The organism is Methylobacterium sp. (genome assembly GCF_019745455.1).
Classification (GTDB): domain Bacteria; phylum Pseudomonadota; class Alphaproteobacteria; order Rhizobiales; family Beijerinckiaceae; genus Methylobacterium.
Genome location: NZ_JAIETD010000026.1, coordinates 1 through 41,784, shown reverse-complemented (window position 1 = coordinate 41,784; position 41,784 = coordinate 1). Strand labels below are relative to the sequence as shown.

37 protein-coding genes and 1 tRNA gene are annotated in these 41,784 nt (G+C 65.6%); 21 read left to right on the top strand and 17 right to left on the bottom strand.

All coding sequences use genetic code 11. The features are described 5' to 3' along the window. The 4 genes from K2Y56_RS05125 to K2Y56_RS05110 form a co-directional block, all read left to right on the top strand. The coding region (locus K2Y56_RS05125; protein ID WP_292505781.1) for a response regulator at window positions 1–1,893 on the top strand (1,893 nt) is incomplete at its 5' end. Window positions 1,894–1,940: 47 nt separating this feature from the next. After that, window positions 1,941–3,968: a response regulator gene (locus K2Y56_RS05120; protein ID WP_292505779.1), complete on the top strand. Its 2,028-nt coding sequence runs from the start codon at window positions 1,941–1,943 to the stop codon at window positions 3,966–3,968. 733 nt (window positions 3,969–4,701) lie between these two features. Next, window positions 4,702–4,932 (top strand): hypothetical protein, encoded by a 231-nt coding sequence (locus K2Y56_RS05115; protein WP_292505777.1) that lies wholly within the window; start codon window positions 4,702–4,704, stop codon window positions 4,930–4,932. 113 nt (window positions 4,933–5,045) lie between these two features. Further along, on the top strand, window positions 5,046–5,225 hold the full coding sequence (locus K2Y56_RS05110) for a hypothetical protein (protein ID WP_292505776.1): 180 nt from the start codon (window positions 5,046–5,048) through the stop codon (window positions 5,223–5,225). 5 nt (window positions 5,226–5,230) lie between these two features. On the opposite strand, the gene K2Y56_RS05105 is transcribed toward K2Y56_RS05110, so the two are convergent. The 4 genes from K2Y56_RS05105 to K2Y56_RS05090 all read right to left on the bottom strand — a co-directional run bounded on the left by K2Y56_RS05105 (window position 5,231) and on the right by K2Y56_RS05090 (window position 8,610). Further along, the gene (locus K2Y56_RS05105; RefSeq protein WP_292505774.1) at window positions 5,231–6,124 is read right to left on the bottom strand and encodes a hypothetical protein; all 894 of its coding nucleotides are present in this window, start codon (window positions 6,122–6,124) and stop codon (window positions 5,231–5,233) included. A 9-nt stretch (window positions 6,125–6,133) separates the two neighbouring features. Further along, a complete protein-coding gene (locus tag K2Y56_RS05100) occupies window positions 6,134–7,120 on the bottom strand; it encodes an SPFH domain-containing protein (RefSeq protein ID WP_292505772.1) in 987 nt (328 codons plus the stop codon). A gap of 31 nt (window positions 7,121–7,151) precedes the next feature. Further along, on the bottom strand, window positions 7,152–7,898 hold the full coding sequence (locus tag K2Y56_RS05095; RefSeq protein ID WP_292505771.1) for an NUDIX domain-containing protein: 747 nt from the start codon (window positions 7,896–7,898) through the stop codon (window positions 7,152–7,154). A 514-nt stretch (window positions 7,899–8,412) separates the two neighbouring features. After that, window positions 8,413–8,610 carry a hypothetical protein gene (locus K2Y56_RS05090; protein ID WP_292505770.1) on the bottom strand — a complete coding sequence of 66 codons (198 nt, stop codon included), beginning with the start codon at window positions 8,608–8,610 and terminating at the stop codon, window positions 8,413–8,415. A gap of 354 nt (window positions 8,611–8,964) precedes the next feature. Here K2Y56_RS05090 and K2Y56_RS05085 point away from each other — a divergent pair, with 354 nt between their 5' ends. The 8 genes from K2Y56_RS05085 to K2Y56_RS05050 all read left to right on the top strand — a co-directional run bounded on the left by K2Y56_RS05085 (window position 8,965) and on the right by K2Y56_RS05050 (window position 17,980). Next, window positions 8,965–9,087, top strand: a complete 123-nt coding sequence (locus tag K2Y56_RS05085) for a hypothetical protein (RefSeq protein WP_292505768.1) — start codon at window positions 8,965–8,967, stop codon at window positions 9,085–9,087. Window positions 9,088–9,126: 39 nt separating this feature from the next. After that, window positions 9,127–10,338 (top strand): SWIM zinc finger family protein, encoded by a 1,212-nt coding sequence (locus tag K2Y56_RS05080; RefSeq protein ID WP_292505766.1) that lies wholly within the window; start codon window positions 9,127–9,129, stop codon window positions 10,336–10,338. Continuing rightward, entirely contained in the window at window positions 10,338–11,888 is a 1,551-nt protein-coding gene (locus tag K2Y56_RS05075; protein WP_292505765.1) for a DUF5691 domain-containing protein, read from the top strand. Before K2Y56_RS05080 ends, K2Y56_RS05075 begins: the two co-directional genes overlap by 1 nt. Before the next feature lie 30 nt (window positions 11,889–11,918). After that, window positions 11,919–13,016 carry an AAA family ATPase gene (locus K2Y56_RS05070; RefSeq protein WP_292505763.1) on the top strand — a complete coding sequence of 366 codons (1,098 nt, stop codon included), beginning with the start codon at window positions 11,919–11,921 and terminating at the stop codon, window positions 13,014–13,016. Window positions 13,017–13,028: 12 nt separating this feature from the next. Then, window positions 13,029–15,350 carry a DUF5682 family protein gene (locus tag K2Y56_RS05065; protein ID WP_292505761.1) on the top strand — a complete coding sequence of 774 codons (2,322 nt, stop codon included), beginning with the start codon at window positions 13,029–13,031 and terminating at the stop codon, window positions 15,348–15,350. Then, complete coding sequence (locus K2Y56_RS05060; RefSeq protein ID WP_292505760.1) at window positions 15,347–16,501, top strand: VWA domain-containing protein; 1,155 nt, start codon at window positions 15,347–15,349, stop codon at window positions 16,499–16,501. The genes K2Y56_RS05065 and K2Y56_RS05060 overlap by 4 nt, the downstream gene beginning before the upstream one ends. A gap of 195 nt (window positions 16,502–16,696) precedes the next feature. After that, window positions 16,697–17,698: an extracellular solute-binding protein gene (locus K2Y56_RS05055; protein ID WP_292505758.1), complete on the top strand. Its 1,002-nt coding sequence runs from the start codon at window positions 16,697–16,699 to the stop codon at window positions 17,696–17,698. 105 nt (window positions 17,699–17,803) lie between these two features. Then, window positions 17,804–17,980: a hypothetical protein gene (locus K2Y56_RS05050; RefSeq protein ID WP_292505756.1), complete on the top strand. Its 177-nt coding sequence runs from the start codon at window positions 17,804–17,806 to the stop codon at window positions 17,978–17,980. A gap of 136 nt (window positions 17,981–18,116) precedes the next feature. Here K2Y56_RS05050 and K2Y56_RS05045 read toward each other — a convergent pair whose 3' ends face one another. From K2Y56_RS05045 to K2Y56_RS05030, 4 genes are all read right to left on the bottom strand, one after another. Beyond that, window positions 18,117–19,748, bottom strand: coding sequence for an ABC transporter substrate-binding protein (locus K2Y56_RS05045; protein WP_292505755.1), 1,632 nt, complete (start codon window positions 19,746–19,748; stop codon window positions 18,117–18,119). Continuing rightward, complete coding sequence (locus K2Y56_RS05040) at window positions 19,745–22,066, bottom strand: HAMP domain-containing sensor histidine kinase (protein WP_292505753.1); 2,322 nt, start codon at window positions 22,064–22,066, stop codon at window positions 19,745–19,747. Before K2Y56_RS05040 ends, K2Y56_RS05045 begins: the two co-directional genes overlap by 4 nt. Window positions 22,067–22,359: 293 nt before the next feature. Beyond that, window positions 22,360–22,692 (bottom strand): hypothetical protein, encoded by a 333-nt coding sequence (locus K2Y56_RS05035; RefSeq protein ID WP_292505752.1) that lies wholly within the window; start codon window positions 22,690–22,692, stop codon window positions 22,360–22,362. 150 nt (window positions 22,693–22,842) lie between these two features. Continuing rightward, window positions 22,843–23,577, bottom strand: a complete 735-nt coding sequence (locus tag K2Y56_RS05030; RefSeq protein ID WP_292505750.1) for a response regulator — start codon at window positions 23,575–23,577, stop codon at window positions 22,843–22,845. A 403-nt stretch (window positions 23,578–23,980) separates the two neighbouring features. Here K2Y56_RS05030 and K2Y56_RS05025 point away from each other — a divergent pair, with 403 nt between their 5' ends. Then, window positions 23,981–25,726 (top strand): DUF3369 domain-containing protein, encoded by a 1,746-nt coding sequence (locus tag K2Y56_RS05025; protein WP_292505749.1) that lies wholly within the window; start codon window positions 23,981–23,983, stop codon window positions 25,724–25,726. Here K2Y56_RS05025 and K2Y56_RS05020 read toward each other — a convergent pair. After that, window positions 25,679–26,653 (bottom strand): LysR family transcriptional regulator, encoded by a 975-nt coding sequence (locus tag K2Y56_RS05020; protein ID WP_292505747.1) that lies wholly within the window; start codon window positions 26,651–26,653, stop codon window positions 25,679–25,681. The genes K2Y56_RS05025 and K2Y56_RS05020 overlap by 48 nt on opposite strands. Before the next feature lie 95 nt (window positions 26,654–26,748). On the opposite strand from K2Y56_RS05020, the gene K2Y56_RS05015 reads away from it, so the two are divergent. Further along, the gene (locus K2Y56_RS05015) at window positions 26,749–27,003 is read left to right on the top strand and encodes a hypothetical protein (protein WP_292505745.1); all 255 of its coding nucleotides are present in this window, start codon (window positions 26,749–26,751) and stop codon (window positions 27,001–27,003) included. A gap of 458 nt (window positions 27,004–27,461) precedes the next feature. Here K2Y56_RS05015 and K2Y56_RS05010 read toward each other — a convergent pair. Next, a tRNA-Glu gene (locus tag K2Y56_RS05010) sits at window positions 27,462–27,536 on the bottom strand. 103 nt (window positions 27,537–27,639) lie between these two features. Here K2Y56_RS05010 and K2Y56_RS05005 point away from each other — a divergent pair. Together K2Y56_RS05005 and rpoH are read left to right on the top strand one after the other, a co-directional pair. Further along, complete coding sequence (locus tag K2Y56_RS05005) at window positions 27,640–28,683, top strand: RluA family pseudouridine synthase (protein ID WP_292505744.1); 1,044 nt, start codon at window positions 27,640–27,642, stop codon at window positions 28,681–28,683. Between the two features lie 259 nt (window positions 28,684–28,942). Then, window positions 28,943–29,830, top strand: a complete 888-nt coding sequence (rpoH, locus tag K2Y56_RS05000; RefSeq protein ID WP_292505742.1) for an RNA polymerase sigma factor RpoH — start codon at window positions 28,943–28,945, stop codon at window positions 29,828–29,830. A 50-nt stretch (window positions 29,831–29,880) separates the two neighbouring features. Here rpoH and K2Y56_RS04995 read toward each other — a convergent pair whose 3' ends face one another. The 5 genes from K2Y56_RS04995 to purB form a co-directional block, all read right to left on the bottom strand. After that, the gene (locus K2Y56_RS04995; protein WP_292505740.1) at window positions 29,881–31,221 is read right to left on the bottom strand and encodes a histidine kinase; all 1,341 of its coding nucleotides are present in this window, start codon (window positions 31,219–31,221) and stop codon (window positions 29,881–29,883) included. A gap of 106 nt (window positions 31,222–31,327) precedes the next feature. Continuing rightward, window positions 31,328–32,620, bottom strand: coding sequence for an adenylosuccinate synthase (locus K2Y56_RS04990; protein WP_292505738.1), 1,293 nt, complete (start codon window positions 32,618–32,620; stop codon window positions 31,328–31,330). A gap of 237 nt (window positions 32,621–32,857) precedes the next feature. Next, a complete protein-coding gene (locus K2Y56_RS04985) occupies window positions 32,858–33,196 on the bottom strand; it encodes a hypothetical protein (protein ID WP_292505736.1) in 339 nt (112 codons plus the stop codon). 71 nt (window positions 33,197–33,267) lie between these two features. Beyond that, window positions 33,268–34,128: a D-amino-acid transaminase gene (locus K2Y56_RS04980; RefSeq protein WP_292505735.1), complete on the bottom strand. Its 861-nt coding sequence runs from the start codon at window positions 34,126–34,128 to the stop codon at window positions 33,268–33,270. A gap of 51 nt (window positions 34,129–34,179) precedes the next feature. Continuing rightward, window positions 34,180–35,487 carry an adenylosuccinate lyase gene (gene purB, locus K2Y56_RS04975; protein ID WP_292505733.1) on the bottom strand — a complete coding sequence of 436 codons (1,308 nt, stop codon included), beginning with the start codon at window positions 35,485–35,487 and terminating at the stop codon, window positions 34,180–34,182. Window positions 35,488–35,923: 436 nt separating this feature from the next. Here purB and K2Y56_RS04970 point away from each other — a divergent pair, with 436 nt between their 5' ends. Then, window positions 35,924–38,113: a TonB-dependent siderophore receptor gene (locus tag K2Y56_RS04970; protein WP_292505730.1), complete on the top strand. Its 2,190-nt coding sequence runs from the start codon at window positions 35,924–35,926 to the stop codon at window positions 38,111–38,113. 36 nt (window positions 38,114–38,149) lie between these two features. On the opposite strand, the gene arsH is transcribed toward K2Y56_RS04970, so the two are convergent. Next, complete coding sequence (arsH, locus tag K2Y56_RS04965) at window positions 38,150–38,878, bottom strand: arsenical resistance protein ArsH (protein WP_292505728.1); 729 nt, start codon at window positions 38,876–38,878, stop codon at window positions 38,150–38,152. 50 nt (window positions 38,879–38,928) lie between these two features. On the opposite strand from arsH, the gene K2Y56_RS04960 reads away from it, so the two are divergent. Genes K2Y56_RS04960 through arsB form a run of 4 tightly spaced genes read left to right on the top strand, consistent with a single transcriptional unit; the run spans window position 38,929 to window position 41,295 of the window. Further along, on the top strand, window positions 38,929–39,288 hold the full coding sequence (locus tag K2Y56_RS04960; protein WP_292505726.1) for a metalloregulator ArsR/SmtB family transcription factor: 360 nt from the start codon (window positions 38,929–38,931) through the stop codon (window positions 39,286–39,288). Beyond that, complete coding sequence (locus tag K2Y56_RS04955; protein ID WP_292505724.1) at window positions 39,281–39,808, top strand: arsenate reductase ArsC; 528 nt, start codon at window positions 39,281–39,283, stop codon at window positions 39,806–39,808. The genes K2Y56_RS04960 and K2Y56_RS04955 overlap by 8 nt, the downstream gene beginning before the upstream one ends. Beyond that, on the top strand, window positions 39,808–40,233 hold the full coding sequence (gene arsC, locus K2Y56_RS04950) for an arsenate reductase (glutaredoxin) (RefSeq protein WP_292505722.1): 426 nt from the start codon (window positions 39,808–39,810) through the stop codon (window positions 40,231–40,233). Before K2Y56_RS04955 ends, arsC begins: the two co-directional genes overlap by 1 nt. Before the next feature lie 9 nt (window positions 40,234–40,242). Then, window positions 40,243–41,295 carry an ACR3 family arsenite efflux transporter gene (arsB, locus tag K2Y56_RS04945; protein ID WP_292505720.1) on the top strand — a complete coding sequence of 351 codons (1,053 nt, stop codon included), beginning with the start codon at window positions 40,243–40,245 and terminating at the stop codon, window positions 41,293–41,295. A 3-nt stretch (window positions 41,296–41,298) separates the two neighbouring features. On the opposite strand, the gene K2Y56_RS04940 is transcribed toward arsB, so the two are convergent. Further along, window positions 41,299–41,784: GNAT family N-acetyltransferase (locus tag K2Y56_RS04940; protein WP_366848278.1), on the bottom strand; the 486-nt coding region annotated here is incomplete at its 5' end.

Below are 41,784 nucleotides of genomic sequence, written 5' to 3'. Positions count from 1 at the left end.
CTAGACCTCTCCAAGATCGAGTCCGGAACCGTTTCGCTCGAACTTGGCAACGTCGCCGTGCAGGACCTCGTCGATCACCTCGACCGCACCTTCCGGCAAGTCGCCGAAGAGCGCGCACTCGGCTTCACGATCCAGGTCGCGCCCGGCCTGCCCGCGGGGGTGCGTACCGACTCCAAGCGCCTGCAGCAGGTGCTGCGCAACCTGCTCTCGAATGCCTTCAAGTTCACCGAGAGCGGCAGCGTGACCCTCAAGATCGGGTCGGCCGAGGGATCGCCGCTGCGCACCAGCAGCCAGTGGATGGCCTTCTCGGTGCGGGACACAGGGATCGGCATCCCGGAGGAGAAGCAGCGCATCGTCTTCGAGGCGTTCCAGCAGGCGGACGGTACCACCAGCCGGAAATACGGCGGGACAGGTCTCGGCTTGGCGATCAGCCGCGAGATCGCCCGGCTTCTCGGTGGCGAGATCGTCCTGGAGAGCCGCCCTGGCCAGGGCAGCACATTCACGCTCTTCCTCCCCTTCGAACCCCCGGTGAACGCCGGGACGAATGGCTCGGTTGACGTTGGCGAGGTCAGCGGGTCGCTGCCCCCACATAGCCGCCAGCCCTCCACCGCCATGGCGCTGTCGTCCTCGGCCGACGACCGGCACGTCATCCACCAGCGGGATCACATCGTCCTGATCGTGGAGGACGACGCGATGTTCGCATCCGTCCTCCTGGAACTTGCACGCGAGCGAGGCTTCAAAGGCCTGATCGCACAGGACGGGGCGGCAGCACTAGCGCTGGCCCACCGCTACAAGCCCCATGCCATCACCCTCGATATCGGATTGCCCGACATGGACGGCTGGGCCCTGCTCGACCTCCTGAAAAACGATCCCAGGACGCGGCACATTCCGATCCATGTCATTTCGGTCAACGACGAGAAGAAGCGAGGGCTCAAGGCGGGTGCGTTCGGGTTCCTCGAGAAGCCGGTGGATCGCGAAGGCCTGCTGAAGGCACTCGAGCGGTCGAAGGAGTTCATCACCCGCCCGGTCCGGAACCTCCTTCTCGTCGAGGACGACGAAAACCAGCGCGCCAGCATCACGGCTCTGCTCGACATGGAGGATGTGAAGGTCTTCGGCGTCGGCACCGCCGCGGCCGCCCTTGAGGCAGTAAATGGCGGCCGCTTCGATTGCGCAATCGTCGATCTCGGACTGCCCGACATGAACGGTTCGGAACTCATCCAGCAGATCCGGGCGTTGCAGGGAGGCGAGGAGCTACCGATCATCGTCTATACGGGCCAGGAACTGACCTCCGCGGAGGAGCACCAACTGAAGCAGACCGCCTCAACCATCATCGTCAAGGACACGCTATCGTCCGAGAGACTCTTGGACGAGACGGCTCTGTTCCTGCACCGCGCCCTCGGCAACCTTCCCGGTCATGACCAGATTTTGGTGGACCGACGCGATCCCCAGTCATTGGAAGGTTGCCGGGTCATTCTCGTCGACGACGACCTGCGCAACATCTTCTCACTCACCAGCGCGCTTGAAGAGTATGGCCTGACTGTCCTGTTCGCTGAGAACGGTCGTGATGGAATCGAACTCCTGAAGGCCAATCCCAACGTCGATGCGATGCTGGTCGACATCATGATGCCGGGAATGGACGGCTACGAGACGATGCGCGAGGTTCGCAGCCACCATGCCTTCCGCGCCATACCCCTGATCGCCGTGACCGCGAAGGCCATGAAGGGTGATCGGGAGAAGTGCTTGGAGGCCGGGGCCTCGGACTACGTGTCCAAGCCTATCGACATGGATCAACTCCTGGCCGTGCTGCGCGTTCAGCTTGAACAGCGCGCTTCCGCGGCGAACAGGGACGGGCTCGGGCTGAATGGGGCGGCGGTCGCGGGACCGTCCCAATGACAGGGTTTTCAATGCATCCGTCATCGGAGCCGGAAATTTCGGACGCGATGGCGGACGACGGAACCCCGAACCTTATCCCCGCCAAGATCCTGATCGTCGACGACGATCGGCGTAACTTGCTCGCCGCCTCGGAGGTGCTCAACGAGACCGGACTCGACCTCGTCCTGGTGGATACGCCGGAAGAGGCGCTGAGGCGGACTTTGCGTGAGGACTTCGCGTTGATCCTCCTCGACGTGCAGATGCCCCGCATGGACGGCTACGAGGTCGCTGCGCTGATCCGGAGCCGCCCGAGAACCTCCGGAGTTCCGATCCTGTTCCTGACCGCCCATAACAAGGACGACATCCACATCTTTCGCGGCTACTCGGCGGGCGCCGTGGATTACGTCTTCAAGCCGATCCAACCCCTGATCCTGAAGTCGAAGGTCGGCGTCTTCGTCGACCTGTATCGTAAGACCGAAGAGATCCGGCAGAAGGCCGCCGCCGAAAAGCAACTGCTTCTCGACAACCTTCGGGTGCGCGGCGAGAAGCTCGAGGCCGAACGGGCGCTGCGCCGGGGCGAACAACATCAGGCCGCAGTGCTCCGCAGCCTCCCCATTGCGCTTTACACAACCGTACTCGGGGAATCCGACCGAAGCCTGCACTTTACGAGCGACAGCATCAAGCGCATCACCGGCTTTCCCAGCGAAGCATTCCGCGAGCCGGGATTCTGGCAGGCGCACCTGAATGCAGAGGACCGGGACCAAGTCCTCGACGCACTCCGATCCGTCGCCGAGACCGGCACGGTGGCGCTGGAATATCGCTGGCGTCATGCCGACGGGACCGAACGACACATCCTCGACCAGATCGTCGTGAACCGTAGCGACGACGAGGGGCCCTCGGAACTGTTCGGAATGTGGTTTGATGTAACCGAACGGAAGGATCTGGAGCTCAGCCTATTCCACGCCTCGAAGCTGGAGGCTGTCGGACGCTTGACTGGCGGCATCGCGCACGACTTCAACAACATGCTGAGTATCGTCATCGGTAACCTCGATCTGCTGCAAGGCTCGATCCGGGCAGACGAGAAGGCGCATCAACGCGTCCAGAACGCGATCGAGGGCGCTCAGCGCTGTGTCGAACTCACCAGTCGACTACTGACGTTCTCGCGGCGGTCACCCCTGCAGCCGTCGGCTTTGGATCTCGCCGCCTTCATGCCGGGGCTGGTCAAGCTCTTGCACCGCACTTTGGGCGAGCGCGTCAGCCTGAACCTCGCGATGGATGAGGCACTTCCGACAATCTGCGTCGATCATGCTCAGCTTGAGGCCGCCCTGATCAATCTCGCCGTTAATGCCCGCGATGCCATGCCGGAAGGCGGCAGCCTCGCTATATCGGTTCGGCTCCGCGACGACGCCACAGGCGATGACGATTTCGTCGGTGAGAATTCCGCGGGCAGATTCGTCGCGATCACTGTTTCCGACACCGGCACCGGTATGCCGCCTTCAGTCCTAGATCGAGTCTTCGAGCCGTTTTTCACGACCAAGGAGGCAGGGAAGGGCACGGGGCTCGGCCTCAGTATGGTGCATGGCTTCGTTCAGCAGAGCGGAGGCACGATTGCGGCCGAGAGTGTGATTGGACGTGGGACGAGCATCACACTGTCATTGCCGGCCACTGACCAGGAAAAACGTAGCCGAGTAACACCACTCGTCACCGATCGTTCTACGGCACTTCAGGGTGGCGGCCAGAGCATTCTCATTGTCGAAGACGACGCCGATGTTCGCCGAACTGCAATTGCGGCCTTTGAAGCCTTAGAATTTACAGTCCAGGAAGCCTGTAACGGAGATGAGGCCTTAGGAATCTTGGAGCAGGAGCCGGGTATCAGTCTCGTGTTCACCGATGTGAACATGCCTGGTTCTCTCACGGGTTTAGAGTTAGGTCGCCTCGTGAGGGAGAGATGGCCACATATTCACGTGGTTCTCACTTCAGGGTACTTACGCGAGGAGCAGGACGCGAGCGATTTTGACCTTCTACAAAAACCCTATCGTGCAGCAGAACTTGTCACCAAGTTGCGAGAGAAGCTGTTTTCGAAAACTGCAATTTAGATTTTTGTTTTTTGTTGTAAAAAGCTCAGATACTGAATTCATTGAGTAGTGATGACAATGTGGCAGTCGCACTGCCGACGCGATTCTCGAGGTGATCATGCTGGGGAAAGCAGTCCTGACCTACTTCGGTCCTTATCCAGGGCTGAATCTTGGAAGGCATGAGACCTCATCATGAACGACAAAAGTCCCACAGGCAGCCATGATAATTTTCAATAGCTCCAACTCGTTCTCAGCTTCCTGAAGAGTCATGAACCCTCGCCGGGCATAGACCGATTTTGAGCCCAGGACCACGACTGGGTCGAAGCGCCCGTCAGGTCGATCAGCAATCTGGCGAATCACGCTCTGCGCCATGACGCGATCTGCGCACGTCGCTGCTTGTAAGTTTCAAAGAAGATCGAGACCTCGCGCTCGTTACGATCCAGGCGAGTTGTTGCGGCAATGACCTCAGCAAGTCGAGGCTGTAAGATCGAAGTCGGTTGACGAGGCAAGAGCACGACCGTCCCGCGCGGTAACCCGCACCGCCACGGTATTGACGCCATCGAGCCGCTCGACCCTGAGTACGCTGGCGATAGACAAAGCGACGGGTCGCGTGGTGCGGGACGCATGGTGTCTGATACGGACGGCTCCAGCACCTGCTTTATCGCGCCTCCTATCAGCAGGCGGCCACGCATAAGTTAATTCAAGAGTTCAGCTTAGCCCCTAGCGTGCTCACGACCGCTCGAGCTCAGGGCCTATGACTGCGGAAATCTTAATCCAGGGCGTAAATTCTGAGGACGGACCGCGCTGCTATCGAGCTGTTGCTCTCTATAAAGATGGCCGCATTCTGCATGAAGTCACCTTTTCAGCCCACGGAGACGAGTCTGCGCTGGTGATTGCCAAGAGCATGGTTGACAGCCACGCCATCGACCTCTGGGAGGGCCTACGCTTTATCGAACAGTTTGAACCGGCAAACAGAGATGCGTGACGAGCGTCAGTACTTCGTCATCGGAGCGGGCGCGAGGCTCGCCTACCTCACTGTTGGTCCTGAACAGATCGAAGTGCGTCAGGGTTGATGTCCAGATCACGCGGAGGCGGGGTATGGGCGAGGCAGACGAGGACACTTCTGCCATTTCAAGCATCCTGATCGCGAAGGCCGAAGCGCACCGGGTTGATCAAATGCTGCGCATTGCCGGTCTCGACTCGGATGATCAACCGTTCGATCAAGCCGAGCGGGTTCCAAAGGCGATCGAGGGGCTGGTGTCCTCAATGCGAGCATGACGGTACTACGCGACCACGAGGCTCAGGGTACGGGTGGCGGGTGCGAGTTCGACCCGGCGGCCCCATTCGAGGGCGATGAAGTCCTGCTCCATCCCGTCGGCGAAGAGTACGCCGCCCTCGTTCATCCGCGATGTGACGGCGACCGCCGCGCTCGAAACCTTTCCGGCACGCAACACCGTGCCGGTGGCTAGGCTCGGGAATGGCTCGCGCACCCAGTAGCCGACCGCCGCCTCCTCGGCACCGATCGGAATTGTAAGATGTGTCGCCTCTCCGATCGAGCGGGCCCAGCCTGTCAGGCCGGTTCCCGAGGCGACGATGAGGCCGCTCGACGACTGATCTTCGGCAACGCCGCCGGCCTCGATCCTGTAGCGCGCCGATTGGTGGCTGCGATGGCCGACGAAGATCTCGTTCAGCGCCAGCAGCGTCTGGCCGTCGTCGAGCACCGCCTGCACCATGGTCCGCCGCTCGATGTCGACGGCCCCGGCGGCGCTGGCGGGGAGCAGGCGACCGAGGCGCTCCACAGCGACACGCGCCAGCACGCCGTCGTAGAGGTCGGGCGCGGGATTGACGCCGATCACCGGCTGATCGCGGAGGTACTTCGCGACATTGGCGACCAGCCCGTCCTGGCCGACCGCGACGATGACGTCTTCCGGCGCGAACAGGAAGCGGTCGAGATCGGCCCGCCGCGCCAGAGCCTGCCGCCACTCCGCGGGCACGCAAGCCCGCGCCTCCCCGAGCACCGCCTGGAAGCGCGTGTGTCGCGCTTCGATCTCGGCGAGACTCTGACCGCGGCTCTCCAGGAAGAACCGGGCCTGGCCGCGGGTGGCATGCCGGGCGAGGAGCGCCTCGTAGTCGGTGTCCCGGATCACGAAGACGGCGCGCGGTGTGACGACCGGCATGACGAGCCCTCAGCGCGAGGCCGCCGCCGGCAGGGCCGACCTGCGGAACTCGCCGAGTGCGGCCGCGAGCAGGTCGGGCGTGACGTTGACGTGCTCGATCGTCTCCAGTTTTCCGGCGAGCTCGCGGGCGGCCAGCCCGAGGAGGACGGCCGGCGAAAGCTCGCGGTAGATCGCGACCCGCTGCAGCTCGGCTTCGGCCCTGGCTCCCTCGACGAGGCGGATGCGCTCCGCCTCGGCGCTGGCCTCCAATCCCTGCGCTTCGGCGAGGCCGGCGGCGCGGTCGCGGGCATTCTCCGCTTCCCGCGCGATGAGCAGCGTCTCGCGCCGGGCGAGCTCCGTCCTCGTCTCCAGCTCGTTCTCGGCGATGGCCCGCTCCTTCTCGACCGCGAGCGCGCGGCGGGAGAAGGTCGCCGCGTCGGCCTTCTGCTGGAGGGCCTCGAAGGTCGGCGTCTGCAAAGCGCGTTCGAGCTCGCTGGTCGGCGAGATGTTGGTGAGCCGAACCGAGACCACGGCGACGCCGATCTCGGCCAAGGCCGGGGCTGCCCCGAGGACGGTTTCGAGCGCGACGCGCAACGGTTCGGGGCCGGCATCCAGCAGCGCGCCGACCGGGTTCGCGCCGATCTGCTGCAGCACCGCCTGGCCGGCGATGCCGCTGAGGCGTGCCTCTATGCGCTCGATCGGCTCGCCCTGCGACTTGCCGGTTCGCAAATCGATCGAGAAGTCGATGCGGGTCGCCAGCACTTGCGGATCGACGACACGCCATCCGATCGTCCCCTGCACGACGACCGTCTGGAAGTCCCGGCTGCGGCCGCGCACGAACAGCGTCATCTCGCGGTCGTCCATGGGCACCTCGCTGATGCTCGCGGTCTCCGGCCGGAACCAGAAGACCAGCCCTCGGCCACTCTGCCGGACGCGGCCGTTGCGGTAGCGGATGAGGTGGCTGCTCGCTTCGCTCCGGAGCTGAGCGATCGGGCCGAGGTTGCGGATCGTAGCCATGGAACCCTCTTCTAGGGGGTGGAGACCGGGATCAGAGCGGCTTCTGGAAACGGTAGAGTTCGGCCGGACGGAACGACGTGCCGGCTTCGCGTGCGCCGGTCGGCACGAGCCAGCCCCGGTCCAGCATCCGGCGGCGGAAGGCCGGCTTGTTGAGCGGCGTGCCGAGGATCGCCTCGTGCACGTCCTGCAGCTGGCGCAGGGTGAATTGCTCGGGCAGCAGCGCGAAGCCGACATCGGAATAGTCGAGCTTTCCCCGCAGCCGCAGGATCGCAAGGGCGAGGATGTCGGCGTGATCGAAGGCGAACGACAGGGGCGCGCGCTCGTCCCAATCGCCGGCCAAGTACGCCGCGACGGGGCCGCCCGCCTCGCCGGTCCAGGGCACCTCGATGACCGCCGCCGACAGCCCCGCCCCGCCCGCCAGCGACTGAGTGAAAGCTGCCTCCGGCATGAGCGTGAGATAGGCGACCGTGACGATGCGCATGCGCGGGTCTCGGTCGACGGCACCGAAGGTGTAGAGCTGTTCGAGGCGCGTGCCGGATCCCTCGGCGATGCCGGCCTTCTCTTGAAGAACCCGGCCGGCCGCTGCGTCGAGGGTCTCGTCGAGGCCGACGAAGCTGCCGGGAAACGCCCAGCGCCCCGCATGCGGATGCCAGCTGCGTTTCATCAGGAGAACGGCCGGGCGCCCCTCGAGAAGCCCTAGCAGAACGAGGTCGACTGTCAGCGCGGGCCGCTCGAAGGCAGCGGGATCGTAGGCTTCGAGAAAGGCGTCCTCGCTCACGGCGCCACCATATATCTAACTTGCATCTAACTAATATGCAGATTGAATATATGTCAAGCGATCCTTCTTTGCGGCGAGACCGAATGGCACTTCGCGCCCTCCGCCTCACCACCGACGGTGCAGAAGAATTGACGGTGCAGACGGGGTCGCGCGCAAAACCAGGTCTGGCTTATCCATGCCCCTGGCGAAGGCGGCCGACGCCTCCCGATCAGGGAGATGTCACAGGCGCACGATCACGATACGCGCCGTCGTCGGTCTGCTCGTCAGCGCCGCTCCGGCCTTTTCGGAGGAGCGGGAGGCTGCCACGGGCGAACGCGGCAAACAGGAATTCATCGGCCTCGATGGCGACAATGGCGGTGACTACTACAATGGCCGCAACTCGGGCCGATACTGCCTCCACCGCACGTCCGACGTGTTCAACCGCTCCACCGGGTATCCGCGCGGAGGATCGGCGGGTGCGCTGAATTCCGGTGCGACCTCGGAAGCCGGTACTGCGGTGAGCCGGCGCGGCGCGTCACAGGGCGGTCGCTACAGCCTCGATCGCCATACCCTGACGCTGATCGGCGACGATGGACGGAGCCCGCGGGCTCTCTTCGCCTACGGCTCGCAGGAGCACCCGCCGCAGCCGGGTCCGAATGCCTGCTCGCGCCAGGGCAGGAGCGAGGAGGGCGCGGCCCACCAGCGCGGCACCCGCTATCAAGGCGGACGGCATGCCTCAACCAGACCAGATGATCATCGACGATTTCCTTCGGCTCGCAATGGCTTCTCGATCGGAGTGCCGTCCGGTCTGCCAGACCGCTTTTGGGTTCGGCGATACAGTGGAACGCCCAGACGCCTTCTTACGGTGGTCCGAAGGCGCGGCGCGAACTGTGGGGGTTCGGTGCTCGGCCGCCACGCCCTCAGAACGCGCGTTGGCGCGGCGGGGGCCGAACATATCCCTGCGCCAAAGGAGCAAATACCCAATCGATGCAAAAAGCCCGGTGCCGTCGAGCTTGCCCGTCAAGCTGAATGGCCTATCTTGCGGTCGGCCCAGATTCGAGTTCCGGAAACTAAGCCGCTCCGCTGCATGAACCTGACCATCGCTCAGATCCTGGATCTCGCCCCTGACGCGGGAAGCCGCAAGTCGGGCCTGGATCAGGCCAAATCCGGCAAGTGGAGCGCAGTCGGCCGGGACGGATCGGTGATCTGAGGGGAGATCAAGGGCAGCGGCGCAAGCCCGTACCGCACCGTGGCGGATCTCGCCGGTCCGGCCTCAAAATGCACCTGCCCGAGCCGGAAGTTTCCCTGCAAGCATGCGCTCGGCCTGATGCTCGCCGATGCCGCCGCGCCGATCGACGCGGCTGCGCCGCCGGATTGGGTCGTGGCCTGGACCAGCGGCCGCGAGTCGCGCGCGGCAACGGCAGAGACCAAAGCGCGCGAGCCGCAGAAGCCGGTGGACGAGAAGGCGCAAGCCAAGCGCCGGCAGGCGCGCGAGGAGCGCGTCGCAACGGCGCTGGATGAGCTCGATCTCTGGCTGCGCGACCTGATGCGGCGCGGCCTCGCCGCTGCGCGGTCAGAACCTTACGCCTTCTGGGACCGGATCGCGGGTCGTCTCGTGGACGGGCAGGCCCCCGGCCTCGCGCGGCGCGTGCGCGCCTTGCCGGGCATCGCCGCGGCGGCACCGGCGGCCGGCGCGCCTCGGCGCGAAGAAGCGTTGGCGCTGGGGATCGGCCGGCTCGCGCTGCTGATCCAGGCGTTCCGGCGGCTCGATGCGCTCGCGCCCGAACAGGCGGCCGCCGTTCGGGCCGCGATCGGCTATCCCGTCACCGCCGACGAGATGGCGGCGCGGCCCGACCGATCCGACGAGTGGGCGGTGCTCGCTCACGCTGTCGAGGACGAGGATCGGCTCACCGCCCGCTCCCTCTGGCTTGTCGGGCGGAGAACGGGGGCGGTGGCACAGATCGTGGATTACGGCGCGCCGGGTTCGCCCTTGCCGGCGGTCCCGGCAGCGGGCCAGGATTTCTGCGGGGCGCTCGCCTTCCAACCGGGTGAACCGCCGCTGCGGGCGGTCTTCCGCGACGGCCGGGCCGTTGCCTCGGCCACGGGATCTCTGCCGGGCGGAACTTCCGTGGCGCAGGCCCTCGACGGTTTCGCCGAAGTGCTCGCCTGCGCGCCCTGGACGGAATCCTGGCCGCTGCGCCTCACCAATGTGCGTTTCGGGCATCTGCCGCGCGAGACCCCGGAGGCGCCCGCCTTCGGAATCGGCGATGCCACCGGATGCCTCGCTCTGCGGGCCGACCCACGCCTACCCGCCCTCGTCGCTGTCGCGGCGGGGGCGCCGGTCGACCTGTTCGGGACTTACGACGGCTTCGGCCTCTCTCCCCTTGCCCTTGTGGCGGATGGGCGCCTCTACGCGGTGCCGGCTCAGGACCCGCGGCCCGTCCTGATGCGGGCGGCCTGATGGGTTTGGGGACGGAGGCCGTGCCCGGCTCGGCCTGGGAGAGCGCGATCGCCGCGGCCCTGATCGGGGCCGAGCGCGCCCCGCCAGTGCCGCCCGGCGGCCCGCTCGCCGATTTTGCTTTCGATGACGATACAGGTGCGCGTCTGCTTTCGCAGCTTGCCGCGAACGGGGTTCACCACCTCGCCGGTGCCGGGCGGTCCGCCGAAGCGCTCGTTCCTCTATCGCCGCGCGCCGGAAGCGGCCCGGAATGCCCACCGGCTGCCGCGACGCGGCTCACCCTGCTGCTCGCCGCCGGCGCGGGGGAGCGGGCGCGGTTGAAGGAATGGTGCGATCTCGCCGCAGCGGCGGGCGTGCGCGCGCCTGTCTGGCTCCTGCCGGCGCTGGCTCCCTTTCGCCGGGATGTGCCGTCGGTCGAGGCGATCGCCGGCCCCGAACTCGATTGGCTGGCACGCGCCTGCGGAGGGGCCGAGGACACGGTTCCGCCAGCAGCGGATTGGATGGATGGCAGCGAGAACGAACGCGCAGCCGCCTTCACGGCTTTCCGCCAGCGCGATCCGGGCGCCGCCCGCGCCGCTCTGGAGGCTGGGTTCAAGGCCGAGAAGGCGTCCATGCGCGAAGCCCTCGTCCGCGCGCTGCAGGTCGGGCTCTCGGAGAACGACGAGCCCTTCCTCGAAGCCTGTCTCGACGACCGGGCAGGGGGCGTGCGCGAGGCCGCGCAGCGCCTGCTACCGCTGCTGCAGGGCTCCCGCTACGCCGCCCGCATGGCGGAGCGGGCGCGCGCCGCGCTCAGTATCGAGAGCAAGAGCCGATTCCTGCGCAGCGCGACGCATTCGCTCGTCGTGACCCTGCCGGAGGAGAGTCCCGACCTCGCCCGTGACGGCGTGGCGCCGAACAGTTGGGAGAGAAGCGGCGGCGGCACCCGGGCGGGACTTCTGTGCGCGATCCTGGCGCGCGCTCCGCTCAGCGCCTTCTCCGATCATCCGCCGCGGCTCTGGATCGAGCTGGCCCTGCGCAGCGAATGGGCTGAGCCGGTCTTCGACGGGCTCCTGTCGGCTACCCGGCGCACGCTCGACCCGGATTGGACACGGGCCACGGCCGACCTTCTGGCCGATGCCTACGCGGAGAAGGTATCGGGGATCCGGCGCACCGACCAACTCCTCGGGCTTTGGGTACGGGCTGTCGAGTTCCTGCCGGCCGCCGAGTGGGAGGACCGGGTCGGCGACCTGATCCGGGCTCGCAAGATCGAGCTGGTCCTCGCCATGATCGCCGAGGGGCCGGAGGCCTTCTCCCAGTCGTTCAGTGACGCGCTGCTCGACTGGCTCGCCTTCGTCACCCGAGGCTCGGCCGCCCTGCGGCGCGACCTCGCCAAGCCCTGGGTCATCGAGCGGCTCGGCGAGCGTCTCTGGCCGAGCGAGAACGCCGCGGCGGCGGCCTCCGCGATCCTGGCGCGGCTTTCCGAGGATGCCGACGATACGCGCCTCAGCGCGAAGTTCGCGCGGCTCGCCGAGACGATCGAGCTGCGCACCGCCATGCGCCGTGAATTCGCATGACGGATATCCATCGATGGAGATCGCCGCACGATGACCACGAACGGAGATAAAACCGCGCAGCTGCGCCGGGCCGCCGAGGACGCATTCGCCGAGGAACTGGCGGCCCTGAGGACGTCCGACGGCCGCCCTCGGCCGCCGAACTGGCAGATGTCGCCGCAGGCCGTCGTCACCTACCTGATGGGCGGGCGCCTTCCCTCCGGATTCGAGGTCAGTCCGAAATATATCGGCGACCGGCGCCTCATGGAGATCGCGGTGGCGACGCTCGCCACCGACCGGGCGCTGCTGCTGCTCGGCGTGCCCGGCACGGCCAAGAGCTGGGTCAGCGAGCATCTGGCGGCTGCGATCTGCGGCACCTCGCGGCTCATCGTGCAGGGCACGGCGGGCACCAGCGAGGAGGCGATCCGCTACGGCTGGAACTATGCGCTGCTGCTCGCCAAGGGTCCGAGCCGCGAGGCGGTGGTGAGCTCGCCGATCATGCGGGCGATGAACGAGGGCCGCATTGCACGGGTCGAGGAGCTGACCCGCATTCCGTCCGAGACCCAGGACAGCTTCATCACCGTCCTCTCCGAGAAGACTCTGCCGATTCCGGAACTGAACGAAGAGGTGTCGGCGCAGAAGGGCTTCAACCTGATCGCCACGGCGAACAACCGCGACCGGGGCGTGAACGAATTGTCGAGCGCGCTCAAGCGCCGCTTCAATACGGTGGTGCTGCCCCCGCCGGCCACGATCGAAGCCGAGATCGCCATCGTCGAGAGCCGCGTCGCCTCGCTCGGCCGCACCTTCGAGATTCCGGCGGAGCCTCCGGGCGCCGCCGAGATCCGCCGCGTCGTCACGATCTTCCGCGAGCTGCGCGAGGGCGTGACCGCGGACGGCAAGAGCAAGGTGAAGCAGCCCTCCGGCACTCTCTCGACGGCCGAGGCGATCAGCGTCGTCGGCAGCGGCCTGGCGCTCGCCGCGCATTTCGGCAACGGCCGCCTCTCGGCCGAGGACCTCGTCTCCGGAATCACCGGGGCGGTGGTGAAGGACCCGGTGCAGGATGCCATCGTCTGGCGCGAGTACCTGGAGACGGTCGTCAAGGAGCGCGCCGACTGGAAAGAGTTCTACAGGGCCGCACGCGCCGGCGCGTGAGGGAGCCCCGGCATGGCTGAGATCCAGATCTACGGCATTCGCCATCACGGGCCGGGTTCGACCCGCTCCCTGCGCGCGGCGCTCAACGCCTTCCGGCCGGATTGCCTGCTGATCGAGGGGCCGCCGGATGCGGACGACCTGATCGGGCTGGCGAGCCACGAGGGGATGGTCCCGCCCGTCGCGCTCCTCGTCTACCGCCCCGACCGGCCGCGGGATTGTGCCTTCTTTCCCTTCGCCGCCTTCTCGCCCGAATGGGTGGCGATGCGGTACGGGATCGAGGCCGGCGCGTCACTGCGCTTCATCGACCTGCCTCACGCGATCCAGCTCGCCGACGGCTTCGGGGTCGCACGCGGCGAGTCCGCGCCGCCCGATATCGAACCCCACGCTTCGGCGGCCGACGCCCCATCCGAGGAGGTCACGGCCGTCGCCCCCGCCGCCATCCGTCGCGATCCGCTCGGAGAGCTGGCTGAGGCCGCCGGCTTCCCGGATGGCGAGCGCTGGTGGGACGCATTCATCGAGAGCCGCGCGGGCGAGGACGGCGACGTCTTCGCCGCGATTGCGGAGGCAATGACGGCCCTGCGCGAGGAAGCCGAGCCCGATCCGGACGACGCCTTCCGCGAGGAGGCACGCGAGGCGCATATGCGCGCGGCCATCCGCGCGGCCAGCAAGACGTTCGAGCGCGTGGCCGTGATCTGCGGCGCCTGGCACGTTCCGGCCCTCCTTCGCCACGACGCGCGCGGGCAGGCCGGCGCGGATGCGGCGACCCTCAAGGGCCTGCCGAAGACGAAGGTCGCCGCCGCCTGGGCGCCCTGGTCCTACGAGCGGCTGGCGACGGCCTCGGGCTACCGCGCGGGGGTGCTCTCGCCCGAATGGTACGACACCCTCTGGAACCATGGCGGGCAGGTCTCGGCCCGTTGGCTCTCCCGCGCTGCGGCGCTGCTGCGGGCCGAGGATCTCGACGCCTCTCCGGCCTCGGTGATCGAGGCTGCGCGGCTCGCCGAGGCGCTCGCGGGTTTTCGCGGGCGGGCCCGTCCGTCGCTGGAGGACCTCGACGAGGCCGCGCGGGCCACCCTGTGCTTTGCCGACGACGCGCCGATGCGGCTGATCCGGCGCAAGCTCGTCATCGGCGAGCGCCTCGGCGCGACGCCACCTGACAGCTCCGGCACTCCAGTCGAGGCCGACTTCGCGGCACAGTGCAAGCGCCTGCGACTGAAGCCGGGCGCGGATGCCGGCGAGATCACCCTCGATCTGCGTAAGGAGACGGACCTCGGGAAGAGCCACTTCCTCAACCGCCTGCGCCTCCTCGGCATTCCCTGGGGCGAGCGGCGACAGGCCCGCGGGCGCGGCACCTTCAAGGAGGCCTGGTTCCTCTCCTGGAAACCAGAATGGGTGGTGGAGCTGGTCGCCGCCTCCGCCGAGGGCGGCACCGTGGCCGAAGCCGCCGCCGGACGCGTGCGGGAGCACGCCCGCAACGCCACCCGCGTCGCCGAACTCTCCGGCTTGATCGCCACCTTGCTCGACGCGGATCTTGCGGACGCGACCGGCGACGTCATCCAGGCGATCAACGATCGTGCCGCCGTCTCGGCCGACGTGTTCGACCTCATGGAGGCGCTGCCGCCGCTCGCCGAGCTCGCCCGCTACGGTTCGGTGCGCTCCTCCGACACGGCCCCGGTGCTCGCAGTGGTCCGGGGGCTGGTACCGCGCGCGGCGGCCGGTCTCGTCGCGGCTTGCCAGAGCCTCGACGATGGTGCCGCGGCCGATGCCAGGAACCGCATCGTCGCGGTCTCGGGTGCCGTCTCGCTGCTCGAAGATCAGGACCTCAAGGCGACTTGGCAGGAGGCGCTACGAGCGCTCGCCGACCAGGAGCATGTCCACGGCCGGGTGGTCGGCCGGGCGGTGCGGCTCCTGTTCGACGATGGAATGATCGCGGCGGGCGAGGCCGGCGACCGGTTGCGCCGCGCCCTCTCCCGCGCGTCCGGCGCGATCGCGGCGGCGGCCTGGATAGAAGGGTTCCTGGAGAATAGCGGCACGGTGCTGATCCATGGCCGCGGCCTTCTCGATGTCGTCGACGAATGGCTCGGCGACCTCGATCCCGAGACCTTCGTCGAGTTGCTGCCGATCGTGCGTCGCACCTTCTCGACAATCTCCGCCCCCGAGCGCCGGGCGATCGGCGAGGCCTTGGCCCGGCCGGGCGGGGCGCCGCCCGGCGACGAGGACGGGACCCGTCTCTTCGATGCGGAGCGCGCCACCAAGGTGCTGCCGATCCTGCGTTTGTTGCTCGGGCCGGAGCCCGCGCGAGCAGCGGAAGCTGCGATCGAGGGAGACGCCACATGAGCGAGATCGAACGCCTGCGCCGCTGGCGCCTCGTTCTGGGCGGCGGCCCGGCCGACGGAACGGGTGCAGACCTCTCCGAGCACGACCTGCGCCTCGACCGGACCTTGGGCGCGCTCTACGATTCGGATCGTTCCGGCAGCCTCGGGTCCTCGTCTCCCTCCGTGCCGCGCTGGCTCGGCGACATCCGCGACTACTTTCCGAGCTCTGTCGTGCAGGTGATGCAGCGCGACGCCTTTCAGCGGCTCGACCTCAAGCGCATGCTCACCGAGCCCGAGATGCTGGAGGCAGTCCAGCCGGACGTGAACCTCGTGGCGACGCTGATCTCCATGCGCAGCCTGCTCGGCGGCCGCACCAAGGAGACCGCGCGCCTCGTCGTCCGCAAGGTCGTGGATCAACTGATGAAGCGGCTGGAGGAACCGCTGCGGCAGGCGGTGAACGGTGCGATCGACCGGGCGAGCATCAACCGCCGCCCGCGGCACGCCGAGATCGACTGGAATCGCACCATCCGGGCGAACCTGCGCCACTACCAGGCCGAGTACCGGACCATCATCCCGGAGACCCGGCTCGGCCACGGCCGCAGGAGCCGCGGCTCCCTGAAGGACGTGATCCTCTGCATCGACCAGTCCGGGTCGATGGCGAATTCGGTCGTCTATTCGAGCATCTTCGGCGCCGTGATGGCCTCGCTGCCTGCGGTCTCGACCCGGCTCGTCGTATTCGACACCGAGGTGGTCGACCTTACGGACGATATGGACGATCCGGTCGAGGTGCTGTTCTCGGTCCAGCTCGGCGGCGGCACCGACATCAACCGGGCGATGGGCTACTGCGCCTCCCGGATCACCCGGCCCGAGGATACGGTCCTGGTGCTCATCTCGGATCTCTACGAGGGCGGGGTTGAGGCTGGGCTGCTGTCACAGGCGCAGCGCCTCGTGGCAGCTGGGGTGCAGGTGGTGGCGCTCCTCGCTCTCTCGGATGAGGGCGCGCCATCTTACGACCGTTCGCTCGCCGCACGGCTCGTCGCGCTGGGAGTGCCCGCCTTCGCCTGCACGCCGGACCTGTTCCCGGATCTCATGGCGGCGGCGATCCGCAAGCAGGATCTCGGCGCCTGGGCAGCCAGCGTCGGCGCCGCGGCCGTACCCGCGGCGGAGCGTTGAAGCGACCGATGGCCATCGTTCCTGACAGTTCCCACCCGCGATCCGGCCTTCGGGGCGCCGGCTCCTCACGGTCCGACTGCCGTGGCTGAGGCAAAGTACTTTGGATGGCTGGGAATGAGCGTGCGCATTTGCGGAGATGCCAAGCCGAAAACAAGTCGCCGATTGGTCGGTAACGTGGTTTCGGTGCTGGTCCTGATGCATCTTCTGACCATCGTCCCGGTCCGAATGGCGTCGGCGGACGGTCGCACGGAAATCACCATCTACACCGCCATCGAGAGCGAGCAGATAGCCTGGATCACCGAGGGACTCGCTAAGGCGCTGCCCGAGGTCAAGCCGGTCTGGGTCCGCGGATCGACCGGCGCCATTACCGACCGGTTGCTCGGCGAAAAGGAACGGCCGCAGGCGGACGTCGCTCTGGGGATCGGCGCATCGAGCCTGATGCTGCTCGAACAAGCCGGCATGCTGGCTGAGTACAAGCCGGCCGGTGCGGCGGAGCTGCGATCCTTCTTCCTCGACCCAGCGCCGCCTTATACCTGGACGGGCATGGACGCGTATCTCGGCGCCGTCTGCTTCAACACCGATCTCGGACGGTCGCTCACCTTGATGCGGCCGGTGCTCTGGCGGGAGTTGCTGGCACCCGGCTTCAAGGGGCGCATCGCCATGCCGAATCCAAGGCTTTCGGGCACGGGATTCCTCCTTGTGGCCGGCTGGCTTCAGAGCATGGGCGAAACGGCGGCATGGGAGTTCATGGACGCTCTGCACGCGAATGTCGCAGCCTACCTCCCAACGGGCTCGGACCCCTGCTACGGCGCGGGAAACGGCACCTACGTGGCGGGACTTTCTTTCGACATGCGCGGAGCCGCCGAGCGCGCGAAGGGTGCGCCCATCGAGGTCATCGTCCCCGTCGATGGCGTTGGATGGGAGCAGGAGGCTTCGGCGATCCTGAAGACGACGCGGCACCCGGATCTTTCCCGTCGTATCATGGACTGGACTGCCTCGAAGGAGGCCAACGCCATCTACGCCCGCAGCTTCGCCATCGTGGCCCATCCGGGGGTCGCGAACGCTGCACCCGATTATCCGGCCCACGCGGAAGCCCGGATGATCAAGGTCGACCTTCAATGGAAGACCCGGAATCGCGAGCGCATCCTGCAGGAATGGACCCGGCGCTATGGCGAGAAGGTGCAGCCGCCACGGTGACGCCCGGTCGCCCGCTCACGCAACAATCCTCGCAATATCGGTGAAAAGCAGCGGTTCTACAGAGTCCCCCAGACGGTCGCGAATGACCGCGAAGGGGGAAGCACCATGATCGACATGCTTTTTCGCCTCGTACTCGCCGGCGGCTTGATGATCGGAACGGCCTACCTGCCGCGCCTCACCACCGGGGAAGCGGATCTATCACCCCGGATGTCCGATCAAGCCAAAGCGTTCCGGACATGTCCCGCGCCGCGGGCGACAACCGTCCGGGCCTGCATTGCGTGAGGAGGCTCGCATGACCTCGATCGTCCCCACGCTCCTCATTGCCGGTAACTTCATCCTCGCGCTCGCGTTCTCGGTCGCGGCCTATAGCTGCTGAGGGCTCGCTCCAGCCTGGGGATGCGCGGCCCAGGGGAAAGGCCTAATCCTTCAGCCTCACCTCCTCGAAGAGGTGTCGTCCCAGCGGATCCATCTGGAAGCCGACGACGTCGCCGCGCACGGCCATATGGACGAGGGTGTGCGCCAAGGGCACCCAGGGCGCCTCGCGCCGGAAGATCGCCTGTGCCAGCCGGTAGAGTCTCGTGCGCGCCTCGCGGTCCAAGGTCCTGCGGGCCTCCTGGATCGCCGCCTCGTAGTCCACGTCGCACCAGCGCGCGAGGTTAGCCCCTCCGATCTGTGCGGCCTTGCAGCCGAGCAACACGTTCAGGAAGTTGTCCGGATCGCCGTTGTCGCTCGTCCAGCCGTTGAGCATCATGGTGGGGACGCCGCGATAGAGCGCGGCCTGGTACGCGCTCCAGGTATCCGTCATCAGCCGCGTGCGGATTCCGATGCGCGCGAGATCGGCCTGGATCATGTCCCCGACCCGGCGGCCATTGGGATTATAGGGCCGGCTGACCGGCAGGAACCACAGATCCGTCTCGAACCCGTCCGCAAATCCGGCCTCGATCAAAAGTCGCTTGGCCTCGGCCCGGTCGAAGGCGATATCGGGAAGCGTGTCGTCGTAGGCCCACATGCCCGGCGGCAGGGGGTTCTTGGCGATCGTGCCGGCAGCGCCGTAGACGCCCTGCACGATAGCGCTCTTGTCGATGGCAAGATTGATTGCGCGCCGGACCCTCACGTCGGTGAGCGGCGGCCGCGTGGTATTGAGGGCGAGGTAGCCGACATTCAGCTCCGCGCGGGCTAGAAGGGTCAGGGCTCCATCCGTCCTGATGGCCTCGAGATCCGCCGGCGCCGGGAAGGCCATGACCTGGCATTCCCCTGCCTTGAGCTTAGTCAGGCGCACGGCCGCGTTGGATGTGATCGAGAATACGAGACCGTCGATCGGCTTGGCACCGTCCAGGTCGCCTGCCTGGGTTTTGCGCCAGTAATCCGGAAAGGACCGGTAGCGGATCGCCACGTCCGGGCGATAGCTCGTGAAGACGAACGGTCCGGTGCCGATCGGCGCCCGGGCCAGTTCCTCGGGCATTCCGGCCGTCGCGAGGATGTCGGCATATTCCGCCGAGAGGATGCCGCCGAAGGCTTGGGCGAGGTTGGCGAGGAACGTCGCGTCGGGCTGCTTGAGAATAAAGCGGACGTGGCGCGCACCGACCTTGTCGATCGCCACGATCTGGTCGGCAAGGCCGAGGTCGTGGAAATACGTGAAGGCGCTGCCGGCCGCGGGTCGGAACCGGTGTTCCGGCTTCCACTGCCGCATGAACGAAAACACCACGTCGTCAGCGTTCATCGCCCGGCTCGGCTCGAACCGCGCATTGCCATGGAAACGAACCCCCTCGCGAAGGGCAAAGACGTAAGTGCGTCCGTCCTCCGTGATGGTCCATGATTCCGCGAGCGCGGGCCGGATCTCGGTCGTGCCGGGGACGAACTCGACGAGATTGTTGAAGACCTGCCATGTGGCGTTCATTGCCGTCGTCGTGGTGACGACGGCAGGGTCCAGGGATTCTGGATTGCCTTCCGAGCAGAAGACGAGGGTGCGCGCCTGCGACGGGCCTGCTGCCAGGAAAGCCGCAAGCAGGAGACCCACACCCGGGGAGGAACGACGGTGACCTGAGATCATACGTTCGATGCCTCTGCGGGAAGATGTGCCGGCCCGCCGGCTTCGGCGGGTTTGAGGCTTACCGGAAACTCGACGCTGACCGCCGTACCGAGATCGGGCTCGCTCTCGACAGCGATCCGGCCGCCGAGCTTCACCGTGACCAGATTGTGGACGATCTGCATGCCGAGGCCAGTGCTTCCGCGGCTGCGCGCGGTCGTGAAGAAAGGGTCGAAGATCCGAGGCAGATCCGACGATCCGATGCCACAGCCATTGTCGGACACGTTCAGCCGAACGAAGCCGGTGGCAACGGTTTCGACCCTGACCGTGATCAGACCGTTTCGCTCCTTCTCGAAGCCGTGGACGACTGCATTCGCGACCAGATTCGTGACCACCTGGGCAAGTGCACCGGGATTCGTCCCCACGATCAGGGAGGGCGGACATTCGCGCTCGATCGTGTGCCCGCCCTGCCGGAGCATCGGCTGAAGGCTCGCCACGAGCTCGTCGAGCCAGACGTCGAGCACGAAGGTCCGATACTCGTCGCTGGTGCGGTCGACGGCGACTTGCTTGAAGCCGTGAACGAGGTCGGCGGCCCGAGAGAGGTTGGCACAGAGAAGATTCGCGCCCTCGTCCATTCGGTCGACGAAGCGTGTCAGCCCCGATCGCGAAAGCGTTCCCGCGGCGACGACGTCCTGGAAGGTCCGGGTCTCGTTGCGCACCGTCGTCGCCGTCGTCAGAGCGATGCCGAGAGGCGTGTTGATCTCATGGGCGACGCCGGCCACGAGCTGGCCGAGGGAGGCGAGCTTCTCTGCCCGGATGAGATCGTTCTGGGCCTGACGCAGGTCGACAAGCGCCGTATCGGCCTGATCCTTGGCGCGCCGCAGCGCCCGCTCGCGGCGCGCGATCTCGGTGACGAAGAAGTCGGTCGCACGTGCGATGTCGCCGAGCTCATCACGCCGACGTGTCCCGGTCACGGTCCGATCGGCAGGATTCGCCGCGAGAGCGACCATGTCGCCTTGCAGCCGCCGCAGCGGGACCGTTATCGAGCGGGCGACGACCAGCGCCACGAGCGAGCCGGCGAGCAAGCCGAGCGCAGCACCGACAAGCAGGATCCGCCTGACCGTGGTTCCAAAACGGTCGGCGTCGTCGATGAAGGCATCGTTGAGTGCCCGCGCGCTCTGGCTCACCGCTTCGGCCGCGCCATCCATGTCGGCGAGCATCTCACCTTGGCGGCGCAATCCCGCAATGGTCGTGGCGAGACGAGTACGCCAGCCGTCGATGGCATCGATCATCTCGCCCTGGATCAGCGGCGAGATCGGAAGGGCGGCGGCCTTCGAAGAGAGGCGCTCGCCCTCGCCGAGCATGGCTCTGGCGGCGACGGAGTCTCGGCTCGTCAATGCTGCGGAGGTCCGCTGTCCGAGCTTGAGCGTGCTGATGGCGATGTTCTGCGTGGCCTGCTCGGTTTCGTTCGCCTCGACCGAGTATGTCAGAAGCTGCGCCACCTCCTCGTGCAGGGTCCGTTGCCCGGACGAGTCGATCTTGAGAATACGCTCTCCCCATTCGGCCAGCGCCGTCGCTGGATCGGGCTGCACGCCTTCCGTGTCTGCAACCCCGCTGCCGAGGGCGATCACGTTCGTCGCGAGCGCATCGAGCTGGTCGGCCTCACGGATCCTCCCGTCGGCCCTCAAGGCGGCCGCAAGATTGCGGCTCGAGATCCGGAGCTGCACGGAGGCCGCCCCACCGGTGCCGGCCTGCCCATCGCGCCTCCGCTCGACCGCGACCTCGGCCATGGTTGCGTGGAGCGCATAGATGCCGGCGACGACGTCGCGGGTGGCCCGCAGCTTGTTCACCTTGTCGCTCAAGGAGCGGACGAGGTCGGCGTTCGATGCCTGCTGGCGCAGGCGTGCCCGGTCGGCGAGCATGATCAGGGTGTCGGCCCGTTGGGCCATTTCCGCGATCAGCCCATCGCTCTCACGGGTCACCCTCGTGAAATCGATCATGCGGGTGACGTAACTGGTCAGGGCGCTTTGCGCGGACGCGATGCTCGCAGTCTGGTCGGCGGTGCGAGTCAGGCCGCGCAGGGTGCCGAGCCCGTTGCGGGCCTGTCCGGTCAACTTGGCGAAGCGATCCGCGTAGCCGCCCCGCTCGGAGGGACGGGCTCTGACGTACTCGTCCCGGATCAGCCGAGCCAATGTGAGGTCGTGATGAACTTGGCCTGCGAGCACGGCCCCGGCGCGGGCGCGTTCTTCCTGGGCGAGGAGAAACCACCCCGCGACGGCGATCGCGGCGGCAATGAGGATCGGCACGCCGCCGACCAGGGCGATCTTACGGCCGACCCGCATTCGCGTCCCGCTGTGACGCTTCCCTGTTTAGCTCGTTTCGAAAGCCGAACAAGCCGATCCCAGGTGAATCATGAGCGTGGGTTCTCCATCATCACAGTTGCTTCGCGGGACGGTTCAGATGGCGGTTGCGGCTGGCTGCCGAAGCGTTCCTTGAGGGTCGGAAGGGGCGCCTTAGCCTCACCGGTCTGTCGTTCCTCAGCCGTGCAGCCATGCAGGATCCGATGAAGGCGATCGAGACCGCTTTGGTCACCCGAGAGGACATCCTTTGCGAAATAGGGCATTCCGCTCTCCTCTCAGCGCTGCAGAGGGCGGGCGGCACTTCCGGCCGAAAAGGCAGCGTCGAGCCGGATGATCCTTACGCGGCGAGCGGATACCGGACCGGCGTCGATCCGATGCGTGACACAGAAGCCGTCCGCTTGGGACCAGGCGCTGAGCGAACACGAGATCGCCGTTTCTACTAAGGGTTGGTTCGAGGCCGTCCCCGGAAGGATCGCCGGCGCGGTCTCAGCGAAAGGCCCTACCGGACGGCTCGCCGCAACCGTCGGCACGTCGGCCGAGGCGAGACCCGTCAGGATGCTCGCTGAAAGCGCGGCGCTGACGGCCACGAGAGTGATGAGGTTGCGCATGCTGCCTCCCCTGGCGCTTGGCGCCGTTCCGGAGGCCTGGAGTAGAGCGTGCTCATAACCTGGGTTTTGCTTCGCCCGTCATCGGATAGCCGGTTACCGGGTCGAATGTTTCTTGCAACGACATCGAACGAAACATTTCGGTGCCGGGCTTCAATCTCCGTCGGGTCTGAAGACATAACCGAGGCCGCGTACGGTTTGGATGTAGCGGGGATTGGCGGGATCCGGCTCGATCTTCTTGCGAATTCGGTTGATTCGCACGTCGATGGCGCGGTCGAAAGCCTCGGGGTCGCGGGCATCGGCGAGGTCGAGCAGCCGCTCGCGCGACAAGGCACGATTGGGATGGTCGGCAAAGGCCTTGAGCAGATCGAATTCGGAGCGCGTGAGCGCCTGCTCGACGCCCTCATCGTTCCTGAGGCGCAGCGCGTCGAATTCGAGCCACTTCGTCCCGATCCGCACGCCATGCGATCGAGCGTTATTCGCTGCTGCCTGAGGACCCTCGCGAATCGGAGGCTGCGCGGCGAGCCCCTGTGCGCGCCGGAGAACCGAGCGCACGCGGGCGACGAGTTCACGAAGTTCGCAAGGCTTGGGGAGATAATCGTCCGCACCGAGTTCAAGTCCGACGACCCGATCGATCGGGCTCGCCGTCGCGGTCAGCATGATGATGGGGATGGACGAGCGCGCCTTGAGATCTCGGACGATCGAGAGCCCGTCCTCCGCGGGCATGTTGAGGTCTAGGACGACGAGGTCCGGCATGGAATGAGCGATCTGAGCACGGAGGGCCTGTCCTCCGTCGCAGAGGACCACCTCGAACCCGTGCATTCGCAGGTAGTCGCCAACCATCTCGCGGGCATCGGCCTCGTCGTCGACGACGGCTACGCGGGCCATTCCAGGACTCATTCGCGTCACCCGGCCAACGAACGGGCGCAAATCTCGCTCATGGAGACGATCCACGAGTCGGGACGGCGAAAAAGCGGCGACCCTCCGCCATGTGCTACATCGAAGACTGATCTCATGACTATTCTGTCTGAGGCGGCTGGAGCCGGCTTTGTCGTTCTCGGCATCTTGTACGTATCCGCTCCATCGGGATACGGAAAGGGGCGGAAACAGAAGACCTGGGGAAGTCGATGGCACCTCAAAATCTTACCCATCCTCGATTTCACCGAAGCTTCGCACAGATTAATTTTAACGACGAGCGCATTGTAACTCCGATGGATTCCGCCGCGCGTTGGGGGCATCGTCACGACGACAGGATGCCTTGCGGCTCTTCGCGCAGCCGACAGGGTCGGACATGATCGACGACGATATCATTCTGATCTCAGACGATGTGCCGAGCGCAGCCGAGCGGGTCGGCACCTTGACCATTGCGGTGATCGATGACGACCCGGCCGTCCACGAGGGCACCCGCTACGCACTCTCGGGCTACGAACTCGGCGGGCGTGATCTGGAGATCCTGTCGGCCTTTTCGGCGGCCGAGGCGCGAACGCTCCTGGCGAGCCGGCACGACGTCGCCGTCGTCCTGCTCGACGTGGTCATGGAGACCGACGATGCAGGGCTCGAACTCGTCGATTACATCCGCAGAACGCTGAAGAATGAAACCACCCGCATCATCCTTCGAACCGGGCAGCCCGGCCAGGCACCCGAGCGGCGCGTGATCGTCGATTACGACATCAACGATTACAAGGCGAAGACCGAGCTGACGGCCGACAAGCTCTTCACCAGCTTGACGGCCGCGCTCCGCGCCTATCAGCAACTCAAGCGCCTCGACGAAACGAGGCGTGGCCTCGAGATCATCATCGACGCAGCACCCATGCTCCTCGACCATAAGTCGATGCAGCGGCTGGCTGAGGGGGTGCTGACACAGGTCGGGTCGCTCCTGAACGTCGAATGCGCCGGCATCCTGGTGCTGCGCGAGACCGATGCGTCCGACGACCGCTTCTGCGTGCTCGCGGGCTCAGGCTGTTACGGCCACTACGTCGAACGGGCGCCGGCTTGGCCGCTCGACGCCGATGTCCACCCGCTCGTCGAGAAGACCTTCAAGGATCGGACGCATTGCTTCGGCTCGCATCGCTCGACGCTGTACGTCCGAACCTCGAGCGGTAGCGAAATCGTAGCGCTGATCGAGGCCGACCGGTCTCTCTCGCAAACCGACCAGTCGCTGATCGCCCTGTTCACGAGCCGCCTGTCGATCGCGTTCGACAACGTCATCCTCTACGAGAAGCTTCAGCGCGCCAATGTCGCCCTCGAGCAGCGGGTCGTCGAGCGAACGGCCGAGTTGATCCGCGCCAACCGCCGCCTCGACATCCAGCGCTCGGACCTTAGGCGAGCCAATACCCTCAAGACGGAGATCATGGGCACTATCGCGCATGATCTCAAAAACCCGCTCGCGGTGATCCTTGGACGAGCCGAGATGCTCACGGACATGATCAACGTCGAGGTTGCGCCGACAACCCAGATGCGTGCGCAGGTCGACGCCATCAGCAACTCCACCAAGCGGCTGATCGGCATGATCAACAGCCTGATGGCCGATGCCATGAACGATGCCCTCGATATCACCTTGCGCCGGGAGCCCATCGATCTGAGCACGCTGGCCCTCGAGGTCTGCGACGCGAACCGGCCGCTCGTCGAAACCAAGGAACAAAGCCTCGAAGTACGGGCGCCGGAACCGGTCTATATCTGCGGCGACAATGAGCGGTTGCGGGAGGCGATCGATAACCTAGTGTCGAATGCGGTGAAGTACAGTCAAGTCGGCGGTGCCATTGCCTTGTCCGTGACGGACGACGGGACCGACATCATCTGTGCCATTACCGACCAAGGCCCAGGTCTATCGCCCGAGGACGCATCTCGGCTGTTCGGACGATATCAGCGCCTCTCGACCAAGCCGACCGGCGGCGAGAGCTCGACCGGTCTCGGTCTCTCGATCGTCAAACGCATCGTCGAACTGCACGGTGGTCGCGCCGAGGCTCACAGCGCGGGCGTGGGGACGGGCTCAACCTTTCTGATGCGGTTCCCAAAGATGTCGGTCGGCCTGATCTGACGCTCGATGCTCAGCGTGGCGGAGGGCCACGATCGTGTCTCGCAACCAACGTTGACCCGGCACCTGGTCGTTGGACGCATGCCAGATCATCGAGATCGAGACATCGGGCAATGCGATCGGCGCGGGACTCACGGCAAGGCCCATCGCGTCGCCGAAGAAGCGCGCGAGCCGAGAATGCATCGTGGCGATCACCGGAGCCTGACGCACGACGAAGGGCATGATGGTAAACCTCGGCGAGGTCAGTGCGATGACCCGCGTCCTGCCGATCTTGGCGAGCGCATCGTCGACCACGCCGTGGGCGCTCTCGACGAGGCTCGTCAGCACGTGCGGCAACCGCACGTAGTCATCGAGCGAAATCGGTGGGGTCACTCCGATCAGCTCCGCATTGAAGACGCAGAGGTAGGTCTCCTTGTTGAGGATGCGGCGCTTATGATGCGTCTGCCCCTGCTCGAAGATGCCGATGCCGAGGTCGACCCGTCCGCTGTCGAGATCATCGAGGATGCGATGCCGATCGACGGTGTGCAGGATCAGCTTCACGCCCGGCGCGATCGAGCGCAGGTGGGCGACGAGGCTGGGCATCAGGAGGATTTCGGTGGAATCCGGGATGCCGAGCGAGAAGGTCACGTCGGCGGTGGCGGGGTCGAACGCTGCCGGTAGGGCCGTGATGGCCTGGATCTGAGACAGCGCCGCCTGCATCGGCTCGATGAGAGCGAGGGCGCGGGGCGTCGGGCGCATGCCATCCGGAGCACGCGTCAGCAATTCGTCGGAGAAGGTCGTGCGCAGCCGTCCCAGCGCGTGGCTCATCGCGGACTGACTGATGCCGATCCGACCGGCGGCCCTCGTCACGCTCCGCTCCGTCAGCAAGGCATCGAGTGCGACGAGGAGGTTGAGGTCGAGCTTGGAAAGATGCACGTGGTCGATGCGCATTATGAAGCCAATCCATTTGATTCATGACGCCTCACTGAGCACATTCAGCATCACGAAGCGACGAGATTCTCGCCGCACCCTTCGAGGATGAGCCGATGTCCACGTATTCGATCTCTCTTTCCGCTGCCGCTGTCCTCGCGTTCGCCACGCTGGGAACCGCGACCGTCCGTGCCGCCGAGCCTGTGGCCGTTTATGGAGCCAAGACCGTGGGCGCCATGACGCTGGAGACGCTTGGCCGCGCCACCAATGGGGCGCAGGTCCAACGCCAGGGCGGCTTCGCGAGCGCTGGAGCCGCTCAGTGGATCAGGATTCCTGTCGTGCAGGTCAGCGCTGCCGCGCAAACCTTCTGAAGATGGCGCGAACTTTTGAGTGCCGCCCATAATCGGGCATTGCCGGCAACGCAGGAAGCCTATTGCCGCCAGCACAGAGTGGGGCGGGACCTTCCGGGCAGAAGCTGCCGCTCTGATGCTGCAACTGCCGGCAGTGCCGATGTCCAGAAACCAGACGGGTGGTGGTCCTCGACCCTGCCCGCCTCCCTCAGGGGGCAAAGATGCGGACGTGCCATGAGGTCCGCCCGTTGAAACTACAGCAGCGTCGTGCCGAACTTGCGCGCTCCCGCCGCCTTGGGGGTGAACGGTGCCGGCATCGGCCTGGACGAGGCCCGCGCAAAAATAGGAGGCGCCGTGTCGGCCGCGGATCAGGTTGCTCGTCAGCACGCTGAGCCGTGTTCCACCGAGGCGGATCTCCGGCAATCGAAAAGGTGCCGATTGAGATCGGTTTCCGCACGAGCATAGACTGAGCGTGATGATGGCGCGCCCACGGGGAATCGAACCCCGGTCTGATCCGTGAGAGGGACCTGTCCTAACCGCTAGACGATGGGCGCGGGGTCGAGCTTCTTGGCACCGACGCTTGTTCCGAAAGCAATGGCCTTGCCTTCGGAGGGCGTTGCTATAGCGAGACCGGCGTTGTGGAGCAAGGGCTGACGGGTGGAAAAACGCGGTGCAGGCGTGATCGACGGGGCGACGCCTGCGGTCGAACTCGAAGCGAATGTCCGGCGTGTCGTCAGGGACGGCGAGGCGGAAACGGATAGGCTCGACCGTGTCCTGGCTCAGGCCTTGCCGGAGTTCTCGCGGTCCAGATTGCAGGACCTTGTCAGAGCCGGCCAGGTCCGGCGCGACGGACTTGCGGTCGCCGATCCCTCCGCCCGCGTCGGGCCGGGAGCCGTTCTCGATGTGAACATTCCTCCCGCAGTCGCGGCCGAGCCACTGGCAGAGGATGTTGATCTGGCGATCGTCCATGAGGACGACGACCTCGTCGTCATCGACAAGCCCGCCGGCCTCGTGGTCCACCCCGCCCCCGGCCACGATGCCGGAACGCTGGTCAACGGGCTCATCGCACATTGCGGCGAGAGCCTCTCAGGTATCGGCGGTGTACGCCGCCCCGGCATCGTCCATCGCCTCGACAAGGATACGAGCGGTCTGCTCGTGGTGGCAAAGAACGACACGGCGCATCAGGGCCTTTCGGCCCAGTTCGCCGACCATGGGCGGACCGGCCCGCTCGAGCGAGCTTACCTCGCCTTCGTCTGGGGCGTGCCGGAGCCTCGGATCGGCACGATCGACGCGCCCCTCGCGCGCAGCCAACGCAATCGCGAGAAGATCGCTGTCGTGAGGGCCGGGCTCGGACGCGAGGCGATCACGCATTACCGGGTCGAGCGTGTGATCGGTTCGACAACGCCCGTCTCGCTGGTCCGCTGCGAGTTGGAAACCGGACGGACGCACCAGATCCGGGTGCATCTCAGCCATCGCGGGCACCCGCTTCTCGGTGATGCCGTCTATGGCGGTGCCTTCAAGACGAAAGCGACGCGGTTGAGCCCCGGCGCGCGGACGATCGTCGACGGGCTTGGCCGTCAGGCCCTGCATGCGACGCTACTCGGCTTCGCGCATCCACGGACAGGCGAACATCTGCAGTTCGAGAGCCCGCTCCCGCCCGAACTCGCGACCCTTCTGACGGCACTGGAGGACGAGGACTAGGCCAGGTTGTTGCCGACGAGCAGCGGTCAAGTGATATCCGCCTCAGTGCGAAACCGCACTCACCGCCGCGACCAATCGTGTCACCAAAGGCCATCAGGCGATCAGACGCGTTGATGGGTCGGTTCCTATCGTGAACCGGCTACCGGTGCGCTCGGTTACCCATTAGAGATGGGGTCGCGCGTTGCCGGCTCAATGGGAGCGGTGTCGTGCTCCCTAGAAGTCTGCCCGATCCGGGGGACTGTGATGGAGGGTTGAGACCATGGCAGGCGCTTTGCCCGTGCTGGCCAACGAAGGCGGCCTCTCGCGATATCTCGATGAGATCCGCAAATTTCCGATGCTGGAGCCGAACGAGGAGTTCGTTCTCGCCAAGAATTGGCGCGAGAGCGGCGACCGGGAGGCAGCCCATCGCCTCGTGACATCCCACCTGCGCCTCGTCGCGAAGATCGCCATGGGCTATCGCGGCTATGGTCTGCCGATCGGAGAGGTCGTTTCCGAGGGCAATGTCGGCCTGATGCAGGCGGTGAAGAGGTTCGAGCCCGACAAAGGCTTCCGCCTCGCCACCTATGCCATGTGGTGGATCAAGGCGGCGATCCAGGAATATATCCTACGCTCCTGGTCGCTCGTGAAGATGGGCACCACCGCCAACCAGAAGAAGCTGTTCTTCAACCTGCGAAAGGCGAAGGGCAAGATCTCGGCCCTCGATGAGGGCGATCTCAAGCCCGACCAGGTGGCGCAGATCGCGACGAAGCTCGGCGTGCCCGAGCAGGACGTGATCGACATGAACCGCCGGCTGTCCGGCGACACGTCGCTGAACGCACCTCTGCGCGAGGAGGGCGAGGGCGAGTGGCAGGATTGGCTCGTCGACAACAGCCCGAGCCAGGAGACGGTGCTGGCACGCGAGGAAGAGGGTCAGAATCGCCTTTCGGCGCTGCGCGATGCGTTGTCGGTCCTGAACCCCCGCGAGCGGCGCATCTTCGAGGCGCGCCGGCTCGCCGACGATCCGATCACCCTCGAAGACCTTTCCGGAGAGTTCGGGGTATCGCGAGAGCGCGTTCGCCAGATCGAGGTGCGCGCCTTCGAGAAGATCCAGGACGCCGTCAAGCGCAACCTCGCCAGCCGCGAAGCGCCGCGCGCCCTCGTGAACTGAGCCGGGTGAAGAGCGACGGACTGATCTGGCGGATCAGCCCGTCGGAGCCGTCAGGAGCGCCATTGGGCGAAGGCGTTCTGCATCACCTGTAATCCGCTCGACCCCTTGTCGAAGGTGATGACAGCCCGCGGCCCGGCTGCGTACTTCAAGGCGAGATCGAACCAGTTCTTCTGCAGCAGAAGCTCGGTGTTGCGCTCGACATCGTTGGTCAGCGACGACAGTCCGATCAGGAACAGGTTCTCTCGGACGCGGACCGGCAAGCCGGAAAGCGGTGAACCGCGCGCGTTCTCCTCGTCCTTGGCTTGCAGCAGGCCGACGTCCTGGACGGCGCGGGCCGCGCCCGCCTCTGCATTGTTGGAGAAGGCGAGCTCGATGGTGTGCGAAGCCGGAAGGGTCGCATCGAGGTTGCGGCGCAGGGTCAGCGAGAGGGTGAGCCCGGCTTCGGCGAACTCGACGGTGGCGTGGACAGCCGTCTCAAGCGGCTGACCACGTTCTCCGCTCACAGCGTCAAGGCGCCAGACGGCGCGACCCTGGGTTACGCGGGGTGCACCGTTTGGGGTCTCCTCAATGAGCACAGCGCGTTGGGAGATGGCAACCTCCGGCTGAGCCGGCACTGCTGCAGGCGGGTTCAGAGGGGTGGCGGGCGGAGTGGTCCGCTCGGGCGCCGGCGTCTCGCCGCCGAGGCGATTGGCGTACTTTGCCTCCGCGCCGTCCGTCGGGGCGGACTGGTTTGCCCCCGCCACCGGCTGCAAATCCGCTGGCTTGTCGCGCAGGAGGTAGGCTGCCGTCGCAATGAGGCCGATCACGATGGCAAGCACACTGCCGACGAAGACGTTGCGCAGGAGCCGGACATTGCTGCGCCTCGGCGCCACGACGTCGATACGCGGGCGCTGGCGCTGGTTCGCCGAGTCGACCTGAACGTCGGGTGCGTCCTCCGACGATCCGGAATCTCCGGCTGGCTTTACCAAGATCTCTGGTTCGGTAACGGCTTTCGGTCTCTCGACTCGCGGCGTGAGCGGAATTACGGGAGTCGACGGCTCGGGCGGCTTGACCTGCTCGAAGGGGATGGGTGGGGGCGGCGGAGCCGGCGGCAGCACAGGTTCAGGTTCGGGAACCGCCTCGAGCGGCACAGTCGATGCTGGCGGCACGGGCTCGGGAGCCAGTCCCGCCGGCAGCGGCAACCCGCCCTGATCGGCCTCCAACCTGTTGATTGCCGCCTCAAGGGCATCCCGCTCGCGATTGATGTCGGCCTCGGAGAGCGCCGGCAAGATCGAGCGCAGCTGCCCCATGAGGGCGGCTCGGGCACGGTCGTAGACCGCCTTTCGCAGCTCTTCGCTGCGCTCGGGCAGCGCATCGAGGGCGCGGGCCAGCAACGGATAGTAATCGGCCATCTGCCTTGTGTCCGCCTTTCTTCCGACCGGGCGGGGGATCCCTGCACGGCCCTACATCCGGCGCGCTCGCCGCCTTGGCTCGGGAGCCGGCGCGGCGAGTGGCCGGCTAGTCCTCGAATGGGTTGTGCATCAGAATGGTGTCGTCGCGCTCGGGCGAGGTCGAGAGCAGCGCCACCGGCGCGCCGATCAGCTCCTCGATCCGGCGGACATACTTGATCGCCTGAGCAGGGAGGTCTGCCCAGGAGCGAGCCTCGGCGGTAGTCCCCGACCAGCCCTCGATCACCTCGTAGATCGGCTGCACCTGTCCCTGCGCCGCCTGGTTGGCGGGCAGGTGGTCGAGGATCTCGGAGCCGAGGCGATAGCCGGTACAGACCTTTATCGTCTCGAAACCGTCGAGAATGTCGAGCTTGGTCAAAGCGATGCCGTCGATCCCTGACGTCTTGACGGTCTGCCGGACGAGGACTGCGTCGAACCAACCACAACGCCGCTTGCGGCCGGTATTGACGCCGAACTCGCGACCCTTTCGGCCGATCGTCTCGCCGATTTCATCGTGCAGCTCGGTAGGGAAGGGGCCTTCGCCGACCCGCGTCGTATAGGCCTTGGCGATGCCGAGTACGTAGCCGATCGATGACGGCCCCATGCCCGAGCCTGTCGCCGCCTGGGCCGCGACGATGTTGGACGAAGTGACGAACGGATAGGTGCCGTGGTCGACGTCGAGCAAGGCGCCCTGCGCACCCTCGAACAGGATCCGCTTGCCCGAGCGCCGCTGCTCGTCGAGGAGAGCCCAAACCGCGTCGGCATAAGGCAAGATCGTCGGCGCGATGGCCTTCAGCTCCGTGAGGAGGCCGTCCGCATCGACCTCGTCGATCCCGAGGCCGCGCCGCAGGGCATTGTGGTGAGCGAGCACCCGTTCGATCTTGGCCGGCAGCGTCGTCTCGTCGGCAAGATCGACGACCCGAATGGCGCGGCGTCCGACCTTGTCCTCGTAGGCCGGTCCGATGCCGCGCTTCGTCGTTCCGATCTTCAGGCCAGGCGCCGAGGTTTCGCGGAAATGGTCGAGCTCGCGGTGGAGCGGCAGGATCAGCGTCGCGTTGTCGGCGATGCGTAAGGTCGCCGGACTGATCTCCACGCCTTGCGCCTGGAGCCGTGCGATCTCATCCACCAGATGCCAGGGATCAACGACCACGCCGTTGCCGATGACGGAGAGCTTGCCGCCCCTGACGACGCCCGAGGGCAGGAGAGCGAGCTTGTAGGTCACCCCGTCGATGACCAAGGTATGGCCGGCATTGTGACCGCCCTGGAATCGCACCACCACATCGGCCTGCTCAGAGAGCCAGTCGACGATCTTACCCTTGCCTTCGTCGCCCCACTGGGCGCCTACGACGACGACGTTCGCCATCCCTTGCAAACCTGTCCTGACGCAGCCCACGCGAAAAACCCCGGATCAGGTCCGGGGTTCGTTAAGCGGTTATTCGACGATCTGACCGTGGATTGCAAGCAAGCCCCACGGAGGTCGGAGGTGCCAGTCTCCTGCACCTGAGCGGGAGAAGCCCGGACCGGTCTGCGGGCGAGGGTCGTTGCCACTCCGGCGCCCAGGCGACCCTCACAGCCGACCCAGATCCTTGTGTCGCCAAGGTTATTTGGCGTCGCCACTGCCAGGGAGCTGATTGGGCTTGATCACCGGCATGGAGCCTGGATTCGGATCGGGCGGCGTGACGACCATCCCGGGCGCCGCGTTGCCGGGAGGCTTGATGACGCCATCGTTCTTCTCGAGGCGATCGCTCAGGGTAGAGCCTGTGGCATCTGACCTTTCCCCGGATTCGGGGCGGATCTTGTCCGGGATCGTCTGGTTCGGTGGAGGCAAGGCCGGATCTGTATCGCGGCCTCTGAGAGGCGCGTCGGGCGATTGCGCCAAGGCGGCACTGCTCATCAAACCGGCGAGGAGCAGGGTCGCGACACGGGTCAAGCTCGACATGGGGCCTCCTCGATGATCTCGGGGGAGGAAACCGCCCGATCCCGTCGAGGTTCCTGTTCCGTAATGCCTCGCTAGGCGGCCGGCGCACCCGCCATGTCGAGATAGAGCCCCCGCAGGCGCCGCGTCAGGCGCCCCGGCTCGCCGCCGCCGATGGTCTTTCCGTCGATGGCGACGACCGGCATCACGAAGGACGAGGCGCTGGTGTAGAAGGCTTCGTCGGCGGCCGTCGCTTCCGCAACGCTGAACAGCCGCTCCTCCACCCTCAGCCCCTCCTCGCGGGCAAGGCGCATCACCGAAAGCCGCGTGATGCCTGGCAGGAGCGCCGTCGAGAGCGGTCGGGTGACGATCGTCGTGCCCGAGATGATGAAGGCCGTCGAGGACGAGCCCTCGGTCACGTAGCCGTCCTCGACCATCCAGGCCTCGGCGACGCCCGCCTTGGCCGCCTCCTGCTTCGCCAGGACCTGCGCCAGCAACGCCACCGACTTGATGTCGCGCCGCTTCCAGCGGATGTCCGGCACGGTGACGACCTTGGCGCCGCGCTCGGCGAGCGGATTGTTCGCGATGGCCTTCGCCTGCGTGAACATCATCACCGTCGGCGCCGTGTCCTGCGGCGGGAAGGCGAAGTCGCGCTCGAAGACGCCGCGCGTCACCTGCATGTAGACGAGGCCCTCGGTGAGCCCGTTGCGCTGGACAAGGCCTTCCTGCAGCCCGACCCATTCCTCCTGCGTATGCGGGTTGCGGATGCCGATCTCGCCGAGCGAGCGGTCGAGGCGGGCAAGATGGGCCTCGTTGTCGACGAGCGTCTTGTTCAGGACCGCCGAGACCTCGTAGATCCCGTCCGCGAACAGGAAGCCGCGGTCCATCACCGAGACCTTGGCCGCTTCGAAGGGGAGGAACTCGCCGTTCAGGTAGACGATGCGGGCTTGGGACACGGTGCGATCCTCATAGGCGGGACACGGAGCTGAAGCAGGAATCGCGCGCCCTCAGGCGGCGCCGAATACCCGCTCGAAGATCGTGTCGACATGCTTGAAATGATAGCCGAGATCGAAGCAGGCTTCGATCTCCTCCGGCTTCAGCACGGCGTTGACCTCCGGATCGGCCTTGAGCAGCGCCAGGAACTCGCCCTCGCCGCGCCAGACCGGCATCGCGTTGCGCTGGACGAGACGGTAGGCGTCCTCGCGCGAGCTGCCTCCCTGGGTGAGCGCCAGCAGCACCCTCTGCGAGTGGACGAGGCCGCCGAGCCTGTCGAGGTTGCGTCGCATCTGCTCGGGATAGATCAGCAGCTTGTCGACGACGCCGGTGAGGCGGGCGAGGGCGAAGTCGAGGGTGATCGTGGCGTCGGGCCCGATCATGCGCTCCACCGAGGAATGCGAGATGTCGCGCTCGTGCCAGAGCGCCACGTTCTCCATTGCGGGCAGCGCGAAGGACCGCACCATGCGAGCAAGGCCGGTCAGGTTCTCGGTGAGCACCGGATTGCGCTTGTGGGGCATGGCGGACGAGCCCTTCTGGCCCTCCGAGAAGAACTCCTCCGCCTCCAGCACCTCCGTGCGCTGCAGGTGGCGTATCTCGATGGAGAGGCGCTCGACGGAGCTCGCCACCACGCCGAGCGTCGCGAAGAACATCGCGTGGCGGTCGCGCGGGATGACCTGGGTCGAGACCGGCTCCGGGCTGAGCCCCATCGCCTTGGCGACGTAGACCTCCACGCGCGGGTCGATATTGGCGAAGGTCCCGACCGCGCCCGAGATCGCGCAGGTGGCGACCTCTTCGCGCGCCGCGACGAGGCGGGCGCGGTTGCGCTCGAACTCGGCATAGGCCTGGGCGAGCTTGAGCCCGAAGGTGACGGGCTCGGCATGAATGCCGTGCGAGCGCCCGATGGTCGGCGTCAGCTTGTGCTCGAAGGCCCGTCGCTTGATCGCGGCGAGCAGGGCGTCGACGTCCTTGGTGAGGATGTCGGCGGCGCGCACGAGTTGCACGTTGAGGCAGGTGTCGAGGACGTCGGACGAGGTCATGCCCTGGTGGACGAAGCGCGCTTCGGGCCCGACGATCTCGGCGAGATGGGTGAGGAACGCGATGACGTCGTGCTTCGTCACCGCCTCGATCTCGTCGATGCGCGCGACGTCGAACACCGCCTCCCGGCCTTTCTCCCAGACGATGTCGGCGGCTTCCTTCGGCACGACGCCGATCTCTGCCAGGGCCGAGGTCGCGTGCGCCTCGATCTCGAACCAGATGCGGAAGCGGGTCTCCGGAGACCAGATCGCGGTCATCTCCGGGCGGCTGTAGCGAGGGATCATGCGGTGTCTCGGGGTCAGCGGTTCAGAGGCCAAGCCGTCTACCACGCGCAGTAAGCAGCTCGCGAGAGGATGAGGTGGACGCCGACGAGTCGGAACAACCCGATCGTGGCAACCAACCGATGTCGCGCCGAAGGTCTGCGCAGGACTTGAGTCCACATCTCGTCCGGCCGCCTAGCACGGAGCACCATCCTGCTCAAACTCAACCCGACGCCTACGGCTTCGATGTGTCATTGCAGCAACAATTCACAGCCATCCGAAGCCGTTCAGAAAAATTACGGTCAATATTCAATTCACAATTCGTCTTTCGACAGCACAAGTTAAATCTCTATCTCTAATCAAAGTTATAATATTTCGAATGTGTTTTTATTCATCAAACGCGCAACAGTATTGAATATGTTTTCTGCCGGAGTAGGAGCTCTGACGCCGCGGCAATTCAATGTCGACTGACGGCTTCACACAATTCCATGATGGCAGGCGCACGAAAATGAATTATGGTTCGTCAGATCACCTGAATGCAATATTTGCTGCAAGCGCCGTGGTGTTATGCGCCGGTCACGCCATGGCTCGGCCGATACAGTCGCCTGAGGCTCTTGAATCCGTGAGCCTCAACCAGCTCAGCGTCGAAGGCACTCGGGGTGCGACCGTCGGGTACCTGACGAAAAAGACACGCACCGGTACGAGAACCGACACGCCGTTGATCGATGTGCCGCAGGCTGTCACCGTGGTGACACAGCAGCAGATCCGCGATCAAGGATTTCAAAGCATCAGTGAAGCAATCCGCTACGTCCCGGGTGCGATCCCGAGCCAAGGCGAAGGCAACCGCGACGAGGTTGTCATCCGCGGTCAGCGCTCGAACGCCGATTTTTTCGTCGATGGGGTGCGCGACGACGTCCAGTATTTTCGGGATCTCTACAACGTACAGCGCATCGAAATATTGAAGGGCCCGAACGCCATGATCTTCGGCCGCGGGGGCGGGGGCGGCATCATCAACCGCGTGCTCAAGGAAGCGGATGGAATCCCGACCCGCGAACTCACCCTTCAGGGCGGTCAGTACTGGAACAAGCGAGTCGCCATGGATGTCGGCGACAAGATCGGTGATGGTGCCGCCTTCCGCTTCAACGGCATGTTCGAAGATTCCGACACCTATCGCAACTTCGTCGATATTCGGCGCTACGGCATCAATCCGACGATGTCCTTTCTGATTGGGCCAGCGACGACCTTGAAGCTGGCATATGAATACTTCCACGATGATCGCATCACCGATCGCGGCATTCCCTCACAGTTCGGTCGTCCCTATCGCTACCGCGAGAATACTTCAACTTATTTCGGAAACCCCTTCGAAAGCTATAGTCGAGTCGACGCACATATCGCGACCGCTTTGCTCGACCATACGTTCGAATCAGGCGTTACGATGCGCAATACTTTGAGATTTGCTGATTATACAAAGTTCTATCAGAACGTCTTTCCCGGCGGGGCAGTAAACAGCAGCGGAACGAGCTTCAATCTGTCCGCCTATAATACGGAAGGACACCGAAGAAATTATTTCAGCCAGAATGACTTCAATTACAGATTTTCCACCGGCCCTCTAAAGCACACACTCCTTGCTGGTGTTGAGCTCGGGTATCAGGATGGGACCTCATTCCGCGAGTCCGGGTTATTCACCAATCGGACGGGCTCTCTTGCCATCAGTCCTTTCGGCTCCGTCTCCCGCGCGCCTGTGACCTTTCGAAATAACCGAACGTCAGATGCTAACAGCGCCTACGGGCTTGGTCTCGCTGCGCTCTACCTCCAGGACCAGATTGAAATCGGCGAGCATGTCCAGATTATCGCCGGGTTTCGCTACGACCGTTTCGATTTCTCTGCTCGCAACCGGACGACCGGTATTGTTCAGAGCCGGATCGACGACCTCATCTCGCCGCGCGCCGGCCTCGTCCTGAAGCCGATGGAAAATCTCGCCCTCTATGGCAGCTACAGCGTTTCGCATCTTCCGAGCGCTGGCGATCAATTCAGTACATTGAGCCAAGGCCTCGCGCTCGCCGAGCCGGAGAAGTTCGTGAACTCCGAGGTCGGCGTGAAATACGACGTCACACCGACTCTGCAGGTGACCGGCGCCCTGTTCAACCTCGACAGGACGAACCAGCGCCTTGCCGACCCGAACAATCCAGGCTTCTTCATCCTGTCGGGACAGACGAATACCCAAGGAGCCGAAATCGGCGCCAACGGCTATGTCGCTGACTGGTGGCAGATCGCGGGCGGCTATGCCTTCACGGACGCGCGCATCGCCAACAATCTCTCCACCACCGTCCGGACGGGAAATACGGTCGGGCTTGTTCCACTCAACACCTTTACGCTCTGGAACAAGTTCGATCTCACGAGTGAACTCTCGGTCGGCGTCGGCTTCATCAACCAGACGCACACCTACGCCTCGTCCGACAACGCCGTGCGGCTGCCGGGCTTCTCACGCTTCGATCTCGGGATTTTCTACCGAGTCAGTGATACGGTGCGCGCGCAGGTGAACATCGAGAACCTGTTGGACAGAAAATACATCGCCACCGCCAATGGCAACAACAACATTACGCCCGGCGCGCCGCGGCTGATCCGGTTCCAGGTCGTGGCAAACTTCTGATCCAACGGAGCGGCGAGCCCCGTAAAGCCCGCCGCCTCACAGGTGCTCGCCGACCACCTTCCAGATCTCGGGCTCCCGCTCCTTGCGCTCGCTGTAGCGGTCGACGAGATAATCGGCGCAGCCGCGGGTAAGGAGCGTGAACTTCATCAGCTCCTCGCAGACGTCGACAACCCGGTCGTAGAGCGGCCCCGGCTTCATCCGGCCCTCGTCGTCGAATTCCTTGAAGGCCATCGGCACCGAGGATTGGTTGGGGATGGTGATCATCCGCATCCAGCGCCCGAGGACGCGCAGGTTGTTCACCGCGTTGAAGCTCTGCGAGCCGCCCGAGACCTGCATCACCGCGAGCGTCCGCCCCTGCGTCGGCCGCACCGAGCCCTCGCTGAGCGGCAGCCAGTCGATCTGGCTCTTCATCACGCCGGTCATCGCGCCGTGGCGCTCCGGGCTGACCCAGACATGCCCCTCCGACCAGAGCGAGAGGGCGCGCAGCTCCTGAACCTTGGGATGGTCCGCCGTGGCATCGTCGGGCAGCGGCAGGCCCTGCGCGTGAAAGAGACGAACCTCGCCGCCCATCCGCTCGAGCAGGCGGGCCGCCTCGAAGGCCAGTAACCGGCTGAAGGAGCGCTCGCGCAGCGAACCGTAAAGAATCAGAAACCGAGGCGCGTGAGCAGGCGGTGACGGCCGCAGGCGGTCCATCTCCGGATCTGCGAAGACTGGTTCGACGAGGTTGGGCAATCCATCGGTGAACAGCGGTTGGGGCTTGTCCAAGACGCTACATTCCTCTACGTTTCAACGAGTGTTGATATGTTGATCGAACGATGGACGAATCGCAAGCCCTCTCCGCCTTTTCGGCCCTCGGCCAGGAGCATCGCCTGCGCATCGTGCGCGCGCTCGTCACCGCAGGGCCGAATGGCCTCGCCGCCGGCGTTCTCGGCACGACCGTCGGCGTGCCGGGCAACAATCTGTCCTTCCATCTGAAGGAGCTTTCCCATGCCGGCCTGATCCGGTCACGGCGGGAGGGCAAGTCGGTGATCTACAAGGCCGACTTCGCGGCCCTGTCGGGCTTGATCCAGTTCCTCATGCGCGATTGCTGCCAGGGGCATCCGGAGGTCTGCGCTCCCGCGGTGGCGTCGCTCGCTCCCTGCTGCCCGCCTACAGGAGACATCATTCATGTCTGAGCGCATCTACAACGTCCTGTTTCTCTGCACTGGGAACTCGGCCCGCTCGATTCTCGCGGAAGCCATGCTCAACAAGGAGGGCAGGGGCCGCTTCCGGGCTTTCTCGGCCGGCAGCCAGCCCAAGGGCGAGCCGAACCCGCTTGCCCTGCAGGTCATGCGCGAGAGCGATCATCCGATAGAGGGTCTGCGCTCGAAATCGTGGGACGAGTTCGCAACATCCGATGCGCCCGTGATGGATTTCGTCTTCACGGTCTGTGACAGCGCGGCAGGCGAAGCCTGTCCGTACTGGCCCGGACAGCCGGTGACCGCCCACTGGGGCATCGAGGACCCTGCCGCGGCGGAGGGATCGGAAATGGAGCGCAAGCGCGCCTTCGTCACGGCCCAACGCTATCTCAAGAACCGGATCGGAGCATTCGTTTCGCTTCCGATCACTAGCCTCGACACTTTCGCTCTCTCCGCCAAGGTGCGCGAGATCGGCCAGATGGCCGGCGCCACCTCACCTCGCCCCGAGGTCGCGTGATGGATGTCGTCATCTACCACAACCCGGCCTGCGGAACCTCGCGCAACACGCTCGAAATGATCCGCAACGCCGGCATCGAGCCGCACGTAGTCGAATACCTGAAGACGCCGCCGAGCCGCGCCATGGTGCGCGGTCTGGCCCTGCGGGCGGGTCTCACGATTCGCGATCTGCTGCGGGAGAAGGGCACGCCATACGCGGAACTCGGCCTCGCCGACCCGTCTCTCACCGACGACGACCTTCTCGACGCGATCGAAGCTCATCCCGTCCTGTTGAACCGGCCGCTGGTGGTATCGCCCGAAGGCGTACGCCTGTGCCGGCCCTCCGAGCAGGTTCTCGATCTTCTGCCGGCTCAGCGCGCGGCCTTCACCAAGGAAGACGGCGAGCGCGTCGTCGACGAGCACGGCCGGCGCGTCACGGACGCCTGAGGAGATCCGATGTCCACCTTCGAACGCTACCTCACCCTCTGGGTCGCCCTCTGCATCGTCGCCGGCATCGCGCTGGGCCACGTCATGCCGGGTTTCTTCCACGCTGTCGGCGAGGCCGAGATCGCCAAGGTCAACCTGCCCGTGGCGGTGCTGATCTGGCTGATGGTCATCCCGATGCTGCTCAAGATCGACTTCGCCTCGCTGCGCCATGTCGGTCGGCACTGGCGCGGCATCGGTGTGACGCTGTTCATCAACTGGGCGGTGAAACCGTTCTCGATGGCGCTGCTCGGCTGGCTCTTCATCGGCATGCTGTTCCGGCCGTACCTGCCTGCCGACCAGATCGACAGCTACATCGCCGGGCTGATCATCCTTGCGGCGGCGCCCTGCACAGCGATGGTGTTCGTCTGGTCGAATCTCACCCGCGGCGAGCCGCATTTCACCCTGAGCCAGGTCGCGCTCAACGACGCGATCATGATCGTCGCCTTCGCGCCCATCGTCGGGCTCCTTCTCGGCCTGTCGGCGATCACCGTGCCCTGGGCGACGCTGATGCTGTCGGTGGCGCTCTACATCGTCATCCCGGTGATCATCGCGCAGGTCGTCAGGACGCTGCTGCTCGCATCCGGCGGCAGCGCCGCCCTCGACAGGTTCCTGAAGACCCTCGGCCCGGTCTCGCTGGTGGCGCTGCTCGCCACCCTGGTCCTGCTGTTCGGCTTCCAGGGCGAGCAGATCATCGCTCAGCCGATGATCATCGCGCTCCTCGCGGTCCCGATCCTGATCCAGGTCTACTTCAATGCGGGGCTTGCCTATCTCCTCAACCGGATGGCCGGCGAGGAGCATTGCGTCGCCGGGCCGTCGGCCCTCATCGGGGCGTCTAACTTCTTCGAGCTCGCGGTCGCCGCCGCCATCAGCCTGTTCGGCTTCCACTCGGGCGCGGCTTTGGCCACGGTGGTCGGCGTGCTGATCGAGGTGCCGGTGATGCTCACCGTGGTGTGGATCGTGAACCGGAGCCAGGGCTGGTACGAGCGCGGCGCTGCGCGGCCTGCGGTGAAGCCGGCTGAGTAAGGCCTACTCGACCCGCTGCCAGCCAGGCCCGAACAGCCGCTCCTGCGGCTTGAAGCGGGCCTTGTAGTCCATCTTGCGCGAGCCCTCGACCCAGTAGCCAAGGTAGAGATACGGCAGGCCGAGTGCCGCTGCGCGACGGATATGGTCGAGGATCATGTAAGTGCCGAGAGAGCGAGCGGCCTCGGCGGGATCGTAAAACGAATAGACCATCGACAGCCCGTCCGAGAGCACGTCCGTGAGGCAGAGCGCAACGGGCGCGCCGGTCCCGCGGCCGTTGATCGCCGTATCGGGCCCGCGCCGCCGATAGGCCACGAGATGGGTGTCGACGTGGCTGTCCTCGATCATCATGGCGTAGTCGAGCACGGTCATGTCGACCATGCCGCCATCGCCGTGCCGCGCGTCGAGGTAACGCCGGAACAGGGTGTACTGCTCGGAGGAGGGGCGGTTAGGCTCGGGATTGCCGACGAGGTCGCCGTTCCGCTGCAGGAT

What these genes read in the sequence shown, in the direction of transcription:
- K2Y56_RS05120 (WP_292505779.1), top strand. Translation starts at nt 1,941, where the DNA reads ATGGCGGACGACGGAACCCCGAACCTTATCCCCGCCAAGATCCTGATC.
- K2Y56_RS05115 (WP_292505777.1), top strand. Translation starts at nt 4,702, where the DNA reads ATGACTGCGGAAATCTTAATCCAGGGCGTAAATTCTGAGGACGGACCG.
- K2Y56_RS05110 (WP_292505776.1), top strand. Translation starts at nt 5,046, where the DNA reads ATGGGCGAGGCAGACGAGGACACTTCTGCCATTTCAAGCATCCTGATC.
- K2Y56_RS05105 (WP_292505774.1), bottom strand. Translation starts at nt 6,124, where the DNA reads ATGCCGGTCGTCACACCGCGCGCCGTCTTCGTGATCCGGGACACCGAC.
- K2Y56_RS05100 (WP_292505772.1), bottom strand. Translation starts at nt 7,120, where the DNA reads ATGGCTACGATCCGCAACCTCGGCCCGATCGCTCAGCTCCGGAGCGAA.
- K2Y56_RS05090 (WP_292505770.1), bottom strand. Translation starts at nt 8,610, where the DNA reads ATGCCGTCCGCCTTGATAGCGGGTGCCGCGCTGGTGGGCCGCGCCCTC.
- K2Y56_RS05085 (WP_292505768.1), top strand. Translation starts at nt 8,965, where the DNA reads ATGAACCTGACCATCGCTCAGATCCTGGATCTCGCCCCTGACGCGGGA.
- K2Y56_RS05075 (WP_292505765.1), top strand. Translation starts at nt 10,338, where the DNA reads ATGGGTTTGGGGACGGAGGCCGTGCCCGGCTCGGCCTGGGAGAGCGCG.
- K2Y56_RS05070 (WP_292505763.1), top strand. Translation starts at nt 11,919, where the DNA reads ATGACCACGAACGGAGATAAAACCGCGCAGCTGCGCCGGGCCGCCGAG.
- K2Y56_RS05065 (WP_292505761.1), top strand. Translation starts at nt 13,029, where the DNA reads ATGGCTGAGATCCAGATCTACGGCATTCGCCATCACGGGCCGGGTTCG.
- K2Y56_RS05060 (WP_292505760.1), top strand. Translation starts at nt 15,347, where the DNA reads ATGAGCGAGATCGAACGCCTGCGCCGCTGGCGCCTCGTTCTGGGCGGC.
- K2Y56_RS05055 (WP_292505758.1), top strand. Translation starts at nt 16,697, where the DNA reads ATGCATCTTCTGACCATCGTCCCGGTCCGAATGGCGTCGGCGGACGGT.
- K2Y56_RS05050 (WP_292505756.1), top strand. Translation starts at nt 17,804, where the DNA reads ATGATCGACATGCTTTTTCGCCTCGTACTCGCCGGCGGCTTGATGATC.
- K2Y56_RS05045 (WP_292505755.1), bottom strand. Translation starts at nt 19,748, where the DNA reads ATGATCTCAGGTCACCGTCGTTCCTCCCCGGGTGTGGGTCTCCTGCTT.
- K2Y56_RS05040 (WP_292505753.1), bottom strand. Translation starts at nt 22,066, where the DNA reads ATGCGGGTCGGCCGTAAGATCGCCCTGGTCGGCGGCGTGCCGATCCTC.
- K2Y56_RS05035 (WP_292505752.1), bottom strand. Translation starts at nt 22,692, where the DNA reads ATGCGCAACCTCATCACTCTCGTGGCCGTCAGCGCCGCGCTTTCAGCG.
- K2Y56_RS05030 (WP_292505750.1), bottom strand. Translation starts at nt 23,577, where the DNA reads ATGGCCCGCGTAGCCGTCGTCGACGACGAGGCCGATGCCCGCGAGATG.
- K2Y56_RS05025 (WP_292505749.1), top strand. Translation starts at nt 23,981, where the DNA reads ATGATCGACGACGATATCATTCTGATCTCAGACGATGTGCCGAGCGCA.
- K2Y56_RS05020 (WP_292505747.1), bottom strand. Translation starts at nt 26,653, where the DNA reads ATGCGCATCGACCACGTGCATCTTTCCAAGCTCGACCTCAACCTCCTC.
- K2Y56_RS05015 (WP_292505745.1), top strand. Translation starts at nt 26,749, where the DNA reads ATGTCCACGTATTCGATCTCTCTTTCCGCTGCCGCTGTCCTCGCGTTC.
- rpoH (WP_292505742.1), top strand. Translation starts at nt 28,943, where the DNA reads ATGGCAGGCGCTTTGCCCGTGCTGGCCAACGAAGGCGGCCTCTCGCGA.
- K2Y56_RS04995 (WP_292505740.1), bottom strand. Translation starts at nt 31,221, where the DNA reads ATGGCCGATTACTATCCGTTGCTGGCCCGCGCCCTCGATGCGCTGCCC.
- K2Y56_RS04990 (WP_292505738.1), bottom strand. Translation starts at nt 32,620, where the DNA reads ATGGCGAACGTCGTCGTCGTAGGCGCCCAGTGGGGCGACGAAGGCAAG.
- K2Y56_RS04985 (WP_292505736.1), bottom strand. Translation starts at nt 33,196, where the DNA reads ATGTCGAGCTTGACCCGTGTCGCGACCCTGCTCCTCGCCGGTTTGATG.
- purB (WP_292505733.1), bottom strand. Translation starts at nt 35,487, where the DNA reads ATGATCCCTCGCTACAGCCGCCCGGAGATGACCGCGATCTGGTCTCCG.
- K2Y56_RS04970 (WP_292505730.1), top strand. Translation starts at nt 35,924, where the DNA reads ATGTCGACTGACGGCTTCACACAATTCCATGATGGCAGGCGCACGAAA.
- K2Y56_RS04960 (WP_292505726.1), top strand. Translation starts at nt 38,929, where the DNA reads ATGGACGAATCGCAAGCCCTCTCCGCCTTTTCGGCCCTCGGCCAGGAG.
- K2Y56_RS04955 (WP_292505724.1), top strand. Translation starts at nt 39,281, where the DNA reads ATGTCTGAGCGCATCTACAACGTCCTGTTTCTCTGCACTGGGAACTCG.
- arsC (WP_292505722.1), top strand. Translation starts at nt 39,808, where the DNA reads ATGGATGTCGTCATCTACCACAACCCGGCCTGCGGAACCTCGCGCAAC.
- arsB (WP_292505720.1), top strand. Translation starts at nt 40,243, where the DNA reads ATGTCCACCTTCGAACGCTACCTCACCCTCTGGGTCGCCCTCTGCATC.